We start from the raw sequence: 49,801 nt of genomic DNA on the forward strand, positions 1-49,801 counted from the left end.
CAGTGGCGGATGTTCAACCCGCTCATGCGCCCGCCAGATGCCGGTCCAGGAAATCCAGCCGGTCCTGGCCCCAGAACCGGGCGCCGGTCTCGCGCACCACATAGAAGGGCGCGCCGAAGACCCCGGCTTCGACCGCCTGTTCCAGATTGCGGCCATAGGTCTCGGCGCCGACGAACAGGCCCTTGTCGGCCAGGGCAGGATCGAAGCCATGCGCGGCCAGGATGTCGCGGATCACCGAATCGTCACTGATGTCGCGCTCTTCGGCCCAGACGGCGCGCAGGAAGCCGTGGACCAGCCCGCCCAGATCGCCGCCGCCCGCCTCTTGCGCGGCGATGATCGCGTAAGAGGAGGGCGCCATGTTCACCGGCCAATGCGCGGGTTTCAGGTTCAGTGCCATGCCCAGATGATCGGCCCAACGCGGCAGTTCCTGCGCGCGGTATGCCATGCGGCCGGGATGGCGGTTCGCGGGCCGCACGCCGCCTGTCCGGTCGAAGAGCTGCAACAGGTCCAGCGGTTTGTAGGTGATCGTCGCGCCGTGGCGCGCCGCGATCCGTTCCAGCCGGTCGCCCGCCAGATAGCACCACGGGCTGATCGTGCCGAGGTAATAGTCGATATGCGCCATGGTCCTGTCCTTTTTACGGGTTTGCCCGCAGGCTAGCGCGGTGCTAAGGCAGCCGCAATCTGACGCAACCGCCAAAGGCCAAGCCCATGCCCGTCATGACCGAACCCAAGCTGATCTCAGGCAATGCCAACCGACCGCTGGCGCAATCCATCGCGCGGCGCATGTCCATGCATCGCGGGATGAGCGTGAACCTGCTGGATGCGCGGGTCGAGCGGTTCAACGATGCCGAGATCTTCGTCGAGGTCTATGAGAATGTCCGTGGCGAAGACATGTATATCATCCAGCCGACCTCGAACCCGGCCAATGACAACCTGATGGAATTGCTGATCATGGTCGATGCGCTGAAACGGTCCTCGGCCGCGCGTATCACCGCGGTGGTCCCCTATTTCGGCTATGCCCGCCAGGACCGCCGCGCCAAGGCCCGCACGCCGATCACCGCCAAGCTGGTCGCAAATCTGATGACCGAGGCGGGGGTGGACCGGGTTCTGACCATGGATCTGCACGCCGCCCAGATCCAGGGCTTCTTCGACATTCCTGTGGACAACCTCTATGCGGCGCCGGTCTTTGCGCTGGACGTGCAGCATCACTTCAAGGGGCGGATGGGCGATCTGATGGTTGTCTCGCCCGATGTCGGCGGCGTGGCGCGGGCGCGGGAACTGGCGGCGCGAATCGGCGCGCCGCTGGCCATCGTGGACAAGCGCCGCGAGAAGGCGGGCGAGGTGGCCGAGATGACCGTGATCGGCGATGTGTCGGGCAAGGCCTGCATCATCGTCGATGACATCTGCGACACGGCCGGCACGCTCTGCAAGGCAGCGCAGGTTCTGACCGACAATGGCGCGACCGAGGTTCATGCCTATATCACCCATGGCGTTCTGTCTGGCCCGGCGGTGGATCGCGTGACGAAATCGGTGATGAAGTCGCTGGTGATCACCGATTCGATCCAGCCGAGCGAGGCGGTGAAGAACGCGCCCAACATTCGCATCGTGCCGACCGCACCGATGTTCGCCCAGGCGGTGCTGAACATCTGGAACGGCACTTCGGTCTCGAGTCTGTTCGAGACGGACACGCTGCTGCCGATCTACGAGGGGCTGTATTCGACCGCCTGACGCTGTGGAGCGGGAGGCCGCCTCCGGCGGGGGTATTTGGACAACGAAGAAGCCGGCGGGTGAGCGCCGGCTTTTTTCGTTGCGGATGAGGCCTGTGCACGGGCTGTGCACGCGCGGCGCACCTTCGGTGGCCGGGCGGTGCGGGGGGCTACAGCGCCCGCCAGCCGATGTCGCGGCGGCAGAAGCCCTGCGGCCAGTCGATCGCGTCGATCAGCGCATAGGCGCGCTGATGCGCCTCGGCCAGGGTCGCACCGCGCCCGGTGCAGGCCAGCACGCGGCCTCCGGTGGCCAGGATGGCGCCGTCCTTCCGCGCCGTGCCGGCATGGAATGTCATCTGGAAGCTGGTCTCGGGAAGGCTGTCCAGACCGTTGATACGGCTGCCTTTTTCGTAGCTTCCCGGATAGCCGTTCGCGGCCATGACGACGGTCAGGGCGTGATCGTCGGCCCAGGTGATGCGGGCTTCGGCCAGCCGGCCCTGGGCACAGGCCAGAAGCAGGTCAAGCGCCTGCGCGCCCAGCCGCATCATCAGCACCTGGCATTCCGGATCGCCGAAGCGGACATTGTATTCCACAAGCCGCGCCCGGCCCTGCTCGATCATCAGGCCGGCGTAGAGAACCCCTTGGAATGGCATGCCTTTTTCGGCCATCGTGGCGATGGTCGGGCGCACGATCTGCGCCATGACCTGATCCTGGATCGCCTGGCTCAGGACCGGCGCGGGGCTGTATGCGCCCATGCCGCCGGTATTCGGACCGGTATCGCCATCGCCCACGCGCTTGTGGTCCTGGGCGGTGCCGATGGGCAGGCAATCCGTGCCGTCCGAGAGGATGAAGAAGCTGGCTTCCTCGCCGGCCATGAATTCTTCGATCACGACCGAAGTGTCGCCGAACGCACCCTCGAAGATGGCGTCGATGGCCGCGTGGGCCTGTTCGACGGTTTCGGCCACGGTGACGCCCTTGCCGGCCGCCAGCCCATCGGCCTTGATCACGATGGGCGCGCCCTGCGCAGTGACGTAATCGCGCGCAGGTGCGGCTGCGTCGAAGCGTCTCCAGGCTGCTGTGGGCGCCCCGCAGGCATCGCAGATCTGTTTGGTAAAGGCTTTCGAGGCCTCTAGCTGCGCCGCTGCCTGGCTGGGGCCAAAGACCAGGAAGCCCGCGTCGCGCAGCGCGTCCGATACGCCCGCGGCCAAGGGCGCCTCGGGGCCGATGATCACGAAGTCGATTGCATTTTCTTGTGCGAACTCAAGAACTTGCGCGCGCGACAGGATATCCAGATCGGCACATTCCGCGACCCCGGCAATGCCCGCATTCCCGGGGGCCACGATCAGCCGGTCGCATTTCGGGTTCTGCCGGATCGCCCAGGCCAGAGCATGTTCTCGCCCGCCGCCGCCCAGGATCAGGATATTCATCTGCCGCCCTTTCGCTTGGTCCTGCGGCGTTCTAGTCTGCGCCGCGAAAGGGAACAAGCCACATGGATCTGCTTGAAGACGAGCCCGGCCCGGGCAGCAACGCGCATGAATTCACCGTCTCGGAACTGTCCGGCGCGGTGAAGCGCAGCATCGAGGATCAGTTCGGCCGCGTGCGTGTCCGGGCCGAAGTGGGGCGTGTGTCGCGACCGTCGTCGGGGCATCTCTATTTCGATCTCAAGGATGACCGCGCCGTGCTGGCCGCCGTGACCTGGAAAGGCCAGGCCGCCCGCCTGGTCCAGCGCCCCGAAGAGGGGATGGAGGTCATCGCCACCGGTCGCCTGACGACCTTTCCGGGTCAGTCGAAATATCAGATGATCGTGGACCAGATCGAGCCTGCAGGCGCCGGCGCGCTGATGGCCATGCTGGAAAGGCGCCGCAAGGCCTTGGCCGCCGAGGGCCTTTTTGACGAGGCGCGCAAGCGGCCGCTGCCCTTTCTGCCGCGCGTGATCGCGGTCGTCACCTCGCCTTCGGGGGCGGTGATCCGTGACATTCTGCACCGCCTGCGCGACCGCTTTCCCAGTCATGTCCTGATCTGGCCCGTGGCCGTCCAGGGAGAGGGCTGCGCACAGCAGGTGGCTGCCGCGATACGGGGTCTGAACGCGCTGGCCCCTCGCGGTATCATCCCGCGCCCCGACCTGATCATCGTCGCGCGCGGGGGCGGCAGCCTCGAGGATCTGTGGGGCTTCAACGAGGAAATCGTCGTCCGCGCCGCCGCAGAAAGCACCATCCCGCTGATTTCGGCTGTAGGGCACGAGACCGACACGACGCTGATCGACTTCGCCTCGGACAGGCGTGCACCCACGCCCACGGCGGCGGCCGAGATGGCCGTTCCTGTCCGGGCGGATCTGGCCGCGCGGCTGGCCGAGACCGGCGCCCGCATGTTGCGCGCCAACGCGCAGGCGATCCAGCGGCCGCGCCAGCGCCTTCGCGATCTGGCCCGCGCCATGGGGCGTCCCGCCGCCCTGATCGAGGGGCCGCGCCAACGGCTTGATCTCCAAGGCGCAAGGTTGGAGCCGGCGCTGCGGCTCTGGCTGCAATCGCGCCGAAACCGGCTTGCGTTGCGACCCATGCCCGCTGCAACGCTGCGCCAGTTCATGCAAGCCAGGCGCCATGGGCTGGACCGCATCGCGGTGCGGCTGGATCAGGCGCGGCTGCGGCGTCTGGAACGCCCGCAAGACCGACTGAACCAGCTTCAGGAACGGCTCGATGCATCGCTGCGGCGTGTCACGGCCAGCACGCATCGCGCGATCGCACAGGACAAGATGCGTCTTGGCGACCTCGTCCAGCGGCTTGACGCGGCGTTGATGCGCGCTCAACGCCAGCGCCGTGACGTGCTGACCCGGCTTGATCGCATCCGTCAGACGCTCGGTTACAAGGAGACGCTGAGGCGCGGTTTTGCCGTCATCCACGGACCGGAGGGCTTGATTACCAGTGCCGCAGCCGCCGCCCGTGCGCCGCAATTCCAGATCGAATTCGCCGATGCCCGGATCGAGGCGCGCCCTGCTGCCGGGAAATCCCGTCGCCCCGCGCCCCCGTCGGGTCAGAAAACCTTGCTCTGATCTGTCTTGGCCCAAATATCCCACGGGGGTCCGAGGGCGTGAAGCCCCGGCGCTCAGGGCCCGACAATCAGGGCTCTTTCGGGCGCATGACCAGCCAGATCAGCGCGCCACCGGCCAGAACCAGAAAGGGCAGCATCGCCAGGTTCACCGCGTTCCAGCCCGCTTGAACCGACCCCCCAGCACAGTTCATCAGCCCGCCCGACGACAGCGAGGCCAGAAAAACTCCTCCAAAGACAAAAAAATCATTCATGCCCTGAACCTGTCCTCTTTCCTCGGGCGCATGGGCGCGGGTCAGCATGGCGGTCGCGCCGATATAGCCAAAATTCCAGCCGATCCCCAAAAGGACCAGCGACAGGAAGAATTGCTGCAACGCGACCCCAGACAGCGCCACCGCGCCCGCCAGGGCCAGGATCACCAACCCCGCACCGACGATCCGTTCGGCACCGAAGCGGGCGATCAGATGGCCGGTCACGAAGCTCGGTGCGAACATGGCCAGCACATGCGCGCTGACGATGTTGGCCGCGTCCGATGGCGCAAAGCCGCAGCCCACCACTGCCAGGGGTGTCGAGGTCATGACCAGGTTCATGAGCGCGTATGAGACCATCCCGCAGATCATCGCCACGCCAATGGCCGGGCGCCTGACGATCTCGCGCATGGGACGGGGCGCCGCGGCGTTGGCCGCAGGTGCCGGCGGTTTCGGCATGTCCAGAAACGCGAACAGGAACGGACCGACAAGGTTCAGCCCGATCACCGCCATGTAGGTCGCAAGAAACGGCACGGCGGTCAGCCCGTCCGTCCCCCGCACGATCGCCGGGCCGATGATCGCCGCCACCAGCCCCCCCGCCATGACCCACGAGATCGCCCGCGGGGCGTAGTCCTCGGGCGCGGTATCGGTCGCGGCAAAACGGTAGAAGCCCTGCGAGGACATGTAGATACCTGTCAGCAGCGATCCCGCCAGAAACAGCCAGAACGACCCGACCCACAGACCCGCCGCCGAGACCGCCGCTCCGATCCCGCCTGCCGTCGTCGCCAGCAGGAAACCCGCTGGCCGACCCCGCGCCTGCATCAGCCGCGATAGCGGTTGCGCGGTCAGGGTCGAGCCGAGAATGATCATCGACAGGGGCAGAGTTGCAAGACAGGGGCTGGGCGCAAGGATCGCCCCCGCCAGGCCGCCCACGATGAACATGATCGGCATCTGCGCGCCCAGGATGGCCTGCGCCATCACCAGGATGAGAACGTTGCGCCTTGCGCGTCCCAGGTCCAGGGCCGGAGCGTCTTGCATCGATCTAGCGGTGCAGGGCGCTGGCGGCGCGGGCGCGTTCCTCGATGGCCTGCCAGTTCCCCGCCGCCATGTCGGCATCCGTCACGATCCAGCTGCCGCCGACGCAGACCACGTTCGGCAACGACAAATAGCCGCCCGCGTTCTGCGGGGTTATGCCTCCGGTCGGGCAGAAGCTGATCCGGGGCAGGGGGCCTGCCAGCGATTTCAGCGCCGGCGCGCCGCCCACGGCCTCGGCCGGGAAGAACTTCAGCATGTCATAGCCCGCATCCGAGGCCCGCATCACCTCGGACGCGGTGACGGCGCCGGGCAGCAGCGGAAGGCCGATTTCCTCGCAGGCGGCGATCAGGCGGTCGGTCAGACCGGGCGAGACCGCAAAGGTCGCCCCCGCGTCCCGGGCGCGCTTCGCATCGTCGGGCGTCAGCACGGTGCCTGCGCCGACATGGCCGCCCTCGATCCGGGACATGGCGCGGATGGCGTCCAGCGCCGCGTCCGAGCGCAGCGTGACCTCCAGCACGGGCAGGCCGCCCGCGACCAGCGCCCGTGCCAGATCGGCGCCCCTGGCCGCGTCCTGGATGACGATGACCGGAATGACCGGGGCCAGCTTGCACAGGGCTTTCGTGGCTTGGGACTGGGTTTCGGGGGTCATGGCACACCTTCGGCAGGAACATTCGCGCCGACCTGACCCCAAACCCCGCGCCGATGCAAGGGAAAGCCCGCCTGTTCCCTTGGCTATGTTAAGGCTATCGGCGTCGATATCACAGCGTTTCCCCCTTGCGCTGGCGGGGATCAGAGGCTAAGTCGCGCAGACTTCACAGGCAGGGGCGGGCCCTTGCGGGAGACATCCGCAAACGGTCCACCGGTTGGGGCGATCGCCCTGAAACCCCCTGCCAGGGCGCAAACCGGAAAGGAACACGATATGGCGCTTCCCGAATTCACCCTGCGTCAGCTGCTGGAAGCCGGTGTCCATTACGGCCACCAGACGCAGCGCTGGAACCCCCGTATGGGACAATACATCTATGGCGAGCGTAACGGCATCCACATCCTGGATCTGACGCAGACTGTCCCAATGCTGGATCAGGCACTGACCGTGATCCGCGACACCGTCGCCAAGGGCGGCCGCGTCCTGTTCGTCGGCACCAAGCGCCAGGCTCAGAAGGCCATCGCCGAAGCGGCCGAGAAATCCGCGCAATTCTACATGAATCACCGCTGGCTGGGCGGCACGCTGACCAACTGGAAGACCGTCAGCCAGTCGATCAACCGTCTGAAAGCCATCGACGAGACGATGGCCAGCGGCGCCGAGGGTCTGACCAAGAAAGAGCGTCTGCAACTTGAACGCGAGCAGGCCAAGCTGCAGGCGTCGCTTGGCGGCATCCGCGACATGGGCGGCCTGCCGGACCTGCTGTTCGTCATCGACGTGAACAAGGAAGACCTGGCCATCGCCGAGGCGAAGAAGCTGGGCATCCCGGTGGTCGCCGTGGTCGATACCAACTGCTCGCCCGAAGGCGTTGACTACATCATTCCGGGCAATGACGATGCCTCTCGCGCCATTGCGCTTTATTGCGACCTGGCCAGCCGCGCTGCGCTGGAAGGCATGTCGGTTCAGATGGGCGCCGCCGGGGTCGATCTGGGTTCCCTGGCCGAAGCCCCCGAAGAATTGCTGGACGAGGCCGCCCCGGAAGAAGCCGCCGAGGCCTGATCCCGTCCGCGGATCGAGTTTTTCACGGAATTGTCGTCAGGCGGGGATAAGCCCCGCCTGACGCGTTGACATCAGAGGAGACGGATATGGCAATCACCGCAGCGATGGTGAAGGAACTGCGTGAGACCACAGGCGCAGGCATGATGGACGCCAAGAAGGCCCTGACCGAAACTGATGGCGACATGGAGGCGGCCATCGACTGGCTGCGCACCAAGGGTCTGGCCAAGGCCGCCAAGAAATCCGGTCGCATTGCTGCCGAAGGCCTTGTCGCCGTGGCCGTCAAGCCCGGCAAGGGCGTCGCGGTCGAGGTGAACTCGGAAACCGATTTCGTGGGCAAGAACGAGGAATTCCAGGCCATGGTCCGCAAGATCGCGCAGGCTGCGCTGAATGTGGACGATGTCGAGGCGCTGAAGAACGAGCAGATCGACGGCAAGCCGGTTTCCGAGATCCTGACCGACGCGATCGCCAAGATCGGCGAGAACATGACGCTGCGCCGCATGGTCGTCGTGACCGCGCCGACGGTCGTGCACTATGTCCACAACGCCGCTGCTGACGGCATGGGCAAGATCGGCGTGCTGGTCGGCCTTGAAGGCGGTAATGAAGAGATCGGGCGCCAGATCGCGATGCACGTCGCCGCGACCTCGCCCGCCTCGCTGGACGAAAGCGACCTGGACCCCGCGCTGGTCGAGCGCGAGAAGCAGGTTCTGACCGAACAGGCGCGCGAATCGGGCAAACCCGAGGCCGTGATCGAGAAGATGATCGAAGGCCGCATGAAGAAGTTCTTCGAAGAGGTCACGCTGACCGGCCAGAAATTCGTCATCAACCCCGACCTGACCGTGGCCGAGGCTGCGAAAGAGGCGGGCGCGACCATCAAGGGCTTTGCCCGCGTGGCCGTCGGCGAAGGCATCGAGAAGAAGGAAGAGGATTTCGCCGCCGAGGTCGCCAAGACCCTCGCCGGCGCCTGATCCCGGGATCCTCGCACGACCTGGAATGCCGGTCCGAAAGGGCCGGCATTTTCTCTTTCAGGTCAGTGAGGGAAAAAGAAAGCCCTGCAAGATCTTGCAGGGCTTTCTTCAGAGGGGTGTGGTCGGATCAGCGGCGGGCAGTGATCCGGCGGACGCCCTCGATCAGCATGAGCGCGACGACCAGCTTGACCAGATCGCCCAGGATGAAGGGCGTGAAGCCTGCGGCCAGCACACGTTCGGACGGGACGAAGTTCGACAGCCACAGCAGGCCCGGCACATAAATCGTGGCCAGGCCGGCCAGCATCGCCAATCCGCGGCCAAGCGTCGCGCGGCCCTGCGCCAGATGACCCGTCACCAGCATCGCGGCGGCCATGCCCAGCAGAAAGCCGGCGGTCGGTCCGGCCAGATAGGCCGGGCCTGCGGCAGCGCCCGCAAAGACGGGCAACCCAGCCAGGCCGGCGGCGAGGTAACTGACCATCGCAGCCAGGCCGAGACGCGGCCCCAGGACCACGGCCAGGCCCATCACCGCCATGGTCTGCAGGGTCATTGGCACCGGCCAGAACGGCACCTGAACCTTGGCGCTGAGCGCGATCAGGGCGGCGGCACCCAGGGTAAGGCCGACCTTGCCCATCAGGCTGGCGGGCGCGAAGCGGGATTGTGCAAGCAGCATGGCATTCCTTTCCGTGCTAAAGGCGATTCGCGCAGCTCAAGTGGCCTGCGCTTCTGGCGGGCACTTTGTCCGATTGCGGGGCATTCGCACAAGCCTTCTTGCGCGTGGGCGGCCCTTGGTGACACAACAGGGCGGTCCCCACGCTGGCGCGAAAATGCGGCACTTGGTCGCAACCTGCTCTGGCCGATGCGGGCGGGACGGCGCGCGCATACTTCTTTACAGGGCCGTGCAGCCCCTGGGTAGGGGTGGGGCCGGGTGGGGTGGAATTCGCGTGCAGCCAGGCCGATTTCGCCGCCGAACACCTGTTTTCCCGAGAAAAAGGGTGATATTCCCGCCGCCAAATGCATGCCGCGACGGGGGTTCGAGACATGGCTGACGATTATCCAAAGGTTGACCGCGTGATGGGGGGGGCCTCGGGCTGGTTCTCGATCGCCCTGCCTGCGGTTCTGTTCCTGTATTTCCTGGGCCTTGTGCCCCAGATCGCCGAGACACCCCAGGTGCGCGGGATCGAATGGGTGCCCTCGCTCGGGATCGGGCTTTCGGTGCTGCTGGACGGGCTGAGCCTGACCTTCGCGCTGCTGATCACCGGGATCGGCACCGCCGTCACGCTGTATTCGGCGCGCTATCTGGGCCAGCATCCCGATTACCCGCGCTTTGTCGCCTATCTGATGCTGTTCATGGTCGGGATGCTGGGCCTGGTCTTGGCGGGCAACCTGATCTCGCTCTTCGTGTTCTGGGAGGTGACGACGATCGCATCCTACCTGCTGATCGGCTTCAACGCCGACAGCGCCAAGTCCCGCCGCTCGGCGTTGCAGGCGCTGCTGGTCACGGGGACGGGCGGTCTGATCCTGCTGGCGGGGATGATCGTGCTGGGCACCGTGGCGGGCAGCTTCGAGCTGGTCGAGATCCTGAGCCAGGGCGAGATGCTGCGCGATCATCCCTGGTATCTGGCGATCCTGCTGCTGTTCCTGGCGGGCGCCTTCACCAAATCGGCGCAGGTGCCGTTCCATTTCTGGCTTCCCAACGCGATGGCCGCGCCCACCCCCGTTTCGGCCTATCTGCACAGCGCCACCATGGTAAAGGCGGGCGTGTTCCTGCTGGCGCGGATGAATCCCGCGCTTGGCGGCACCGAGGCCTGGTTCTGGATGCTGACGCTGTTCGGCGGCGTGACGGCGGTTTTTGCCTCGGTCATGTCGCTGCGTCAGACCGACATCAAGCAGGTTTTGGCCTACACGACGCTGATGGCGCTTGGCACGCTGACCATGTTCATCGGCGCGGGCACGCATTACGCGATCATGGCGGCGATGCTGTTCCTGGTGGTGCATTCGCTCTACAAGGCCGCGCTGTTCCTGATGATCGGCATCGTGGACCACGCCACCGGCACGCGCGAGACCGGGGTGCTGGGCGGTCTGGCCAAGGCCATGCCGCTGACCGGCCTGGCGGCGGCGCTGGCGGCGGTCAGCATGGCGGGCATCCCGCCCATGGTCGGCTTCATCGGCAAGGAATTCATGTACAAGGCCGGGCTTGGTCTGGGCGGCTTCGGCGCGATCTGGGTCACGGTGATGATTTTCGCGGCCTCGGTGATGATGTTCGTCGTGGCCGGGATCGTCGCCTGGAAGCCCTTCCGCGGCGAGTTGCGCCAGACGCCCCATGCCGCGCATGAGGGGCCGTGGCCGATGCTGGCCGGTCCCCTTGTCCTGGGCGCGCTGTCGCTGATCTTCGGCCTGTTCCCCGGCATTCTGGCGCATTACTTCGTCGGCCCCGCGACTCATGCCGTCTTCGGCGAGGTGCGCGAGGTGCATCTGTATCTGTGGGGCGGGATCAACATGGCGCTGGTCCTGTCGCTGCTGACCTTTCTTGCGGGCTGGCTGATGTATCGCCGCCACGAGGCGATCCGCGACCGGCTGACCCGCATCGAGGAAGGCAGCCGCGTCAACTTCGACGCGGGCTGGGACCGCGTGCTGGACGGGCTGAAGGCGCTGGCCGCCTGGCAGACGCGCCTGATCCAGACCGGCAATCTTCAGACCTACATGGCGGTGATCTTTGCCAGCTTCACCATCCTCGTCGGCGCGACCTTCCTGCTGCGCGGTGGCATGGGCAGCGGCATCAATTATCAGGCCGACGGCATCCACCCGATCCAATGGACGGTGCTGGCGCTGATCGCGATGGGCGCGATCCTGGCGACCATCACCTCCAGCCGGATGACGGCGGTTGCGGCGCTTGGCGTGGTGGGCATCGGCGTGGCGCTGATCTTCATCATGTTCAGCGCCCCCGACGTGGCCATCACGCAGCTTCTGGTCGAGGTTCTGGTCGTCGTGCTGGTCGCGCTGGTCATGCTGCGGCTGCCGCATCTGCCGGTGCGCTCGGCCTCGGGCTTCCGGGCAGGCCATGCGGCGATCGCGGCGGCCTTCGGCATCCTCAGCACATTGGTGATGATCGCGGTCCTGCAGACGCCCTTTGATCGTCGCCTGACCGATTTCTTCGAGATCGCATCCTGGCCCGAGGCGCATGGCCGCAACATCGTGAACGTCATCCTGGTCGATTTCCGCGCCACCGACACGTTCGGCGAAATCGTCGTGGTCGTCATCGCGGCGGTGGGTGCCTATGCGTTGCTGCGCGGTGCGCCGGGCGCCAGGCCGACGCCGGAAGACGAGGAACCCGCGCAGGTCGCCGCCGCCGACAAGGGGGAGAAAGTCTGATGCAATCCCTGATTCTGACCACCGCGACCCGGCTGCTGGTCGCCCTGCTGCTGGTCTTTTCGATCTATGCGCTGCTGCGCGGGCACAACCTGCCCGGAGGCGGCTTCATCGGCGGGCTGATCGGCGCCACGGGCTTCATCCTCTATGTGATCGCGACCTCCGTCTCGGATGCGCGCAGCGCCTTGCGGGTCGATCCCACCAACATCGCCATGCTGGGCGTCGGCATCGCCGCCCTTTCGGGCATCATGGGCGCCTTCGCCGGAGACCCCTTTCTGACCGGTCAGTGGTTGTTCCTGTTTGCCGCCGAGGGCGAAAAGGGCCTGCCGCTGTCCTCGGTGCTGGTCTTCGATGTCGGGGTCTATCTGGCCGTGTTCGGCGGCATCCTGACGCTGGTCTTTGCCATGGAAGAGGAGATCTGAGGGTGGAATTGCTGCTTGCCCTGACCATCGGCGTGCTGATGGCCTCGTCCGTCTATCTGATGCTGGACCGCAACGTGATCCGCTTCCTGTTCGGGCTGATCCTGCTGTCGAACGCGGCGAACCTGGTGATCTTCCTGTCCGGCCGCCTGACGGCAGGTGCGCCGCCGCTGATCGACGAAGGCGCCTATGCGCCGACGGGCGTCGTCGCCAATGCGCTGCCGCAGGCGCTGGTGCTGACGGCCATCGTGATCGGCTTCGGCCTTCTGGCCTTCACGCTGGCGCTGGTTTACCGGACCTATCGCAGCCTCGGCACCGTCAACAGTGACGAGATGCGCCTGGCCGAGCCGGTTTCCGCGCCCAGGACCACGCCCCATCCCGACCCGACCGCCGCACCCGGCACGCCGCCCGCCAGCGATCCGACGCTGGACAAGACCGACGCCACCACGACCCCCACGGGCGGGGAGGCCCGCGCATGAGCTGGATTCTCGTCAACCCGATCCTGATTCCGCTGGTCACGGCGGTTCTGGCCTATCTGTTCCGCACCAGCCCCGCCGGGCGCTGGATTTCGGTCGCGGGCACGGTGGTGCTGCTGTTCGCCAGCCTCATCCTGATGGGCGAGGTGCTGGAGCACGGCGTCATCGCCGGGCAGATGTCGAACTGGCAGGCACCCTTCGGCATCACGCTGGTCGCCGATTACCTGGGCGGCGTCATGGTCGTGATCACCGCGATCACGGCGATGGCCACGGTCATCTACACCCTCGCCGAGATCCCCGAGCGGCTGGAGCGTCTGGGCTTTCACGCCCTGCTTCAGGTGCTGGTTGCGGCGGTCTGCGGCGCCTTCCTGACGGGCGACCTGTTCAACCTCTATGTCTGGTTCGAGGTCATGCTGATCTCCAGCTTCGGCCTTCTGGTGCTGGGCGGCAGCAAGGAACAGCTGGATGGCGGCATCAAGTATGTGACACTGAACCTCGTCTCGACGATCATGTTCCTGTCGGGGATTGGCCTGCTTTACGGGATCACCGGCACGCTGAACATGGCGGACCTGCACCTGGCCGTGCGCGAGGTCGAGAATGCCGGCCTGCTGACCACGATCGCCGTGATGTTCATGGTGGCCTTCGGGGTCAAGGCGGCGCTGTTTCCGCTGTTCTTCTGGCTGCCGGCCTCGTATCATACGCCGCCGGTCGCGGTGTCCGCGATCTTCGCGGGCCTGCTGACCAAGGTGGGCGTCTATGCGCTGATCCGCAGCTTCACGCTGATCTTCGATCAGGACGTGACCTTCACGCACACGATCCTGCTGTGGCTGGCCGTGGCGACGATGGTGACGGGCGTTCTGGGCGCGGCCGCGATGAACGATTTCCGTCGCATCCTGTCCTTCCACATCATCAGCCAGATCGGCTACATGGTGCTGGGGCTTGCGCTCTTCACGCCGCTTGGCCTTGTGGGGGCGGTCTTCTACCTCGTCCACCACATCATCGTGAAGGCCAACCTGTTCTTTGTCGCGGGCGTCGCCAAGCGGATCGGCGGCAGCACGGACCTGTCGCGTCTGGGCGGGCTTTACGCCCATGCGCCGCTGCTGGCCTTCCTGTTCCTGATCCCGGCCTTCTCGCTGGCGGGCTTTCCGCCGCTATCGGGCTTCTGGGCGAAATACGTCGTCGTCAAGGCGGCGCTGGATCTGGAGATGTGGTTCGTGGCCGGCGCCTCTCTGGCGGTGGGCCTGCTGACGATCTACTCGATGACCAAGATCTGGGGCGCGGCCTTCTGGCCGAAGCACCCCGATGGGATCAAGCCGCGTCTGGGCGATCTGCCAGCGGGCGAACGGGTGGCGCTGATGGCGCCGATCGTCGGGCTGGCGGTGCTGACCTGCATCATCGGCCTTTTCCCCGAGCCCTTCGTGCAGTTCGCCGAGACCTCGGCCGAGCAACTGCTTGACCCGACCGCCTATGTCACGACCGTTCTGGGGGTGCAGCCATGAACCTGTTTGCCACGAACCTGCTGCTGGCCTTTGCCTGGGTCGCGCTGATGGGCGATCTGTCGCTGGCGGGCCTGATCACGGGCTTCCTGATCGGTCTGGCCGCGATGTGGCTGGTGCGCCCGCTTTTCCCGCAAACGGGCAGCTACTTCCTGCGGCTCTATTACTGGGCGCGGCTGATCGTGATGTTCGTCTATGAACTGGTGGTCAGCTCTTTCGCCGTGGTCGCGGACGTGATCACGCCGGGCCAGCGTTCCAGGCCTGCGCTGATCGCGGTGCCCTTGAACGTGACGACCGATCTGCAGATCACGCTGCTGTCGAACTTCATCTCGCTGACGCCGGGCACGTTGACGCTGGATGTCTCGGCCGACCGCAAGACGCTGTATATCCACGCGATGTTCGGCGAGGACGCCGACGCGATCCGGGCGCAGATCCGCGACCGGTTCGAGGTCTGGGTGCGCGAGGCGACGGAGTAAGGCGATGACATTTCTGGATTATGCAGTTCTTCTGGGCTTCGCGCTGGTCATTCTGGGGGTCGCGCTGGCCTCGATCCGGCTGATCAAGGGGCCGACGCTGGCCGACCGGATCGTGGCGCTGGACATGATGACGGTGCAGCTTGTGGCCTTTGCCGGCCTGTCGGCGCTGCAATCGCGCAATGCGGCCTTTCTGGATGTTGCCGTGGTGTTGGCGCTGGTGGGCTTTCTGGCGACCGTCTGCCTGGCCCGCTATCTGGAACGGCGCAACGCCATCAACCGCGAGGATCGGGAATGATGATCGAACTTCTTGTCGCCTTTCTGGTCGTGGGCGGGGGCTTCTTCTGCTTTGCCGCCGGTCTGGGCGTGCTGCGCCTGCCCGATCTTCTGGTCCGGATGCATGCCTCGACCAAGGCCGGCACGCTTGGCTCGGGCCTGATCCTGACCGCCGTGGCCTTTGCCTTTCTTGAGGGCACAGTGACGGCGCGGGCCGTGGCGGCCATCGTCTTCCTGCTGCTGACCGCGCCGGTCGCGGCGCATCTGATCGGGCGCGCGGCGTTCCGCACGGGCGTTCCGATGGACGCAAAGACCCGCTGCGAGCCGGGCGTGGCCGAGGCGCTGCATCACCGTCAGCCCGACGAGGCGCCGCGCTGACGCTGCGACAAGGGCCGCCCCACGCGGCCCTTTTCAATTTCCTGTCAACGGCGTAGAACACGCGGATGGGCGGACGAACCGCCGCACGCGAAAGAGCCGTATGAGCCAGGACATCACCACCATCACCCGCACGGACGAGCTTGCCTTGTTCTGCGAGGCTGCGAAAGCCGCCCCTTACGTCACTGTCGATACCGAATTCCTGCGCGAACGGACCTATTGGTCCAAGCTGTGCCTGATCCAGCTTGCGCTACCGCCCGCGGGACAATCGGGCGCGGGGCAGGCGGTTCTGGTCGATCCCATGGCCGAGAGCCTGTCGCTGGAGCCGCTTTACGACCTGTTCCGACACAAGGGCACGGTCAAGGTCTTTCACGCGGCGCGCCAGGATCTGGAAATCTTCCACCATGACGCGGGCATCTTCCCCGAGCCGCTGTTTGACACGCAGGTTGCGGCGATGGTTTGCGGCTTTGGCGAGCAGGTCGGCTACGAAACGCTTGTTCGCAAGATCGCGCGCGCCAATCTGGACAAGTCCTCGCGCTTCACCGACTGGTCGCGCAGACCGCTGTCGGACGCGCAGGCCGCCTATGCGCTGGCCGACGTGACGCATCTGCGTCAGATCTATGAATTCCTGTCGGCCGAACTGGTCAAGACCGGACGCGAAAGCTGGTTGGCCGAGGAACTGGCAGTGCTGACCGATCCCGAGACCTATATCACCCGCCCCGAGGAAGCATGGAAGAAGGTGCGCACCCGCACGAATTCGCCTCGCTTCCTGGCGATCCTGCGCGAACTTGCGCGATTTCGCGAGGCCTACGCGCAGGAACGCGACATCCCGCGCTCGCGCGTGTTCAAGGATGATGCAATGATCGAGCTGGCCTCGACCAAGCCGCTGACCGAATCCGATCTGGCACGCTCGCGCCTGCTTCTGCGCGAGGCGCGTAAGGGCGAAATCGCCAATGGCATCCTGGCCGCCGTCAAGGCGGGGATCGAAACCCGCGACCTGCCGCAGCCCAGATCCGAAGAGCCTGGCCGACCCGGCAATGCCGCCCTGTCGGATCTTTTGCGGGTCTTGCTGAAGGCCAAGGCCGATGCGGCGGGGGTGGCGCCGAAATTGATCGCCTCGGCCTCGGATCTGGACGCCATTGCCACGGGCGAACGTGATGTGCCTGCTCTGCAAGGCTGGCGGGCCGAGGTTTTCGGTCGTGACGCGCTGCGCCTTGCGAGCGGCGAGATCGCCCTGTCTGCGCAGGGTGGCGCCGTCAAGGTCATCCAGGCCCGGTGATGCGGTGGCTCCGCGCTCGTGCCTGACCCCTTCATGGGGTGCCATGACTCTGCGCCTATCAGTGCCATGACAGCCGATCGGAACAGCCTGCTTTCGCGGGCGGGTTTTCCCTTGGCCCTCTCGCAAGGCCCATGCGGTTGGGGTCGTCGCGCGCGAGGCTGAACGAACATCTTTTCTGGCAGGACCAGGGGGCGGCCTCCGCCGGTAAACGAACTTCTGAATCCGGATTGCGCCGGATGGCAAGGTCGCCGCCGTCCTTGATGTGACCATCGCCCCTGGATCTGCCCGAGCCGCTGGCCGATGGGTCGGACAAGCAGCCCGCGCGGTGCATCCGCGAATCCGGGCCTTCGCCGGGTCGAGGGTATCGCAGTCAAGGGCGAGGGGCGCGCTGCGCCCGCCCAAGCCGCCCCTTACCGCCGATAGCCAGGGTTGTCGGGCCGAGGCGTCAGGGCGTTTCGGGCGGTTTTGCCCCCTGAACGATGTAAAATCGCGCGCGCCGTTCCTCGGGGGTGATCCCGCTATCCTCGGGGCCGAAGCCTCGGCCCGACGACCGGGGCTGGCGCGGCTGGGGTCGGGGAAGAAAGCCGTCACCCGTCTCGGCAAAGCCCAGGATCGAGGGCGAGGGGGTCAGCGTGACGCCGCCGTCGATCACGGGCATGACGCGGTCCGAGACCAGATCGAAACGACGCGGCGCCTCGCCCATGTCGCCCTGGAACACCAGGCAGCCGAGTGCGCGCGTCACATCCCCCAGATCGGACCGCAGCGGCATCAGCAGCATCTGCCCCTTCAGCGCAGGGCGCGCATAGCCAGCCGGCGATGCCAGCCGCAGTTCCGCAATCTGCGGCGCCTTGAACACGCTTTCCAGCACATCCGACAATCTGCCGCGGGACGAGGGGTTCAGAAAGGCACAGATCGGCATACCGCGCACCTCCATCCCCATCAGGTCGATCAGGTGGCGTCCCGCCAGCCTGATCCGCGCGGCGCCGGGTGCGATCCGCTCAAGGATGAAGGCATTCTCGATGGCGCTGGAAAAGCCGCGCGGGTCCACATCGGAACGTGCCGGAACCGCCCGCCCCCCGCGCAAGAGGTTCCAGTAGCGCCGTATCTCGTGCAGCATGGTCTCTGCCCGACCGACGCCGTTGATGCCAAGGCGCGGCACGGCTTGCGGGCCGTCCCGGTCGGGCAGGTCGGAACCGGTCTCATGATCGCTCATGCTGCGCCTCGTTACACACGGAACAGACAGGCAGCCTTCTGCGCCTGAAATCACCCGTGCAGCATAGCCGGATCAAGCTGTCATGCCGAGTCCTTCGTTACCGGATGGTTAAGTTTGCCGCGCGGCTTTCGCGAAAGCCTTGACCCGCTGGCCGGGCCGTTGCATCCCCCCTTGCAATCGCCAGACCAAAGGAAGCCTGATGATGATGCGCACCGGTTTGATGGTCATTCTGTCCTCGCCTTCGGGGGCGGGGAAATCGACTTTGGCGCGGCGTCTGATGGCGTGGGATGACAGCCTGCGTTTCTCGGTCTCGGCCACGACGCGCCCGCCCCGGCCCGGCGAGGTGGACGGCGTTCATTACCACTTCACCGATACCGACACCTTTCGCCGCATGGTCGCTGACGGGCAGATGCTGGAACATGCCGAAGTGTTCGGCAATTTCTACGGCACTCCTCGCGCGCCGGTCGAAAAGGCCATGGCCGAGGGGCGCGACACGCTGTTCGATGTGGATTGGCAGGGTGGCCAGCAGATCCGCGCCTCGGCGCTGGGGCGTCACGTCGTGTCGATCTTCGTGCTGCCCCCCTCGCTGCCCGAACTGGAACGCCGCCTGCGCACGCGCGGCCAGGACAGCGATGCGGTCATCGCAGAACGGATGCGGAAAAGCCGGGCCGAGATCAGCCATTGGGCCGAATACGATTACGTCCTTGTCAATGACGATCTGGACAAGACCGAGGCAAGGCTGCGCGCCATCCTGACCGCCGAGCGGCTGCGCCGCGACCGTCAGACGGGCTTGGGGGGCTTTGTGCAGGCTCTGATGACCGAAGGAACCGAGGCATGATCTGGGCGCTGGACGGGCTGACCCCGCAGATCGCGCCCGATGCCTGGATCGCGCCCGATGCGCAGGTGATGGGCCGGGTCGTGCTGGAGGCGGCCAGCTCGGTCTGGTTCGGCGCGGTCCTGCGGGGCGATACCGAAGAGATCCGCGTGGGACAGGGTAGTAATGTTCAGGATCTGTGCTGCCTGCATACCGATCCCGGCTTTCCGCTTCTGATCGGGGCGGATTGCACCATCGGCCATCGCGCGATCCTGCATGGCTGCCGGATCGGCGACGGTGTGCTGGTCGGTATGGGCGCCACGATCCTGAACGGCGCCGAGATCGGTCCGGGCGCGCTGATCGGCGCGGGCGCGCTGATCCCCGAAGGGCGGCAGGTGCCGCCGGGCGCGCTGGTGATGGGAATGCCCGGCAAGGTCGTGCGAATGCTGGATGCCGATGCGCAGGACGGTCTGCGCGCCGCGGCCGGGCGTTACCGCGCGAACGCCGCGCGATTCCAGGCGGGGCTGCGCGCCTTGGGGCCGGGCGATGTCGGCTGAATTGCGGCGCCGCGCCCAGGGCCTTCTGGATGGGGTGCCAGTGCCGATGCTGGCCGTGGATGCGCAGGCGCGCACCATCGCGGCCAATGCCGCCGCGCGGCTGCTGCTGGGCGAGGATCTGCTTGACCGGCCCTTTGTCACGGTGCTGCGTCATCCGGGTGTCGTGCAGGCAGTGGATTGGGTTCTGGACCCCGACCGCCATCCCGCCCCCAAGCCAGCCGAAGATTCGACCGCCGCGCCCGGCTGCGCCGAGCTGCGGGCGCGGCTTGGGGTGGACGGGCGCACGATCATGGCCGAGATCACCGTGGCGCCCCTGTCGCTGCTGATCGGGCGGGGGGCGAGCATTGCCATCCTGGATCGTTCCGTCGCGGACGAGGCCGAACAGGTGCGCCGCGACTTCGTCGCCAATGTCAGTCACGAACTGAAGACCCCCCTGACCGCGATGCTGGGCTTCATCGAGACCCTGCGCGGCCCGGCGCGCGACGATGCCCGCGCCCGCGACCGTTTTCTGGACATCATGGAACGCGAGGCCGGCCGCATGAATCGGCTGATCAGCGATCTGCTGTCGCTGAGCCGCGTCCAGGCCGAAGAACGGCGCCGTCCCGCGCAGATGCTGGATCTGGCCGGGCTGCTGCGGTCTGTCCTGGCGACGATGGAGCCGCGCGCCGCGGCCGCCGGGGTGGTGCTGCGGACCGAGGGGCTGGACCAGCCGGTCACGCTGCCGGGCGACGCCGACCAGTTGACGCAGGTGTTTCAGAACCTGATCGAGAACGGGCTGAAATATGGCGGCTCGGGCGGGCTTCTGGAGGTCGTTCTGCGCCGCATCCCGCACGAGCCGCAACTGCGCGGGCCGGGCTGGTCGGTCGAGATCGTCGATCACGGCGAAGGAATCGACGAGATCCATCTGCCGCGTCTGACGGAACGGTTCTACCGCGTGGACACCCACCGGTCACGCGAACAGGGGGGAACGGGGCTGGGCCTGGCCATCGTCAAGCACATCATCAGCCGTCATCGCGGCCGCCTGCGGATCGAGAGCGAGCGCGGCAAGGGCAGCCGGTTCTCGGTCGTGCTGCCCGAAGATCTTCGCCGCGGTTGACGGCGCGCGATCTTGGCCGGGCAGGGGCGCTCGCGCCCCGTCGCGTGCCGCGACTCTGCCCCGAGAATATTTGGACAAGGCAAAGGGGCCGGGTCTCGCGCTTTGGCGGCGCATTGCCTATAAGCGGGGCGGGGCCAGAAGAGGGGACAGGACATGGCGCAGGTATCAGAAGTGGATCCGGCCAAGCTGGCGGCGGCGCGGGCTGCCGTGGCGCTGGTGCAGGACGGGATGCGGCTGGGGCTTGGGACGGGCTCGACCGCCAGCGTGATGGTGCGCGAGCTTGCGGCGCGGGCCGAGGCCGAGGGGCTGCGGCTGCGTTGTGCGGCGACTTCCAAGGCGACGGCCGATCTGGCCGAGAATCTGGGCCTGCGGGTCGAGGCGCTGGATGCGATCGGCTGGCTGGACCTGACAATCGACGGCGCCGATGAGGTGGACGGCCAGTTGCATCTGATCAAGGGCGGCGGGGCGGCCCATCTGCGCGAAAAGATCGTGGCGGCGGCGAGTGACCGCATGGTCGTCATCGCGGATCCCGGCAAGGTAGTCGAGACGCTTGGCGCTTTTCCCCTGCCGGTCGAGGTTCTGGAATTCGGCTTCGAGACCACGCGCAAGCTGATCCGGCGCGCGCTTGAGGGTCTTGAGCTGGGCGGGCGCGACGTGATGCAGCGCCTGCGCGGCAGCGATCCGGTGATCACGGATGAGGGCAACCTGATCCTGGACCTGCATCTGGGCGAGATCCCCGATCCGGTCGCCCTGGCGCGCGCGCTTTCGGCCATTCCCGGCGTGGTCGAGCACGGTCTGTTCCTTGGCATGTGCGATCTGGCGATCATCGGGCGGCCCGATGGCGGCGTGACCGAATTGTCGCGCGAGGCCGATCTTGATGCCGACATGCTGGCGGCCGAGGGGGACCGGGATGGCGTTTGACTATGATCTTTTCGTCATCGGCGGCGGTTCGGGCGGCGTCCGGGCGGCGCGGATCGCGGCATCCGAGCATGGCGCCCGGGTCGGTCTGGCCGAGGAAAGCCGTCTGGGCGGCACCTGCGTCATCCGCGGCTGCGTGCCCAAGAAGCTGATGATCTTTGCCTCGCAAGCCCGGCTGATGACCGAGGAAATGCGCGGCTATGGCTGGGAGGGCGCCGAGGCGGGCGCCTTCGACTGGTCGGTCTTTCGCGCCAAGCTGGATGCGGAATTGTCGCGGCTTGAACTGGTTTACCGCGCCGGGCTGACCCGCGCCGGCGTCGATATCCATGATCAACGTGCCGTTATCGCGGATCATCACACGGTCGAGCTGGCCGACGGCACGCGCAAGACTGCGCGTCATATCCTGATCGCCGCTGGCGGTCGGCCCAGCAAGATCGGCATTCCGGGCGAGGAGCTGGCGCTGGTCTCGGACGATCTGTTCGTGATGGATGCGCTGCCGCGTCGGGCTCTGCTGGTCGGAGGGGGCTTCATTGCCTGCGAATTCGCCACGATCCTGGCGGGCCTGGGTGTCGAGACGGTGCAGGTCTATCGCGGCGATGCTGTCCTGCGTGGCTTCGACCGCGAGGCGCGCGATCTGGCCACGCTGCAACTGAGCCAGATCGGTGTCGATCTTCGACTGGGCACGACACCCACGCGGCTGGATCGTGAGGGCGACAAGATCCGTGTGCGTTTCGAGGATGGAACGGACGAGCGTTTCGACACGGTCCTCTTCGCCACCGGTCGGATCCCCTACACCGCCGGTCTGGGCCTTGAGAATACCGAGGTCCGGCTGAAGCCCAATGGCGCGATCGAGGTCGATGAATGGTCGCAGACCTGCGTGCCCTCGATCTTTGCGGTGGGGGATGTGACCGACCGGGTGAATCTGACTCCGGTGGCGATCCGCGAGGGACATGCCTTTGCAGATACCGTCTTTGGCGCAAGGCCGCGCAAGGTGGATCATTCGCTGGTCGCCAGTGCCGTCTATCTGCGCCCCCACGAGGTCGCCAGCGTCGGCCTGACCGAAGAGCAGGCGCGCGCCAAGGGACCGGTCGATGTCTATGCGACGCAGTTCCGGCCGATGCGTTCGGCCTTTGCCGGCAGCGACGCCAAGGTGATGATGAAGCTGTTGGTCGATCCCTGCACCGACAGGGTGCTGGGCTGCCACATCTTCGGCCCCGAGGCAGGCGAGATGATCCAGCTGGCTGCCATTCCCATCGGCATGGGCGCGACCAAGGCGCAGTTCGATGCCACCATTGCGGTCCACCCCACCGCCGCCGAGGAATTGGTGACAATGCGCGTGCCCACGCGGCGTCATGCGGAGATTGCGGGCTGACGATCGCGTGTGCGCGGCCCTCTGCCGCATCGGCGGGGGGCTGTCGCGGGGCTGCGAGGGTTGACATTCCGGCCCCATTCCCCAGTTTTCAGACAACGGAAATTCCAAGGAAAGAAGGTCTGCGGATGGCAAATCAGGGGCCCTGGGGCGGAGGCGGTGGCGGGAATGGCGGCGGCCGGGATGAGGGGGGGCGCGACAGGCGTCCTCCGGCCGGGCGGCCATGGGGCAGCCCACAGCCGCCGAGCGGTCAGAAACCGGGCCGGGGCGATCAGCAGATTCCGGAAATCGAGGATCTGATGAAGAAAGGCCAGGAACGCCTGCGCGTCCTGATGGGCGGCGGCGGGGGCGGTGGTCCTGCTGGTCCGGGCCGGGGCCGGGGCGGTCCAAATTTCTCCATGAACCGCTCGACGCTGGCGGTTGTGGGGCTTGTGGCGCTTGGCCTTTGGGCGGCGGCCAGCTTCTATCGGGTCCAGACAAACGAATTGTCGGTCGAGTTCCTGTTCGGTCGCGCCGTCTCGGTCGGGACCGAGGGTCTGAACTTTGCCCCTTGGCCCGTGATGCGCGCCGAGGTGGTGCCCGTCACGAACGAGCGCGTCACCGAGATCGGGACCGGCCGCGCCGGACCAATGGACAGCGGTCTGATGCTGACCCGCGATCAGAACATCGTGGACATGGAATATCAGGTCGTCTGGAATATCCGCGATCCGCAGATGTTCCTGTTCAATCTGGCCGATCCCGCCGACACGATTCGCGCAGTGTCGGAGTCGGCCATGCGCGACATCATCGCACGCAGCGAACTGGCGCCGATCCTCAACCGCGACCGTGGCGCCATCGCCACCGACCTGCGCGAGGCGGTGCAGCGGACGCTGGACGAATACCAGTCGGGCATCAATGTCGTCCGGGTCAACCTTGACCGTGCCGACCCGCCCGCCGAGGTGATCGACGCCTTCCGCGAGGTGCAGGCTGCCCAGCAGGAACGCGACCGGCTGGAAAACGAGGCCGATGCCTATGCCAACCGTGTTCTGGCCCAGGGCCGCGGTAACGCAGCGCAGATTCTGGAACAGGCCGAAGCCTATCGCGCCGAGGCGGTCAACACCGCCGAGGGTGAGGCCTCGCGCTTCAACTCGATCTATGAGGAATATGTCAGGGCGCCCGACGTGACCCGTCGCCGGATGTATCTGGAAACGATGGAGCAGGTTCTGGCCGACGTGCAGAAGATCATCCTGGGCGAGGGCACGGCAGGATCGGGTGTGGTGCCCTATCTGCCGCTTGACCAGTTGCGCAGCGGCGCAGTGCCGCCGCAGCAGAACCGCAATCAGCCCGGACAGGCGCAATCCGGCCTGACCGGCACGCAGCCCGCAATGGGCGCCGCGACCACCGGAGGGACGAACTGATGGCCCGCAGATTCTCGCTGACCACGATCGCGCTTCCGGCGGTCTTTGTTGCGGCCGTCGTGGCGGCTTCGTCTCTCTACATCGTGGATGAACGTGAAAAGGCGCTTGTGCTGCGTCTGGGTCGTGTTGTCGATGTGCAGGAAACGCCGGGGCTGAATTTCCGCGTGCCCTTCCTTGACAATGTGGTCAAATACGACGCGCGCATCCTGGGCCTGCCCACCAGCCCGCTGGAGGTCACACCGCTGGACGATCGCCGTCTGGTCGTGGACGCCTTCGCGCGCTGGCGCATCACCGATCCGGTGCGCTTCCGTCAGGCGGTGGGGACGGGTGGCATTCCGGCCGCGATGTCGCGGCTGGAACCGATCGTCAGCGCCGCCATCCGCGAGGTTCTGGGCTCGGTTCCCTCGACGGCGGTGTTGTCGGATGACCGGACGGTGCTGATGAATCAGATCCGCAACGAGGCGCGCAACAATTCGGGCGGGCTGGGGATCGAGATCATCGACGTGCGCCTGACCCGCACCGATCTGCCCGAGCAGAACCTGAATGCGACCTATGCCCGGATGCGGGCCGAACGGGAACGCGAGGCCGCCGACGAGATCGCTCGCGGTGGCGAGGCCGCGCAGCGCGTCCGCGCCGCCGCCGATCGGACCGTGGTCGAACTGACCTCGGAGGCGCGGCGCCGCGCCGAGATCATCCGAGGCGAAGCCGACGCGCAACGCAACGCGATCTATGCCGATGCCTTTGGCCGCGACCCCGAGTTCTTTGCCTTTGTCCGCTCGATGACTGCCTATGAGCGGGCGATGATCGGCACGGGTGCCGCGATGGTCCTGTCGCCCGAGGGTGAATTCTTCACCTACCTGCTCGATGACGGCGCGGATCGGGCCAACCCGCCCTCGGTCCCCGTGCCGCCGGGCAATTCGGCCGCCGAACGGCGCAGTTACGAAAGCGAAGCCAGCCAGGAGGATGAGCTGGTCGAGCCCGTGATCACTGACCGCGAGGGCAATCCGCTGGGGGAATCGGCCGGCGTAAGGTTGACTCCCGTGCCGGAAAGCCTGACCACCCCGCCGCAGGAGCCGTCCGAGATCATCATGCCCGATGCGGTCGAGGATGGCGGCAACGCCCCGGCGGCGGCCCCGGCCGAAGCGCCCACCGAGGCGCCGGCAGAAGCGCCCGCGAATTGAGGACAGGAATTGAATGGGCGGGGATTACCCCGCCCATTCTGCAACAGAAATCACAATCTGTTCACAACCCGAGAGCGTGGATTTCTTGCAACTGATCCCCAGATCAGGATCAAATGCGAAAACGGCAGCGGGATAAAAGCCCCTGCCGCTCAATTGAGAGGTTGTCCATGAGATCGCTTTCGCCCCGCCACCTGCTGACCGTCTCGGTCCTTGCCCTTGGTCTTGGTCTGGGCGCGCCTTTCGCGCAGCAATTGATCGAACCGTCCGAAGCCGAAGTTTCGCCGCAGGTCAGCCAGCAGGCGCAGGATGCTGCCGATGCGAATCAGCCGCTTGGCGCCGAGGCCGCGGCCACTGCGGGATCGCAGGTGATGCCGGGCAGTTTCGCCGATCTTGCCGAACAGGTCTCGCCCGCGGTCGTGAATATCACCACGACCTCGGTCGTATCGCAGCCGACGGGTGGCTTCGGTGGACCGCGGTTCCCCGAAGGCAGCCCCTTTTCCGACCTGTTCCGCGAATTCGGTTTTCCCGGACCTGACGGCCTGCCCCAGCGCCGCGGCCCGCAGCGTTCGACCGCGCTCGGCTCGGGCTTCGTCATCTCGCCGGACGGCTACATCGTCACGAACAATCACGTGATCGAGGGCGCCGACCAGATCGAGATCGAGTTCTATTCCGGCAAGCGCCTGCCTGCGACGGTGGTCGGCACCGACCCTTCGACCGACATCGCGCTGCTCAAGGTCGAAAGCGAAGAAGCGATCCCCTTTGTGGGCTTTGGCGACAGCGACACGGCGCGCGTGGGGGATTGGGTTCTGGCACTGGGCAACCCGCTGGGCCAGGGCTTTTCTGCATCGGCGGGCATTGTCTCGGCGCGCAACCGAGAATTGTCGGGCTCTTATGACGATTACCTTCAGACCGATGCGGCGATCAACCGCGGCAATTCGGGCGGCCCGCTGTTCAACCTCAAGGGCGAGGTGATTGGCGTGAACACCGCGATTCTCTCGCCCAATGGTGGCTCGATCGGAATCGGGTTCTCGATGGCGTCGAATGTCGTATCGCAAGTCGTTGATCAATTGAAGGAATTCGGCGAAACTCGGCGCGGCTGGCTGGGCGTGATGATCCAGGATGTCAGCGACGAGATGGCCGAGGCGATGGGCATGGACGGCACGCGCGGCGCCATGATCACCGAGGTTCCCGAGGGCCCGGCCCGCGATGCCGGCCTTCGGGCGGGCGATGTCATCCTGTCGTTCGACGGAACCGAGGTCAACGACACGCGCAGTCTGGTGCGACGCGTGGCCGAGGCGCCGGCGGGCGAGACGGTCGATGTCGTGGTCATGCGCGACGGTGCGCAAGAGACCGTGCAGGTGACGCTTGGCCTGCGCGAGGAAGCCACCGGGCGCAGTCGTCCCGGCGGAAGCCCTGCGCCCGAGGATCAGGGCGAGACCGAGATGCTGGGCCTGAGCCTTGCGCCCCTGACGCCCGAGACGGCGGCCGAACTTGGCCTGTCGTCCGATGCGCGGGGTCTGGTCGTGACCGGGGTGGACCCGCAAGGTCCGGCCGCCGACAAGGGGCTTGCTGCCGGGGATGTCATCACCGAAGCCGCACAGCAGCCCGTCGCCTCGATCGCGGATCTGCGCGCCCGGGTGGACGAGGTGCGCGAGGCGGGACGCCGCTCGATCCTGGTCCTGGTCCGGCGCGAGGGCGCTCCGCGCTTCGTTGCACTGGCGCTGGACCCGCAAGACTGAAGCGCGGCCTTGTCGGGCTTGCTGCAACATCGGGGCGGCCCGCCGGGCTGCCCCTTTTCATTGGTGGGGCGATATCCTAACTCGGACCAGACCAAGGGATGAACCAGGGGACAGGCGAGAGATGGCGAAGATCACCTATATCGAACATGACGGCACACGCCACGAGGTCGATGTGCGGCCCGGCATGACGGTGATGGAGGGCGCGCGCGACAATGGCGTCCCCGGCATCGATGCCGATTGCGGCGGCGCCTGTGCCTGTTCGACCTGTCACGTCTATGTCGCCGCCGACTGGGTCGAGAAGCTGCCCGCCCGCGATCCGATGGAAGAGGACATGCTGGATTTCGCCTGGCAGCCCGACCCGGTGCGCTCGCGCCTGACGTGTCAGATCAAGGTCACCGAGGATCTTGACGGGTTGGTCGTCGAACTGCCCGAGCGTCAGATCTGATAGCAACGGGCGCGCGCGTCAGCCGACGCGCCGCCCCTGCACCCAGACCCCGCGCACCGCGCCCGTATTGATGCCGCTGCCCGCGATGCGGGTGACGCGGATCACGTCTGCGCGCGCGCCCACGGCCAGCCGACCCCGGTCATGCAGATCGACCGCGTCGGCGGGCGCATGTGTGACCGTGCCGATTCCCCGCGCCAGATCGCCCCACAGATCGCCCAGCATCAGCGCCGCCGACAGCAGCGCCGAGGGCACGTAATCGGACGACACGATGTCCAGCAGGTCCGCCTCGGCCAGCACGCTGGCGGCGATGTTGCCGCTATGCGACCCGCCCCGGATCAGGTTCGGCGCACCCATCATCACCTTGATGCCATGGGCATGACAGGCGCGGGCGGCTTCGATCGTGGTGGGGAATTCGGCAAAATGGCAGCCGTGGCGGGCGCTGACGGCCACCTGGTCCTCGGTCGTGTCGTCATGGCTGGCCAGCACCGCGCCATAGCGGCGTGCCTCGGCCACGGCGGCGGCCTCATGCGCCTCGCCCACGCGGTCGCGCAGGGCCTGCTGTTCGGCGACATGCTCGGCGAATTCGGCCTCGGACAGACCCGCCTTGCCGATGACGTAATCGCGCAACTTGCTGACATCGCGGAACTGGCGCTGGCCGGGCGTGTGATCCATCAGGCTGACGATGCCGACCCGGTCCAGAGGCCCGAACTTGGCCATTTCCTCGATCAGGGTCTGGGAACAGATCTCGGCGCGCAGATGCAGGAAATGGCTGATCCGCAGCGCGGCGCGGGCGCGCAGGTCAAGGATCTCGTCGGCCAGGGCGCGGGCATATTCGCCATAGCCCGCATTGTTCGAGGTGATGACCGACCCCACCCGCAGCGCGTCGAACACCGTCGTGATGCCAACGCTGCACAATTCGGCGTCATGGGCGATGATGGCGGCTTGATGGGGCCAGTCCACGCGGGGGCGAGGCTCGATATGGCGTTCCAGATTGTCGGTGTGCAGTTCGATCAGGCCGGGCATGACCAGATCGCCGTCGCAATCCAGCGCGCCGTGCGGGATGTCGCGGCCGCGCCCGATGGCGGCGATCCGGCCCTCGCGCAGGACCAGGTGGCCGTGAAAGCTCTCATCCGGCAGGACCAGAAGGGCATTGGCAAGGATCGTGTCGGTCATGTCGATTTCCGGTCTTGAGGCTGGGTGTCGAAGGGGGTGAATTGGCAGAGTTCTGTCACAGGGATGTGACGATCCGGGGTTAAGGCGGGCCATCATGACCGAATTTGCACGATATGCCATCTACTACGCCCCGCGCGCGGGGGAATTTGCCGATGCCTGCGCGGCATGGCTGGGCTGGGACATGCAGGCGGGTCGCGCCGTGGCGCAGCCCGATCTGCCGGGCCTGCCGCGCCCTTTGGCCGAGTTGACGCGGGCCCCGCGCAGATACGGCTTTCACGGCACGATCCGCGCGCCTTTCCGCCCCGCTTGCGACGAGGCCCGCCTGATCGAAGCGGTCGAGCATTGCGCCGCATCGCTGACGCCGCTTCATTGCGGGGCGTTGGCTCTGACCGATCTGCACGGTTTCCTGGCGCTGTTGCCCGAGGGTTGCGACAAGGGACTGCGCGCCTTGGGCGAGGCCGTGATTCGCGCGACCGACTCGCTGCGTCTGCCGCTGACCAAGGCCGAGATTGCCCGCCGCCGTCCCGACAGCCTGACCTCCCGTCAGCGCGCGCTGCTGGAGCGGTGGGGCTATCCTTTCGTGATGGAGGAGTTCCGCTTTCATCTGACGCTGACCGATCAGCTTCTGCCGGGCGAGGGCAGAGCGCTCATCCCGGTGCTGTCGGACTGGCTGACGCCGGTCCTGCCGCGCCGCTTCGCCATCGAGGATCTGTGCCTTGTGGCCGAGGATCGCGCGGGGTACTTCCATCTGCGTCACCGCGCCGCCCTGTCGGGCTGAAGCGCGTCCAGCAACCGCGCCACGCCGGTTTCGGGATCGGCATCGTTCATCACCGTCAGATGGGGGACGCCGGGCGGCATGGCAAAGCCTGCCCGCGCAAGGCGCCCGGCGATGTCGGCGGCATCCTCGCGCCCGCGCAGGGCCAGACGCTGCGCCAGCAGCCCCTCGGGCGCGGTGATCAGGACCACGCGCAGACCGGGCAGGCACGCCATGGCTTGCGGCAGGGCTGCGCGGCTGCCGTTGAAGATGACTGGCCCCGGCCCGTCAAGCTGATCGCGTGGGATGCCGTAGGAAAGTCCATGCGCCTGCCAGTCCAGCGCGAAGCGGCCCGCGCGGCGCATGGCGGCGAATGCCTCGGGCGTGACGCCCTCGAAATCCTCGCCCCCGGCCTCGGTCGGGCGGGTGATGACGCGCCGTGCCAGCCGCAGGTCGGGCCGCAGCGCCCGCGCGCCCTGGATCAGCCGATCCTTGCCCGCTCCGGATGGGCCCACCACCGCGACGATCATGCCGCGCGTCCCGGCGTGCAGGCGGTCACATCGACCAGCCGGTCGCAGACCCGGTCGCGCGCGGGCGCGTCGTGAAAGATCCCCAGGATCGCCGCACCGCGGGCCTTGGCTTCCTCGATCAGGGTCAGGACGACCTCGCGGTTCAGGGCGTCGAGGCTGGCCGTCGGTTCATCCAGCAACAGGCAGGGGAAGGGATGGACGAAACCGCGCGCGATGTTCACGCGCTGCTGTTCGCCCCCCGAAAAGGTCGTGGGCGACAGGGACCACAGCCTGCGCGGGATATTCAGCCGCCACAGCAGGCATTCGGCCCGGGCACGTGCCTCGGCTTCGGGGGTGCCAAGCGCGCGCAGAGGCTCGGCCACGACATCGACGGCGGGAACGCGCGGCAGGACGCGCAGGAACTGGCTGACATGGCCAAGCGTCTCGCGGCGCAGGCGGGTGACGGCGCGAGGTTCGGCGCCGACCAGTTCGGTTCCGGCGATGCGGATGCTGCCCGCGCCCGCAAGGTAATTGCCCTGGATCATCCGCATCAGCGTGGACTTGCCTGCCCCCGACTGGCCGACCAGCCCCACACATTCGCCCGGACCCACATGCAGGGACGCCCCCGCCATCACGGGGATGACGGTGCCGCCCTGATTGTGCAGCGTGAAGGATTTGGAAAGGTTCTCGACGCTGATCACGGTTCACACCTGAAGCACGGATGAGACAAGAAGCTGTGTATAGGCGTGCTGCGGATCGTCCAGCACCTGATCGGTCAGGCCCTGTTCCACCACCCGACCCGATTTCATCACCATCAGCCGGTCCGCCAACAGGCGCACCACCGCAAGGTCATGCGTGACGATGATCACCGACAGACCCATGTCGCGCACGAGGCCGCGCAGCAGGTCCAGAAGCCGCGCCTGCACGCTGACATCCAGCCCGCCGGTGGGCTCGTCCATGAAGACCAGACGCGGCCCCGTCACCAGATTGCGCGCGATCTGAAGCCGCTGCTGCATCCCGCCGGAAAAGGCCGTGGGGCGGTCGTCGATCCGGGTCTGGTCGATCTCGACCCGGTCCAGCCAGTCGATGGCCTGCGCGCGGAGCCGCCCGTAATGGCGCGCGCCGGTGGCCATCAGCCGTTCGCCCACATTCGCGCCCGCGCTGACGCCCATGCGCAGCCCGTCGCGTGCGTGCTGATGGACATAGGCCCATTCGGTGCGCGCCAGCCGCCGCCTTTCGGTTTCGGCCATGGCCAGCACGTCGCGCCCGTCATAGGTGACGCGCCCCGCCTCGGGGCGCTGATGCCCGGCCAGACAGGACAGCAGCGTGGACTTGCCCGAGCCGCTCTCGCCGACGATGCCCAGCACCTCGCCCGGCCACAGGTCGAAGCCGATGCCGGTGCAGCCGATCCGCGCGCCGTAGCGCCGTTCGAGGCCCCGGACGGACAGGATCGGCGCGCTCATGCCGCAGCCCCCTTGTTCCGGCCCGCCAGCCGGCCGGCATGGCCCGCCCGCACGCGGCCTGCGCAGAAATCGGTGTCCGAGCAGACGAACATCCGCCCCCCGCGATCATCGGTGATCACCTCGTCCAGATAGCTGTCCGAGGCGCCGCAGAGGTCGCAATCATGGTCGGGCTTGCTGGCCTCGAAGGGGTAATCGTCGAAATCAAGGCTGACCACCTGCGTATAGGGCGGCAGCGCATAGATGCGCTGTTCGCGGCCCGCGCCGAAAAGCTGGATCGCAGGGCAGTCCGACAATTTGGGATTGTCGAATTTCGGGATGGGCGAGGGGTCCATGACATAGCGCCCCTCGACCTTGACCGGATAGGCGTAAGAGGTCGCGATCTGGCCGTGCCGGGCGATATCCTCGTAAAGCTTCACATGCATCAGCCCGTATTCCTCCAGCTCGTGCATCTTGCGGGTCTCGGTCTCGCGCGGTTCGAGGAAACGCAGCGGTTCGGGGATCGGCACCTGATAGACCAGCACCTGATCTTCGGTCAGCGGCGTCTCGGGGATGCGGTGGCGGGTCTGGATCAGGGTCGCCTCGCGCGTGGCTTGGGTCACGGCGACGCCTGCGGTGCGCTGGAAGAACTTGCGGATGCTGACCGCGTTCGTCGTGTCATCGGCGCCCTGGTCGATGACCTTCAGGCAGTCGTCAGGCGTGAGGCAGGCGGCGGTCAGCTGCACGCCACCCGTGCCCCAGCCATAGGGCATCGGCATCTCGCGGCTGGCGAAGGGCACCTGATAGCCGGGGATCGCCAGCGCCTTGAGGATCGCCCGGCGGATCATGCGCTTGGTCTGTTCGTCGAGATAGGCGAAGTTGTAATCGCTCATAGCAGGCCCCGTTCGGTCAGATCGGCCTCCAGCGCCTGAGGCGTGGTGAAGTGATGGGCCTGCATCCCCGCCGCCTGCGCGCCCGCGACGTTCCTGGGGCCGTCATCAATGAACAGGCATTCAGCCGGTGCGACCCCGGCACGCTGGCAGAGCGTTTCGAAGATGCGCGGATCGGGCTTGATGATCCCCTCTTGTCCCGAGACGACCGTGACGCCGAAGGCTTTTGCCAGACGCGGATGGGTCGCAAGGCCGATGGGCCATGTCTGGGCCGACCAGTTGGTGATCGCATGGATGGCAAACCCGCGCCCGCGCAGGCGTTCCATCAGCGCCCATGACCCCTCGATCGGTTCGCGGATCGAGGCCGCGTGCCCCTCCAGATAGGTCAGGAACAGCGCGCGGTCATCGGCATCGGGAATATCGCGGGCGAGGTCAGCAAAGGTCTCGCCTCCGTCGGCGCGCAGGTTCAGGCTGAAGAAGTCGATCCGCGCCAGAAAGGCATCCACCGCCGCGCGGTCGGGCAGGGCGGGCAGAAAGGCCGCATGGGGATCCCACCGGACCAGCACGTTGCCGATGTCAAAGACGATGGTGGTCAGGGCGGTCATGGCTGGGCCTCTTGCGCTTCGGCCCGCAGGCGTCGGACCAGTTCCAGTTCGGCCTGGAAATCGACGTAATGGGGCAGCTTGATATGTTCCAGAAATCCGGTCGCCTGGATGTTGTCGCAATGGGACAGCACGAATTCGGCATCCTGCGCCGGGGCGCCGGTGAAATCCTCACCCAGTTCCTGCCAGCGCAGCGCGCGGTCCACCAGGCTGACGGCGATGGCCTTGCGTTCGGACTGGCCCATCACCAGCCCGTAGCCGCGCGTGAACTGCGCGGGCTCGGTCCGCGAGCCCTTGAACTGGTTCACCGTCTCGCATTCGGTCAGCTCGATTTCGCCGATCTCGATGGCAAAGCCCAGTTCGGGGACATCCATCTCGACCGGGACGCGGCCGATCCGCAATTCGCCGACAAAGGCATGGGTGCGCCCATAGCCGCGCTGCGTCGAATAGGCCAGCGCAAGGGTAAAGCCCTCATCCGCGCGGGCCAGCGCCTGAAGCCGCAGCGCGCGGCAGGCGGGCAGTTCCAGCGGCTCGCGCGTCAGGTCGGGGGCGGGCGTGTCATCATGGGGGACAGGCTCGATCAGCCCGTCGCGGTCGAGGATCGCGGTCACATGCGGAACCGGCGCGGTGTCGGGTGCGGCCAGCGGGGCCGGGTCGATCGCGGCCTGATCCGCGAAATCCAGCAGCCGGTGCGTATAGTCGAAGGTGGGCCCCAGAACCTGCCCGCCGGGCAAGTCCTTGAACGTGGCCGAGATGCGCCGGTCCACGGCCATCGCACCGGTATCCACCGGGCGCGAGGCGCCGATGCGCGGCAGCGTGGTGCGATAGGCCCGGATCAGGAACACGGCCTCGATCAGGTCGCCCCGCGCCTGCCGGATCGCCAGCGCGGCGAGGTCGGGATCGTAAAGCGAGCCCTCGGCCATGACCCGGTTGACGGCCAGTGCCATCTGCTCGCGGATCTGGGCGACCGACATCAGGGGCAGGGCCGGGTCGCCGCGCCGTTCCTCGGCCAGCCAGGCATGGGCATTGTCGATGGCGCGCTCGCCCCCCTTGACGGCGACATACATCAGGCGGCCTCCACGCGGGTGCTGCGGGGCAGGCAGGCCAGCCGGTCGCCGCAGGTGAAGACGAAATCCAGCCCCATCGGGAACAGGGCGCGGTTCGCGCGAAAGGGCGCGATGGCGGGCAGGGACAGGCTGGCATGGCCCCGGATGCCCGGCCCGGTCAGGCGGGGGCCCTCTGCGTCCAGCCGGTCCAGTTCCACGATCACCATGGCCGAGCGGTCAGGATAATCGGGCAGGCCCACGGGCAGCAGGTCCAGCGGCAGATCGGGCCAGCGCCCGACGGCGATACTGGCGCCTTCGGGGCCGGTCAGCGGGCTGCCTGCGTGAAATTGCAGCCAGGGCGCAAGTCCGGGCAGATCACCGGCCAGATGCAGCGGCGTCGTCGGATCGGCCAGCAGCAGCAGCACGCTGCCCGCCGCGGGCCCAAGCGCGGGCGGCTGCGTCAGGTTCAGGCGCTGGATCGTGCCGGGGCGCGCCATCGCCTGCATCAGCACGCGAAAACCGCGCGAGGACTGGATTGGGGGATCGGCAAGGCCGGGGATCATCAATCCTCTCCTCGTTGCAGGGTGAAGAACTCGACGCGGGTGGCGGCGGCGCGGGCGGCGCGGGCCTCGCGCGCGGATTGCGCCTCAAGGCGCAGCGTCTCGATCAGCGGCGCATGGGCGGTAGGGTCGGTCTGCATCAGCGCATCCAGCGCGGCGGCGCGGGTGGCATGGGCGTGGCTGCGGCCCTGGACATGGCCGTGCCCCTCGGTCCCGCAGGGCAGGCGCAGGGCGCAGCGCGTCACTGTCATCTCGCCGATATTGAAGGGCGCGCCGGTCGCGCTGATGCGGCCCTGCACCATGACCGTGCCGGTCTCGGGTGCGCGCAGCCATTCATGCGCCGGCAGGTCCGGAAGCAGCGCCGCCAGTCGCTCGGGCGCGGATTTCGCCAGGATGGACAGCCAGTCGCGGCGTTGGGGAAGAGCAGAAGCAGACATCTTGCCGGTCGGTCCATTTTACTATACAACTAGACAACTGATAACCCGGCGCAATGCGCTCTACAACCGCAAGCCTGTGAATTTTTCATGACGGACAAGACCCCCCTGTGGCAGGCCATTGCCGCGACCCTGCGCGCCGAGATCGAGACCGGCCATTACCGCCCCGGCGACCGCCTGCCGACCGAGGCGCAGCTGGCGGCCCGTTTCGGGGTCAACCGGCACACGATCCGGCACGCCTTGTCGGATCTGGGCGCGGCGGGGCTGGTCCATGCGCGGCGGGGCGCGGGGGTCTTCGTTCTCGCGCGGCCCACCGATTACGCGCTTGGCCGCCGGGTGCGCTTCTCGCAGAACCTTGCGGCTGTGGGGCGGACGGGCTCGCACCGCTTCACCCGGATCGAGACGCGCCCCTGCGACCGGATCGAAGCCGAGGCGCTTGCCATCGCCCCCGGCGACGCGGTCCATGTGATCGAGGGGCTGTCGCTGGCGGATGGCCAGCCGCTGGCGCTGTTCCGGTCGGTCCTTCCGGGCTGGCTGGAGGGGCTGCCCGATCAGGCGCGCGCCCATGCCTCGATCACGGCGGCGCTGGCGGCTTGCGGGGTGGCCGATTACACCCGCGCCAGCACGCGCATCACGGCGAAACTGGCCAATGCCACGCAGGCGCTGGCCCTGCAGATCCCGGAAAAGGCGCCGATCCTGCGATCCGTCGCCATCAACCGCGAGGGCGGCCCGGACAATCCCGGGCGCCCGGTGGAATACGGGCGCACATGGTTCGCGGGCGACCGCGTGTCGCTGGTGCTGACGGGGCTCTAGGCGTTACCCATCGCGACGCCGGTGATCAGCGCACGGGTCTCATTCGCCGCGGATCAGCTTGCGGCGCAGCCAGCCGGACAGGCTGTCCATCGCCACCACCATCACCACGATCAGCAGGATGTAATAGCTGACTTTTTCCCAATCCTGTGTGGTCTGGATCGCCTGTGTCAGCAGCAGGCCGATGCCGCCGCCCACGATGGCGCCGATAATCGTTGCGCTTCGGGTGTTCGATTCCAGAAAATACAGCAGTTGCGACAGAAAGACCGGCATAACCTGCGGGATCACGCCGAAACGATAGCGCTGGACCGCATTGGCGCCGGTGGACTGAACGCCTTCGATTGGTCTTTTGTCCACGTTTTCAAGGGCCTCTGAAAAGAGTTTGCCGAAGCTGCCGCTGTCGGTCAGCAGGATCGCCAGCGCGCCGGTCAGCGGGCCGGGGCCGAAGGCGCGCGACAGGATGATGGTGAAGATCAAGGCATCGACGCCGCGCACGAAGTCCAGAACCCGCCGCACGGCAAAGCGCAGCCAGCGCGAGGGCGCGAAGTTCTGCGCCGCCAGAAAGGCCAGCGGCAGCGCCACAAAGGCCGCGCCGAACGTGCCCAGGAAGGCCATGAGAACCGTCTCGAACATGGCCCAGAGCACCTCGCCATGCCGCCAGATGCCGTTATTCCAGAAATCGCTGATCGCCAGCGACAGATTGCTGCGGTCGGGCTGGATGCGCTCGCCCGCCAGCACCGTGGCGATGACCTGGATGGCGGACATGCCCGAAAAGGGGCTGTTCAGGTCGAAGAAGAACAGCTCCCATCCCCAGAAATAGCGCAGCGTTTCGGTGCGGGCGCGGGTGACGGTCAGCCGCCCCTCGTCGGTGGTAATCGTCACGCGGCTGTCCGAGGCGTTGATGCTGGCCGGCCAGTCGGCAGAGGGCAGATCCAGCGCGATGGTCTCGCCAACGTCCAACCGGGCGGTGCCGTGATCGGGGATGTCGAACAGCACGCGCGGGCCGTCATAGGTCACGACCTGCCCGCCGCCCAGCAGGATGCGGGTCTGTTCGCCATCCGTCAGGATCCAGTCGGGGATGCTGTCGGGGGAATAGGTCGCACGATTGTTGCCCTCGATCGAGACCGACAGCGTCCCGCGCCGGTTGTCGCGGGTGACGTGGGTCTTGTAGCTGACCATGTCGGCCAGAAGGATGCGGGCATTGTCCATCCGCGCCCGCTGCGCAAGGCCGCCCAGATCGAAGGCGAAGAAGACATAGACCAGATAGGCGAGAATCAGCGCCGGGACGGCCAGCGCGACGCGGCTTTTGCGGCGCATGAGGCGCAGAACATGGGCCTCGGTGGCGGCGGTCAGCGTGCTCATGCAGGGGCTCCATGGGTCAGGCGGTGGCGCAGGCTGGCCGATAGCTGATCGACCAGCACGATCGTGGCGAAAAGCAGCAGGAAGATTGCCGCCGCCTGGTCAAACTTGCCCTGGCCGAAGGTCATGGCGTTGCGCAATTCGTAGCCGATGCCGCCCGCGCCCACGAAGCCAAGGATGGCCGAGGCGCGGATGTTGATTTCCAGCCGCAGCAGTGAATAGGACATGTAGTTCGGCGCCACCTGCGGGATCACGCCCAGCCACATGCGCTGCGACCAGTTCGCGCCGACCGAGGCCAGACCCTCGACCGGCTTGAGATCCACGTTCTCGTTCACCTCGGAAAACAGCTTGCCCATCGCGCCCGCCGTGTGGATGGCGATGGCAATGACGGCCGGGACCGGGCCGCCGCCCAGGACGAAGATCAGGACCAGCGCGATCACGATTTCGGGGATCGCCCGGAACACATCCGAGACGCGCCGCGCCACCGGCACCAGGCGTGGCCAATAGGCCAGGCCTCGTGTCGCGGCGAGGGACAGCAGCAGTCCAAGGATGCAGCCCAGCAGCGTGGCGACCAGCGCGATGTTCAGGGTTTCGACCAGCGCGGGAAAGGCGCGGATCATGTGGCCGGGCAGGTTTGCGGCCTTTTCGACGGCCTCGCGGATCAGATCGGCGGGAAAGTCGCCGATCTGGTGCAGTCCCTGCCAGAAACTGCCAGCATTCCGGCTGTCCGCGATGCGGAAGCCCGAGATGAACATGGCGACAAAGACGACCAGAAGAAGCCCGCCATAGATGCGCCGACGGCGCGTCAGCGCCAGATATTCGGTCTGGACATGGGCAAGGGCCGGTGCGGACATGGAAACCTCGGAATGGAAAAGGGGCCGGACCCTGGATCGGCAGGGTCCGGCCGCCGGATCGGCAGGATCAGTTCATCTCGGCCCGGCGGATCTCGATGATGGTGTTGTATTCCTCATGCGTGACCGGGGTGAAGCCGGCGGTCTCGCCCGCGGCGACGCCATAGGCACATTCCGGGTCATTGGCATGGAGATTCGTCAGCAGGTCGATGATCGTGGCCTTCGTCTCCTCCGACAGGGCCTTGCGCAGCACGACCGGTCCTTCGGGGATCGGCGACGACCGCCAGATTTCCACGATATCGTTCATATCGACGATGCCGCTATCGGCCGCCTTGCGCAGCGCGCCCGAATTGTAGCCGTCCTCCCATTCGCCTTGGCCGTCGGCCCAGACCACGCCCGCATCGAAATCGCCGTTCAGCACCGCGATGATCGACTGCTCGTGACCGCCCGAGAAGCCGATGCGGCTGAAATACTCGCCCTCGGTCATCGAATAGCCCAGCTGCGGCAGTTCGACCTTGGGGATCAGATAGCCCGAGGTCGAGTTCGGATCGGCAAAGGCGAAGCTCTTGCCCTTCATGTCGTCCAGCGAGGTGATGCCGCTGTCGGCGCGTGCGAAGCCGATCGAGTGATAGGTATAGCTGCCATCCAGATTGGTCTTGACCAGAACCGGCTCGACGGCGTCGGGGTCGTTCACATAGACCGCTGCATAAGCCGAGGCGCCCAGCCAGGCCATGTCCAGCGATCCGCCCAGCAGGCCCTGGATGACGCCGTTGTAATCGGCGGGCGTGAACAGGCGGACGGGCACGCCCAGGGCTTCCTCGGCATAGGCGCGGAAGCATTCGTTCGAGGCCATGCGGTCCTGTGCGTTCTCGCCGCCCAGCAGGCCGATGCGGAATTCCGTTTCCTGCGCCGTCGCAGCGGCAGCGGTCAGGGCGGTGGCGGTCGCAAGAGCGATCAGCAGCTTGGTCATCGTCATCTCCAATGGATGCGTTTTCAGGGAAAGGGGGCGTCAGGCCAGCATCGTGGCCGCATAGCGGGCATCGGCTGCGTGGTCGGCGGGAATCGCGGTCGAGGTCGCGGCCTCGTTGAAGCTCGCATCGGCGCCGTAGATGTCGCGCGCGACGCCGGTGGTCAGCTGGCTCGGCAGGCCATCAAAGACAACCCGCCCGTCGCGCATTCCGATCACCCGGTCGCAATAGCGCCGGGCAGTGTCCAGCGTGTGCAGGTTGGCAATGACCATACGGCCATCCTCGACATTGATGCGCTTGAGCGTGTCCATCACGATCTGTGCGTTCATCGGATCAAGGCTGGCGATCGGCTCATCGGCCAGGATGATGCGAGGGTTCTGCATCAGGGCGCGGGCGATGGCGACGCGCTGCTGCTGGCCACCCGACAGCGCCTCGGCGCGTTTGGGGGCCTGTTCGGCAATGCCGAGCCGGTCGAGGATTGCCAGTGCCCGCAGGATATCGGCGCGCGACCACAGGTTGAACAATGTCAAGATGGTGGATCGTCGGTTCAGGATGCCGTGCAGCACGTTCGACACGACATCCATGCGCGGCACCAGGTTGAACTGCTGGAAGATCATCGCGCAGTCGCTTTGCCAGGCGCGCGCATCGGTGCCACGCAGGGCCAGGATGTCGCGATCCTCGACGAGGATCTTGCCGCTTGTGGCGGGGGTCAATCCGTTCATCATCCGCAAAAGGGTGGATTTCCCCGCGCCCGAACGCCCGATGATCCCGACAAAGGCGGGGCCGTCGATACGGAAGCTGACCCGGTCCACCGCGGCCTTGCGCCCAAAGATCTTCGTGACTTCTCTGACGTCCAGCATCGGATCCTCGTCTGTTCTGCGGCCCGTTTAGGATCGATTCGTGTCAAGGGCCTGACGTTTTCGCGAAGAGACGGTGACAGGCCGGGCCGGATCCGGCGGTGAAAGATCGGCGGTCCTGACATGCCCGACCGGCAGATCGCGGCACCGCTTGACAAGATCTCATCGCGCAGGATCTCGGATTGAAGAGTATCTGAATTTGCACGCAGGATCGCGCGTTTTATCTCTGTGCCAGGTTCTGCGGCATTGGTCGGATTGGGGCGTGCCGGGCGGGCCTTGCCGATGGGCGCGGGGGGCGCTGGTGTAACGGTTGCGCTGCTGATCACCGAAATCGCGCCGGCTGATATCGCGCCGCTGCGGCGGGCAGGCCGGAAATGGTCGTGCCGGTCCTGCCGGCGGCGTTGATCCGGGACCAGAGCGCGAGGCTGCAGCGTGGGTCGGGGGGCTTCCCGACGCTACACCCTGACCGCAGCTTTTTGCTGGCGATCACGCTTGCGCCCGGACAAGGTTCCGAAAGGCTGGGATGTCAGAACTTGTCGCGATCCGCTACGGGAGACAGTCAGACACCAATTTGCCGCAGGGCTTATCGCCTGCAGCAGGCCCTGGAGATTCCATCACGCGTCCGCATTCCAGACGGTCAGCGGATCCGCCTTGGCCAAGGCGTCGAAGCGCATCAGCGATGCGACAAGGGCCGGCATCTGGTCCAATGGAATCATGTTCGGCCCGTCCGAGGGCGCGTTGTCCGGATCCTCATGTGTCTCGATGAACACACCCGCCACGCCAAGCGCGACCGCGGCGCGCGCCATGACGGGGGCGAATTCGCGCTGTCCGCCCGAACTGCCCCCCTTGCCGCCTGGCTGTTGCACGGAATGGGTGGCGTCCATGATCACGGGATAGCCCGTGCGCGCCATGATCGGCAGCGCGCGCATGTCGGCCACCAGCGTATTGTAACCGAAGCTTGCGCCGCGTTCGGTCAGCAGGATGTTGCGGTTCCCGGTCGAGGCGACCTTCTCCGCGACGTTCGGCATGTCCCAGGGCGCGAGGAACTGCCCCTTCTTGATGTTGACGACTGCCCCTGTCCGGCCCGCAGCCAGAAGCAGGTCGGTCTGGCGCGAGAGGAAGGCGGGGATCTGGATGATGTCCACAGCTTCGGCCGCGCGGATGGCCTGTTCGACATCATGCACGTCGGTCAGCACAGGGCAACCGATCTGCGCCCGGATGTCGGACAGGATCGCCAAACCCTCGTCGATTCCCAAACCGCGCCGTCCCGAGAGCGAGGTGCGATTGGCCTTGTCGTAGCTGGCCTTGAAGACGAAACCTGCCCCCGCATTCGCGCAGGCCTCGGCCATGCGCTCTGCGATCATCAAGGCGTGATCGCGGCTCTCAAGCTGGCAGGGTCCGGCGATCACGACCAGCGGAAGATCGTTGCCGCAGGCGATCGAGCCCAGTGAAACGTGGTGTTGCCGTGTCATGTCGAAACCTGTTCGCGCAGGATCGAGGCCGTTAGCGACAGCATCAGATAGATGCCCGAGAACAGCAGGAAGGCCACGATCGAGTTCTGAAAAGCCTTGGGATAGGTTGGCTCGTCCGGAGCGACGGGGGCAACGGAAAGCGACAGATAGCGGACCTGTTTGTTGGCCTCGATCCGCGCGGTTTCCATCTGGGCGGCGGCGGCGGCCAACAATTCCTGGCGCGTGGCCAATTCGGCCTCGGCCACGCGCAATTCGCCCGTGATGGCGGTCAGCGACCTGCGCATCTCGTTGCCTTCGGTCAGTTGCTGGCGGATCTGGGCGATCTGCTCGCGCAAGCGTTCGATATCGCCGCGCGCGGCATCCACGCGGCTCTGCACAGGGTTGGGGTTGCTGAGAAGCTGACCCAGCTCAAGCTGCCGGTTGGTCAGCTGGCTCTCGAGCGACGAGATCTGTCCCATCACGACCGAGCTTTCGGCTTGGGGGTCCAGCACGCCAAGCTGTTCCTGCAATTCCTGCACGCGGCGTTGCGCCTGAAGCATTTTCGCCTCGGCATCCTCGTAATTCTCGATGGCGCCGCGCATCTGGTCCTCGCGCAGGCGCGCGGTGAAGCGGTCCACCTGTTCCTCGGCATAGCGGATCAGCGCCAGCGAGAATTGACGGCTCAGCTCCGGATCGGGGGCGATCACCTCCATGTTCAGCACCCCTTCGGTCGGGTCGTAGCCGATCTTGACCGAGTTCTGATAGACACGGAACGCCGCCTCGTTCGTGGCATCCTCGGGCAGGCGGCGGATCGCGTCGATCGCCGGATCCTGGAAGGCCCGGGTAAAGCCAAGCTCCTCGTTCAGGCGCATCATTGCCTCGCGCGAGGTCAGGTAGCTCTGCACCCCGACCGAGTCGGTATTCGCCGACATCCCTCCCGCGCCCAGAAGGCCGCCGATGCCGCCGCCGGAACTGCCGTCCGCGCTCTGGATCTGGAATTGCGAGACGGTGGCATAAAGGGGGCTGGCAATCATCGTATAATACCAGCTGACCGCGGCAGTCGGCAGGAACACGAAGACCAGCAGGCGGAGCGCCAGCATCATCATGCGCTTGCGACGGCGGCGGGCCAGGTCACGCTGGATGCGGTAGATTTCGGCCGCGCGCTTTTCCTCGGTCAGGGCCTCGCGCGAGGGCAGGGGCATCGCACGGCCACTGCCATCGGCGGTCAGCGCACCCTTGGATTTGCCCACCGGAACAAGCGATTTGGCGTTGCGCGGGCCCTTCGGGGCGGCACCCGGTGCCGCGTCGGATGCGGTCGCGCCCTTGCCCGAGAGAACCTTGCCGATCGTGGAGCGCTGCGAGGGGTCGATGCCTCTTTCGCGCAGGCGCAGGATCGCCTCTTCGTCGGAGGACACCGGGATCTGGTGCAGGGCGGCGATCCGGCGGGCAATGCGCAGGTTGCGCTCGGACAGGTTCTCGGCCCGGATTGCGGCCAGCTTCGCCTCGAGGTCGGAACCGGCGGCAGGCTCGGCCTTCGGGCCGAGGCTGCCGAAACCGTCATCGACGGGCTGCGTCCCGCTGAGCCGCGCCATCATGTCGGCTCCGTCATCCGCGCCCCCCGATTGCGCCGCCTGGGGCGGGCGGCGCGTGACCTCGATGCGGACGGGGCCTGGCTCGGCACCGCCGGGAGAATGGGCGGCGGCTGCCTGCTCGTCGGGTGAGACCGCTTCGGCGGCCGAGGCGTGATAGCGGCGCGCCTTAGGAGGTGTAGTCATAATATTGTCTGGCCTCGTCAAGGGTCTCGAACATGTAGAGCCGCCCATCGCGCAGAATGGCGGCGCTGTTGCAGAACTTCTCGAGCGTGGATGCCTGGTGCGACACGATCACCGTCGTCGAGGTCTGCAGCCGCTCGTAAAGCACCTTGCCGGCCTTGCGGTTGAATTCGGCATCGGTGGTCTGGGGCATACCTTCGTCGATCAGGTAGATATCGAAATCCAGCGCCAGAAGCAGCGCGAAGTTGAAGCGCTGGCGCATACCGCTGGAATAGGTGCCGACCGGCATGTCGAAATATTCCTCGATATCGGTCAGCCAGCGGGTGAAGGCCGCGACATAATCGGGGTCCAGCCCGTAGATCCGGGCGATGTAGCGCGCGTTTTCGTTTCCGGTATGCTTGTTGACCAGACCGCCCATGAAGCCAAGCGGGAAGGAAATCCGGCAATCGCGCCGGATCTTGCCCTCATCAGGCTTCTCAAGACCGCACATCATGTTGATGATGGTGGTCTTTCCGGCCCCGTTGGGCGCCAGAATGCCAAGCGAGTTGCCAAGCTCGATCCGGAAGGACGCGCGGTCCAGAATGATCTTGTGCTGTTTCCCCGTCCAGAAGGCTTTGGAAACGTTCTCAAATTCGAGCATGGCGATGATTGACCACCCAAACAACTGCCCCAAGGCATGCCATGCCGGTAGCTTCGGCCGGACAGAACGGACCATAGGCTGCGACCGACATCCTGTCCAGCATGGCCGCAAAACCCTGACGAAAAGTGAAGATCCGGTCTTTTCTTCTGACAAAACCTCTCCAGATCGGGGTCATGGTCTTGCCTCATTTCGCTTCTGACATGCCCGGCCAGCCCCCCGATCATCCGCTGGTCGCCGATATCCGCCAGTGCCGAATTTGCGCCGAGCGTTTTGCCGCGACTGCAACGCGCCACACGCCCCGGCCCGTGGCCTGGTTCCGCCCCTCGGCGCGGCTGCTGATCGTGGGCCAGGCGCCCGGCGCGCGGGTCCATGACAGCGGGCGGCCCTTCACCGATCGTTCGGGCGACCGGCTGCGCGACTGGATGGGCGTGGATGCCGAAACCTTCTATGATCGCGACAGGGTGGCGATCGTGCCGATGGCCTTCTGTTTTCCGGGATATGACGCGCGGGGCGCGGATCTGCCGCCCCCGCCGGTCTGCGCTGAGACATGGCGCCGGGCCGTGATGGACCTGCTGAGGCCGCGTCTGACGCTGCTGGTCGGCGGCCATGCACAGGCCTGGCATCTGGGTCGGCGCAATGTCACCCGGACAGTCGCGGATTGGCACCGTTACGCGCCCGCGATCTTTCCCTTGCCGCATCCCAGCTGGCGCAATACCGGCTGGCTGCGCCGCAATCCCTGGTTCGAGACGATGCTGCTGCCCGAACTCAGGCGGGCCGTTGTCGCGTCGCTCGGGTCTGGCTGAACGCGCAAAATTCGTGCAAGATCTGGTCAGACCCGGGAACCGAGGCTATTGACGATGGCTTGTCCCCACGGGACCGTGGGGACGGCCAGAGCGGATCACGCAGCCGCGACGGGTTTCCTGCGCGAGGATTCGCGCATCCGCAAGGCGACAGAACAGACGACAGACAAGGGAGAAGCCGAATGAGTCTCATGAAATCCGCCCTTCTGGGCAGTGCTCTGGTCCTGGCCTCGGGGCCGGTGCTGGCCCAGCAGGAGCAGTTCATCACCATCGGCACCGGCGGCCAGACCGGGGTCTATTATGTGGTGGGGCAGTCGATCTGCCGGCTTGTGAACCGCGAGACCTCGGAACACGGGCTGCGCTGCACCGCGCCTTCGACCGGCGGCTCGATCGCCAATATCAATGCCATCAAGGCGGGCGACATGACGATGGGCGTGGCCCAGTCTGACTGGCAGTTCCACGCCTATAACGGCACCTCTGACTATGAAGGCGATCCCTTCCCCGAATTGCGCTCGATCTTCGCGGTGCATCCCGAGCCCTTTACCGTTGTCGCACGCGCCGATAGCGGCGTCACCACCTTCGAGGAACTGGCCGGCAAGCGCGTGAATGTGGGCAACCCCGGCTCGGGCTCGCGCGGGACGTTCGAGGTCGTCCTGGAGGCCAAGGGCATGTCGATGTCCGATTTCGCGCTGGTCTCCGAACTGCGCCCGGCCGAGCAGTCGGCGGCGCTTGGCGACAATCAGGTCGATGCGATCAGCTATACGGTCGGCCATCCCAACGGCTCGATCCAGGAGGCGACCTCGACGGTGGACGCGCGCCTGGTAACGGTGGCGGGCGAGGCCATCGACCGGCTGGTCGAGGAAAACCCCTACTACGCCAAGGTCACGATCCCTGGCGGCATGTATGCGGGCAATGACCAGGACACCGAGACCTTCGGCGTTCTGGCGACCTTCGTCACCTCGGCCGATGTCCCCGAGGAAACGGTCTATCAGGTCGTGCGTGCGGTCTTCGAGAATTTCGACCGCTTCAAGCAGCTTCACCCCGCCTTCGAGACCCTGGAGCCCGAGACGATGATTTCGGAGGGTCTCAGCGCGCCTCTGCACGACGGCGCCGCCCGCTATTACCGCGAGCGCGGCTGGATCGACTGATCCGGCCCCGACGGGCGGCCCCGGTGGGCCGCCCCTTTGCTACAGAACAAGAAGACCATCGCATGGGCGGGGGGCGTGATGAGTGACAGGGACAATGAGGCGCGGCACCGGCAACAGGCCGCCGCTGTCGAGACCGGGGCCGCAGGTCGCGGCGCGCTGAGCCAGGACGAACTGGACGAATTGGTCGCCTCCAGCGATACGGGGGCGCGAACGCCGCCGGGGCTGGTGGGCAAGTTGATCCTGGGGGTCGCGCTGTGCTGGTCGCTGTTCCAGCTCTGGATCGCCTCTCCGCTGCCCTTCATGCTGAATTTCGGCATCATCAGCGCGACCGATGCGCGTGCGGTTCATCTGGCCTTTGCGCTGTTTCTGGCCTTCATGGCCTATCCGGCCGAGCGTTCGCCCATCCAGCTTGGCCTGGGCATCCTGGTGCCGATCGTGCTGTCGGGGCTGTTCATCTATGGCGCGCCGTCCAGCTTTCCGGCCTGGTGGATCGGTCTGACCGGGGCGGGTATCATCGCAGCGATCCTGTTGGGCAGCCCGAAGAACCGGGTGCCGGTCTGGGAATGGGCGCTGGCGCTGCTTGCTGCGGGGGCTGCGCTTTACGTCTTCGTCAACAGCGACGACCTGGGGCGCCGTGTCGGCGCTCCGATCCAGACCGACCTGCTTGTTGCCGTCATCGGCATCATGCTGCTGCTTGAGGCCGCGCGCCGCAGTCTTGGCCCTGCGCTGATGATCGTCGCGACGGTGTTTCTGGTCTATACCTTCCTCGGGCCCTACATGCCCTCGATCATCGCGCATCGGGGCAATTCGCTGTCCGAGGTCGCCAATCACCAATGGGTCACGACCGAGGGCGTCTTTGGCATCGCGCTTGGCGTCTCGACCAGCTTTGTCTTCCTGTTCGTGCTGTTCGGGGCGCTTCTGGACAAGGCGGGGGCGGGAAACTACTTCATCCAGGTCGCCTTTTCGCTGATGGGGCACCTGCGCGGCGGCCCAGCCAAGGCGGCGGTGGTCAGCAGCGGCATGACGGGCCTGATCTCGGGGTCCAGCATTGCTAACGTGGTGACGACCGGCACCTTCACCATTCCGCTGATGAAGCGCGTGGGCTTTCCGCCCGAAAAGGCCGGTGCGGTCGAGGTCGCCTCTTCGGTCAATGGCCAGATCATGCCGCCCGTCATGGGCGCGGCTGCCTTCCTGATGGTCGAATATGTCGGCATCCCCTATTTCGAGGTCGTCAAGCACGCCTTCCTGCCCGCCACGATCAGCTATATCGCGCTGGTCTATATCGTCCATCTGGAGGCCATGAAGGCCGGGATGCAGGGCCTGCCCCGCGCCTATGAGCCGCCCCCCATCCTGCGCCGCCTGCTGGTTGCGGCCTTCATCATCGCAGGTCTCTGCGCGCTGTCGCTGGCTGTGTATTACACGATGGGCTGGATCAGGCCTGCCTTCGGCGCCAATGCGGGTTACGTCATCTTCGGCCTGTTGACTGCAGCCTATGTCGGGCTGATGTGGATCGCCTCGCGCGAGAAGCCGCTGGAACTGGATGATCCGAATGCGCCCGTCACCGCGCTGCCCTTGCCGGGGCCGACGGTGCGGTCCGGGCTGCACTACATCCTGCCGGTCGTCGTGCTGGTCTGGTCGCTGATGGTGGACCGCCTGTCGCCGGGCCTGTCGGCCTTCTGGGCGACGGCGTTCATGATCTTCATCCTTCTGACGCAGCGCCCGCTGATGGCGGTTCTGCGCGGCGAAAGCGCCGTGCCGGCCCGCATCCGCCAGGGCTTTGACGAACTGGTGGACGGGTTGATCTCGGGCGCGCGGAACATGATCGGCATCGGGATCGCCACAGCCACGGCGGGCATCATCGTGGGCGTCGTCAGCCAGACCGGCGTCGGCGCCGCGCTGGCCGATGTGGTCGAGCTGCTGTCGGGCGGCAACCTGATGCTGATCCTGCTCTTGACGGCTGTGCTGTCCCTGATCCTGGGGATGGGCTTGCCGACCACCGCGAACTACATCGTCGTCTCGGCGCTGCTGGCGCCGGTGATCGTGACGCTTGGCCAGCAGAACGGGCTGATCGTGCCGCTGATCGCGGTGCATCTGTTCGTGTTCTACTTCGGCATCATGGCGGACGTGACGCCGCCTGTCGGCCTGGCCTCTTTCGCGGCGGCGGCCGTGTCTGGCGGCGATCCGATCCGCACCGGGGTCGTGGCGTTCTTCTACAGCCTGCGGACGGCGGCGCTGCCGTTCCTGTTCATCTTCAACACCGATCTTCTGCTGATCGATGTCGGATGGATCATGGGCATCTTCGTCTTCGTCACGGCGACCATCGCGATGCTGCTCTTTGCCGCCGCGACGCAAGGCTGGTTCCTTGTGCGCAACCGGATCTGGGAATCGGCGCTGCTGCTCTTGATCGCCTTCACGATCTTCCGTCCCGGCTTCTTCTGGAGCTGCGTCTATCCGCCCTTCGAGGAACGGCCCGGCACCGAATTCGTGCAGGCGCTGGAAGACAGCGCGCCCGGCGACGGGCTGCGCCTGCGGATCGCGGGGCTGAATGACATCGGCAGCCCGGTCGAGTTCGTGGCCATCCTGCCTGTCCCCGCCGGCGAGACCGGCGAGGAAAGGCTGCAAGCCGCCGGGATCGACCTGATCCAGGATGGCGACCGGCTGATGATCGACAACGTGGCCTTTGGCAGCCCGGCGCAATCGGCGGGGCTGGACTGGGATCAGACGATCCTGTCGGTCGAGGCCCCGGTGGATGCGCCCTCGCGCTACTGGGCCTATGTCCCCGCCTTCCTGCTGCTGGGAGTCGTGATCTGGTTGCAACGCCGCCGCCTGCCGACCCCCGCACCGGGCCGCAACACGGAGACCCGTCATGCATGAGAGCATCCTTCTGCCCATCGACCTGCAACATCCCGAAACATGGGAGACCGCCCTGCCTGCCGCGATCCGGCTGGCGGGCGAGACAGGGGTGATCCATCTGCTGGGGATCGTCCACGATTTCGGCAGTTCGATGGTGGCGACCTTTCTGCCAAAAGGCTACGAAGCGCGCATCCTTCAGAAAATGAAGGAGGATCTGGACCGATTCGCCAGCGAGAACCTGCCCGACAATGACCGGGTGCAGATCCATGTCGGGCATGGTCACGTGGCCGAGACGATCCTGAAATCGGCGAAGAAGTTCGGCGCCGATCTCATCGTCATGGCCAGCCCCAAACCCGACGAGTTGCGCAGCATCCTGGTCAGCCGGGATGTGAATGCCGTGGTGCGTCACTCGCCCGTCTCGGTGCTGGTCGTTCGCTGATATCGGCGCGCGTCTGGCGAGGTTGGGCACCATGCAGTTCGCCGTCCCGGAAAAACGGACGGATCGAAAGCGTTCCGCATTCCGGATGCCCCCAGGCCTGGTCGGGCGAGGACCAGTCCAAGCCCTGTTGACACGGCCAGGTCAGCATCCCCCATGGCGTTATGGCGCACCAGAAGGCGCTGATCTCTGCACGGCGAGCAGGCCGACCCCCCGCGGGCGCGGGCAAGACCATCATCGCCGTCGTGCACGGACCGAGCGATGACGGCTCTGCCGACGGTCACATTGCAGCTTGATCTGGCCCGAGCCGGGAAAACAACTTCACCATGGTTCATGGCGTCCCTTGCGACCTGATCGGCCATCGCGACAACAGACTGGCCGCGCCCCTCCCCGCCTTGCGTCTTGCCGATCACGTCGAGCAAGCCGGGCTTCGGCGCCGGTCCGGGGGCAAGGAGCCGCCTTGACATCAAATGCCGGCTGTTACTTTCCGTGACGGTTCTTGGGGCGATGTATGGGTCGCCGGGGAAGAACGGTGGCGTGGCCAAGGGGGATCTGATTGCGGGGCGCGGGCGAATAAGGGCGCCGATTTCGCCGTGGCGATTTGCGGGCGTATCATCGCCATGCCTGGCCCGCCGCGCAGCTCTGCGGCTGGATCGCGACGGCTGGACAAGGACCGGCGGGCCAAGGGTCCGTTCTAGGGTCAGGACTCATTGATTGGCTTGAGGCCGCCGGGCCTGCGTGATTCAAGCGCCCCGACTGACGGGGGTGATGATGAGCAACCTTGTCTCAATAACCTGTTCATAGTCTCTGTGGAATAGCAGATAATACGAGTATGAGACATCGTTACCCCAGCGACATCAGTCGT

Annotated in this window: 51 protein-coding genes (1 of these 51 cut by a window edge); 27 read left to right on the forward strand and 24 right to left on the reverse strand. The window is 66.4% G+C overall.

The genetic code is table 11. The features are described 5' to 3' along the window. Together KY389_RS07285 and KY389_RS07290 are read right to left on the reverse strand one after the other, a co-directional pair. A protein-coding gene (locus tag KY389_RS07285) for an alpha/beta fold hydrolase (RefSeq protein ID WP_219830229.1) crosses the window boundary here: on the reverse strand, nt 1-26 show its start. The gene continues 751 nt to the left of window position 1, outside the view; the window shows 26 of its 777 coding nt (coding positions 1-26); its start codon is at nt 24-26; the stop codon falls past the left edge of the window. Further along, nucleotides 23-622 carry a 2-hydroxychromene-2-carboxylate isomerase gene (locus KY389_RS07290; protein WP_219830230.1) on the reverse strand — a complete coding sequence of 200 codons (600 nt, stop codon included), beginning with the start codon at nt 620-622 and terminating at the stop codon, nt 23-25. Before KY389_RS07290 ends, KY389_RS07285 begins: the two co-directional genes overlap by 4 nt. Nucleotides 623-708: 86 nt before the next feature. On the opposite strand from KY389_RS07290, the gene KY389_RS07295 reads away from it, so the two are divergent. Beyond that, the gene (locus tag KY389_RS07295) at nt 709-1,728 is read left to right on the forward strand and encodes a ribose-phosphate pyrophosphokinase (RefSeq protein WP_219830231.1); all 1,020 of its coding nucleotides are present in this window, start codon (nt 709-711) and stop codon (nt 1,726-1,728) included. A 148-nt stretch (nt 1,729-1,876) separates the two neighbouring features. On the opposite strand, the gene purD is transcribed toward KY389_RS07295, so the two are convergent. Then, nucleotides 1,877-3,133 carry a phosphoribosylamine--glycine ligase gene (gene purD, locus KY389_RS07300; protein ID WP_219830232.1) on the reverse strand — a complete coding sequence of 419 codons (1,257 nt, stop codon included), beginning with the start codon at nt 3,131-3,133 and terminating at the stop codon, nt 1,877-1,879. A 62-nt stretch (nt 3,134-3,195) separates the two neighbouring features. On the opposite strand from purD, the gene xseA reads away from it, so the two are divergent. Further along, nucleotides 3,196-4,752, forward strand: a complete 1,557-nt coding sequence (gene xseA / locus KY389_RS07305; RefSeq protein ID WP_219830233.1) for an exodeoxyribonuclease VII large subunit — start codon at nt 3,196-3,198, stop codon at nt 4,750-4,752. A 67-nt stretch (nt 4,753-4,819) separates the two neighbouring features. On the opposite strand, the gene KY389_RS07310 is transcribed toward xseA, so the two are convergent. After that, on the reverse strand, nt 4,820-6,034 hold the full coding sequence (locus KY389_RS07310; protein ID WP_219830234.1) for an MFS transporter: 1,215 nt from the start codon (nt 6,032-6,034) through the stop codon (nt 4,820-4,822). A gap of 4 nt (nt 6,035-6,038) precedes the next feature. After that, a complete protein-coding gene (eda, locus tag KY389_RS07315) occupies nt 6,039-6,680 on the reverse strand; it encodes a bifunctional 4-hydroxy-2-oxoglutarate aldolase/2-dehydro-3-deoxy-phosphogluconate aldolase (RefSeq protein ID WP_219830235.1) in 642 nt (213 codons plus the stop codon). A gap of 270 nt (nt 6,681-6,950) precedes the next feature. Here eda and rpsB point away from each other — a divergent pair, with 270 nt between their 5' ends. Continuing rightward, nucleotides 6,951-7,730, forward strand: a complete 780-nt coding sequence (gene rpsB, locus KY389_RS07320; protein ID WP_219830236.1) for a 30S ribosomal protein S2 — start codon at nt 6,951-6,953, stop codon at nt 7,728-7,730. A gap of 86 nt (nt 7,731-7,816) precedes the next feature. Further along, nucleotides 7,817-8,695 carry a translation elongation factor Ts gene (gene tsf / locus KY389_RS07325; protein WP_219830237.1) on the forward strand — a complete coding sequence of 293 codons (879 nt, stop codon included), beginning with the start codon at nt 7,817-7,819 and terminating at the stop codon, nt 8,693-8,695. Nucleotides 8,696-8,822: 127 nt separating this feature from the next. Here the strand turns inward: tsf and KY389_RS07330 are convergent, their stop codons facing one another. Continuing rightward, nucleotides 8,823-9,365 carry a biotin transporter BioY gene (locus KY389_RS07330; RefSeq protein WP_219830238.1) on the reverse strand — a complete coding sequence of 181 codons (543 nt, stop codon included), beginning with the start codon at nt 9,363-9,365 and terminating at the stop codon, nt 8,823-8,825. 368 nt (nt 9,366-9,733) lie between these two features. Here KY389_RS07330 and KY389_RS07335 point away from each other — a divergent pair, with 368 nt between their 5' ends. From KY389_RS07335 to rnd, 8 genes are all read left to right on the forward strand, one after another. After that, on the forward strand, nt 9,734-12,064 hold the full coding sequence (locus KY389_RS07335) for a putative monovalent cation/H+ antiporter subunit A (protein WP_219830239.1): 2,331 nt from the start codon (nt 9,734-9,736) through the stop codon (nt 12,062-12,064). Beyond that, the gene (locus tag KY389_RS07340) at nt 12,064-12,483 is read left to right on the forward strand and encodes a Na+/H+ antiporter subunit B (protein ID WP_219830240.1); all 420 of its coding nucleotides are present in this window, start codon (nt 12,064-12,066) and stop codon (nt 12,481-12,483) included. Before KY389_RS07335 ends, KY389_RS07340 begins: the two co-directional genes overlap by 1 nt. Nucleotides 12,484-12,485: 2 nt before the next feature. Further along, nucleotides 12,486-12,959 (forward strand): Na+/H+ antiporter subunit C, encoded by a 474-nt coding sequence (locus KY389_RS07345; RefSeq protein WP_219830241.1) that lies wholly within the window; start codon nt 12,486-12,488, stop codon nt 12,957-12,959. Further along, nucleotides 12,956-14,455, forward strand: a complete 1,500-nt coding sequence (locus KY389_RS07350; RefSeq protein ID WP_219830242.1) for a Na+/H+ antiporter subunit D — start codon at nt 12,956-12,958, stop codon at nt 14,453-14,455. Before KY389_RS07345 ends, KY389_RS07350 begins: the two co-directional genes overlap by 4 nt. After that, nucleotides 14,452-14,928 carry a Na+/H+ antiporter subunit E gene (locus KY389_RS07355; RefSeq protein ID WP_219830243.1) on the forward strand — a complete coding sequence of 159 codons (477 nt, stop codon included), beginning with the start codon at nt 14,452-14,454 and terminating at the stop codon, nt 14,926-14,928. Before KY389_RS07350 ends, KY389_RS07355 begins: the two co-directional genes overlap by 4 nt. A 4-nt stretch (nt 14,929-14,932) precedes the next feature. After that, nucleotides 14,933-15,223 (forward strand): MrpF/PhaF family protein, encoded by a 291-nt coding sequence (locus KY389_RS07360; RefSeq protein WP_219830244.1) that lies wholly within the window; start codon nt 14,933-14,935, stop codon nt 15,221-15,223. Then, complete coding sequence (gene mnhG, locus KY389_RS07365; protein WP_246588007.1) at nt 15,223-15,579, forward strand: monovalent cation/H(+) antiporter subunit G; 357 nt, start codon at nt 15,223-15,225, stop codon at nt 15,577-15,579. Before KY389_RS07360 ends, mnhG begins: the two co-directional genes overlap by 1 nt. Before the next feature lie 112 nt (nt 15,580-15,691). Next, on the forward strand, nt 15,692-16,855 hold the full coding sequence (gene rnd, locus KY389_RS07370) for a ribonuclease D (protein ID WP_219830281.1): 1,164 nt from the start codon (nt 15,692-15,694) through the stop codon (nt 16,853-16,855). A 445-nt stretch (nt 16,856-17,300) separates the two neighbouring features. Here the strand turns inward: rnd and KY389_RS07375 are convergent, their stop codons facing one another. Next, nucleotides 17,301-18,068, reverse strand: coding sequence for a PAS domain-containing protein (locus tag KY389_RS07375; protein WP_219830246.1), 768 nt, complete (start codon nt 18,066-18,068; stop codon nt 17,301-17,303). A gap of 202 nt (nt 18,069-18,270) precedes the next feature. On the opposite strand from KY389_RS07375, the gene gmk reads away from it, so the two are divergent. The 9 genes from gmk to KY389_RS07420 all read left to right on the forward strand — a co-directional run bounded on the left by gmk (nt 18,271) and on the right by KY389_RS07420 (nt 27,584). After that, nucleotides 18,271-18,906, forward strand: a complete 636-nt coding sequence (gmk, locus tag KY389_RS07380) for a guanylate kinase (RefSeq protein ID WP_219830282.1) — start codon at nt 18,271-18,273, stop codon at nt 18,904-18,906. After that, nucleotides 18,903-19,439, forward strand: a complete 537-nt coding sequence (locus tag KY389_RS07385; protein WP_219830247.1) for a gamma carbonic anhydrase family protein — start codon at nt 18,903-18,905, stop codon at nt 19,437-19,439. The genes gmk and KY389_RS07385 overlap by 4 nt, the downstream gene beginning before the upstream one ends. Then, complete coding sequence (locus KY389_RS07390; RefSeq protein WP_219830248.1) at nt 19,429-20,535, forward strand: sensor histidine kinase; 1,107 nt, start codon at nt 19,429-19,431, stop codon at nt 20,533-20,535. Before KY389_RS07385 ends, KY389_RS07390 begins: the two co-directional genes overlap by 11 nt. 153 nt (nt 20,536-20,688) lie before the next feature. Continuing rightward, nucleotides 20,689-21,456, forward strand: a complete 768-nt coding sequence (gene rpiA, locus KY389_RS07395) for a ribose-5-phosphate isomerase RpiA (RefSeq protein ID WP_219830249.1) — start codon at nt 20,689-20,691, stop codon at nt 21,454-21,456. Further along, a complete protein-coding gene (gene gorA, locus KY389_RS07400; RefSeq protein ID WP_219830250.1) occupies nt 21,446-22,825 on the forward strand; it encodes a glutathione-disulfide reductase in 1,380 nt (459 codons plus the stop codon). Before rpiA ends, gorA begins: the two co-directional genes overlap by 11 nt. Nucleotides 22,826-22,950: 125 nt before the next feature. Beyond that, nucleotides 22,951-24,219 carry an FtsH protease activity modulator HflK gene (gene hflK / locus KY389_RS07405; protein WP_219830251.1) on the forward strand — a complete coding sequence of 423 codons (1,269 nt, stop codon included), beginning with the start codon at nt 22,951-22,953 and terminating at the stop codon, nt 24,217-24,219. Further along, entirely contained in the window at nt 24,219-25,400 is a 1,182-nt protein-coding gene (gene hflC, locus KY389_RS07410) for a protease modulator HflC (protein ID WP_219830252.1), read from the forward strand. Before hflK ends, hflC begins: the two co-directional genes overlap by 1 nt. Nucleotides 25,401-25,567: 167 nt before the next feature. Further along, the gene (locus KY389_RS07415) at nt 25,568-27,139 is read left to right on the forward strand and encodes a DegQ family serine endoprotease (RefSeq protein ID WP_219830253.1); all 1,572 of its coding nucleotides are present in this window, start codon (nt 25,568-25,570) and stop codon (nt 27,137-27,139) included. A gap of 121 nt (nt 27,140-27,260) precedes the next feature. After that, complete coding sequence (locus KY389_RS07420; protein ID WP_219830254.1) at nt 27,261-27,584, forward strand: 2Fe-2S iron-sulfur cluster-binding protein; 324 nt, start codon at nt 27,261-27,263, stop codon at nt 27,582-27,584. An 18-nt stretch (nt 27,585-27,602) separates the two neighbouring features. Here KY389_RS07420 and KY389_RS07425 read toward each other — a convergent pair whose 3' ends face one another. Next, nucleotides 27,603-28,757: an alpha-D-ribose 1-methylphosphonate 5-triphosphate diphosphatase gene (locus KY389_RS07425; protein WP_219830255.1), complete on the reverse strand. Its 1,155-nt coding sequence runs from the start codon at nt 28,755-28,757 to the stop codon at nt 27,603-27,605. A 94-nt stretch (nt 28,758-28,851) separates the two neighbouring features. Here KY389_RS07425 and KY389_RS07430 point away from each other — a divergent pair, with 94 nt between their 5' ends. Beyond that, entirely contained in the window at nt 28,852-29,535 is a 684-nt protein-coding gene (locus tag KY389_RS07430) for a DUF1045 domain-containing protein (protein ID WP_219830256.1), read from the forward strand. On the opposite strand, the gene phnN is transcribed toward KY389_RS07430, so the two are convergent. From phnN to phnG, 8 genes are read right to left on the reverse strand one after another with little or no spacing between them, the layout of a single operon-like run. After that, nucleotides 29,511-30,041, reverse strand: a complete 531-nt coding sequence (gene phnN, locus KY389_RS07435; RefSeq protein ID WP_219830257.1) for a phosphonate metabolism protein/1,5-bisphosphokinase (PRPP-forming) PhnN — start codon at nt 30,039-30,041, stop codon at nt 29,511-29,513. The two genes, KY389_RS07430 and phnN, sit on opposite strands and share 25 nt — an antisense overlap. After that, nucleotides 30,038-30,721 (reverse strand): phosphonate C-P lyase system protein PhnL, encoded by a 684-nt coding sequence (gene phnL, locus KY389_RS07440; RefSeq protein WP_219830258.1) that lies wholly within the window; start codon nt 30,719-30,721, stop codon nt 30,038-30,040. Before phnL ends, phnN begins: the two co-directional genes overlap by 4 nt. A 3-nt stretch (nt 30,722-30,724) precedes the next feature. Further along, nucleotides 30,725-31,483 (reverse strand): phosphonate C-P lyase system protein PhnK, encoded by a 759-nt coding sequence (gene phnK, locus KY389_RS07445; protein WP_219830259.1) that lies wholly within the window; start codon nt 31,481-31,483, stop codon nt 30,725-30,727. Continuing rightward, nucleotides 31,480-32,352: an alpha-D-ribose 1-methylphosphonate 5-phosphate C-P-lyase PhnJ gene (locus tag KY389_RS07450; protein WP_219830260.1), complete on the reverse strand. Its 873-nt coding sequence runs from the start codon at nt 32,350-32,352 to the stop codon at nt 31,480-31,482. Before KY389_RS07450 ends, phnK begins: the two co-directional genes overlap by 4 nt. Further along, on the reverse strand, nt 32,349-32,954 hold the full coding sequence (locus KY389_RS07455) for an HAD family hydrolase (RefSeq protein WP_219830261.1): 606 nt from the start codon (nt 32,952-32,954) through the stop codon (nt 32,349-32,351). The genes KY389_RS07450 and KY389_RS07455 overlap by 4 nt, the downstream gene beginning before the upstream one ends. Continuing rightward, nucleotides 32,951-34,018, reverse strand: a complete 1,068-nt coding sequence (locus KY389_RS07460) for a carbon-phosphorus lyase complex subunit (RefSeq protein ID WP_219830262.1) — start codon at nt 34,016-34,018, stop codon at nt 32,951-32,953. Before KY389_RS07460 ends, KY389_RS07455 begins: the two co-directional genes overlap by 4 nt. Next, on the reverse strand, nt 34,018-34,560 hold the full coding sequence (gene phnH / locus KY389_RS07465; protein ID WP_219830263.1) for a phosphonate C-P lyase system protein PhnH: 543 nt from the start codon (nt 34,558-34,560) through the stop codon (nt 34,018-34,020). Before phnH ends, KY389_RS07460 begins: the two co-directional genes overlap by 1 nt. Next, complete coding sequence (phnG, locus tag KY389_RS07470; RefSeq protein WP_219830264.1) at nt 34,560-34,994, reverse strand: phosphonate C-P lyase system protein PhnG; 435 nt, start codon at nt 34,992-34,994, stop codon at nt 34,560-34,562. The genes phnH and phnG overlap by 1 nt, the downstream gene beginning before the upstream one ends. A gap of 87 nt (nt 34,995-35,081) precedes the next feature. Between phnG and phnF the strand changes: the two genes are divergently transcribed. Next, nucleotides 35,082-35,804 carry a phosphonate metabolism transcriptional regulator PhnF gene (phnF, locus tag KY389_RS07475; RefSeq protein ID WP_219830265.1) on the forward strand — a complete coding sequence of 241 codons (723 nt, stop codon included), beginning with the start codon at nt 35,082-35,084 and terminating at the stop codon, nt 35,802-35,804. 39 nt (nt 35,805-35,843) lie between these two features. On the opposite strand, the gene phnE (KY389_RS07480) is transcribed toward phnF, so the two are convergent. From phnE (KY389_RS07480) to KY389_RS07515, 8 genes are all read right to left on the reverse strand, one after another. Next, a complete protein-coding gene (gene phnE / locus KY389_RS07480) occupies nt 35,844-37,163 on the reverse strand; it encodes a phosphonate ABC transporter, permease protein PhnE (protein WP_219830266.1) in 1,320 nt (439 codons plus the stop codon). Continuing rightward, the gene (gene phnE / locus KY389_RS07485) at nt 37,160-38,014 is read right to left on the reverse strand and encodes a phosphonate ABC transporter, permease protein PhnE (protein ID WP_219830267.1); all 855 of its coding nucleotides are present in this window, start codon (nt 38,012-38,014) and stop codon (nt 37,160-37,162) included. Before phnE (KY389_RS07485) ends, phnE (KY389_RS07480) begins: the two co-directional genes overlap by 4 nt. Nucleotides 38,015-38,081: 67 nt before the next feature. Then, nucleotides 38,082-38,981 (reverse strand): phosphonate ABC transporter substrate-binding protein, encoded by a 900-nt coding sequence (gene phnD, locus KY389_RS07490; RefSeq protein WP_219830268.1) that lies wholly within the window; start codon nt 38,979-38,981, stop codon nt 38,082-38,084. 39 nt (nt 38,982-39,020) lie between these two features. Then, the gene (gene phnC, locus KY389_RS07495; RefSeq protein WP_219830269.1) at nt 39,021-39,839 is read right to left on the reverse strand and encodes a phosphonate ABC transporter ATP-binding protein; all 819 of its coding nucleotides are present in this window, start codon (nt 39,837-39,839) and stop codon (nt 39,021-39,023) included. A gap of 611 nt (nt 39,840-40,450) precedes the next feature. After that, complete coding sequence (gene kdsA / locus KY389_RS07500) at nt 40,451-41,308, reverse strand: 3-deoxy-8-phosphooctulonate synthase (RefSeq protein WP_219830270.1); 858 nt, start codon at nt 41,306-41,308, stop codon at nt 40,451-40,453. Continuing rightward, nucleotides 41,305-43,062, reverse strand: a complete 1,758-nt coding sequence (locus tag KY389_RS07505; protein ID WP_219830271.1) for a KpsE/RkpR family capsule polysaccharide export protein — start codon at nt 43,060-43,062, stop codon at nt 41,305-41,307. The genes kdsA and KY389_RS07505 overlap by 4 nt, the downstream gene beginning before the upstream one ends. Next, entirely contained in the window at nt 43,046-43,699 is a 654-nt protein-coding gene (locus KY389_RS07510; RefSeq protein WP_219830272.1) for an ABC transporter ATP-binding protein, read from the reverse strand. The genes KY389_RS07505 and KY389_RS07510 overlap by 17 nt, the downstream gene beginning before the upstream one ends. Continuing rightward, nucleotides 43,686-43,874 carry a hypothetical protein gene (locus KY389_RS07515; protein WP_219830273.1) on the reverse strand — a complete coding sequence of 63 codons (189 nt, stop codon included), beginning with the start codon at nt 43,872-43,874 and terminating at the stop codon, nt 43,686-43,688. Before KY389_RS07515 ends, KY389_RS07510 begins: the two co-directional genes overlap by 14 nt. Here KY389_RS07515 and KY389_RS07520 point away from each other — a divergent pair. From KY389_RS07520 to KY389_RS07535, 4 genes are all read left to right on the forward strand, one after another. Continuing rightward, nucleotides 43,873-44,502: a uracil-DNA glycosylase family protein gene (locus KY389_RS07520; protein WP_246588009.1), complete on the forward strand. Its 630-nt coding sequence runs from the start codon at nt 43,873-43,875 to the stop codon at nt 44,500-44,502. The genes KY389_RS07515 and KY389_RS07520 overlap by 2 nt on opposite strands. A 179-nt stretch (nt 44,503-44,681) precedes the next feature. Further along, nucleotides 44,682-45,647 carry a TAXI family TRAP transporter solute-binding subunit gene (locus KY389_RS07525; protein WP_219830274.1) on the forward strand — a complete coding sequence of 322 codons (966 nt, stop codon included), beginning with the start codon at nt 44,682-44,684 and terminating at the stop codon, nt 45,645-45,647. Between the two features lie 78 nt (nt 45,648-45,725). Beyond that, entirely contained in the window at nt 45,726-48,521 is a 2,796-nt protein-coding gene (locus tag KY389_RS07530) for a TRAP transporter permease (protein ID WP_219830275.1), read from the forward strand. Next, nucleotides 48,514-48,939: a universal stress protein gene (locus KY389_RS07535; protein WP_219830276.1), complete on the forward strand. Its 426-nt coding sequence runs from the start codon at nt 48,514-48,516 to the stop codon at nt 48,937-48,939. Before KY389_RS07530 ends, KY389_RS07535 begins: the two co-directional genes overlap by 8 nt. Nucleotides 48,940-49,801: the final 862 nt, after the last annotated feature.

The sequence above is a fragment of the Paracoccus bogoriensis genome, from assembly GCF_019431455.1.
GTDB lineage: Bacteria > Pseudomonadota > Alphaproteobacteria > Rhodobacterales > Rhodobacteraceae > Paracoccus > Paracoccus bogoriensis.

Excerpts from the sequence above, each read along its gene's own strand:
- KY389_RS07290 (WP_219830230.1), bottom strand. The coding sequence starts at position 622 with ATGGCGCATATCGACTATTACCTCGGCACGATCAGCCCGTGGTGCTAT.
- KY389_RS07295 (WP_219830231.1), top strand. The coding sequence starts at position 709 with ATGCCCGTCATGACCGAACCCAAGCTGATCTCAGGCAATGCCAACCGA.
- purD (WP_219830232.1), bottom strand. The coding sequence starts at position 3,133 with ATGAATATCCTGATCCTGGGCGGCGGCGGGCGAGAACATGCTCTGGCC.
- xseA (WP_219830233.1), top strand. The coding sequence starts at position 3,196 with ATGGATCTGCTTGAAGACGAGCCCGGCCCGGGCAGCAACGCGCATGAA.
- KY389_RS07310 (WP_219830234.1), bottom strand. The coding sequence starts at position 6,034 with ATGCAAGACGCTCCGGCCCTGGACCTGGGACGCGCAAGGCGCAACGTT.
- eda (WP_219830235.1), bottom strand. The coding sequence starts at position 6,680 with ATGACCCCCGAAACCCAGTCCCAAGCCACGAAAGCCCTGTGCAAGCTG.
- rpsB (WP_219830236.1), top strand. The coding sequence starts at position 6,951 with ATGGCGCTTCCCGAATTCACCCTGCGTCAGCTGCTGGAAGCCGGTGTC.
- tsf (WP_219830237.1), top strand. The coding sequence starts at position 7,817 with ATGGCAATCACCGCAGCGATGGTGAAGGAACTGCGTGAGACCACAGGC.
- KY389_RS07330 (WP_219830238.1), bottom strand. The coding sequence starts at position 9,365 with ATGCTGCTTGCACAATCCCGCTTCGCGCCCGCCAGCCTGATGGGCAAG.
- KY389_RS07335 (WP_219830239.1), top strand. The coding sequence starts at position 9,734 with ATGGCTGACGATTATCCAAAGGTTGACCGCGTGATGGGGGGGGCCTCG.
- KY389_RS07340 (WP_219830240.1), top strand. The coding sequence starts at position 12,064 with ATGCAATCCCTGATTCTGACCACCGCGACCCGGCTGCTGGTCGCCCTG.
- KY389_RS07350 (WP_219830242.1), top strand. The coding sequence starts at position 12,956 with ATGAGCTGGATTCTCGTCAACCCGATCCTGATTCCGCTGGTCACGGCG.
- KY389_RS07355 (WP_219830243.1), top strand. The coding sequence starts at position 14,452 with ATGAACCTGTTTGCCACGAACCTGCTGCTGGCCTTTGCCTGGGTCGCG.
- KY389_RS07360 (WP_219830244.1), top strand. The coding sequence starts at position 14,933 with ATGACATTTCTGGATTATGCAGTTCTTCTGGGCTTCGCGCTGGTCATT.
- mnhG (WP_246588007.1), top strand. The coding sequence starts at position 15,223 with ATGATCGAACTTCTTGTCGCCTTTCTGGTCGTGGGCGGGGGCTTCTTC.
- KY389_RS07375 (WP_219830246.1), bottom strand. The coding sequence starts at position 18,068 with ATGAGCGATCATGAGACCGGTTCCGACCTGCCCGACCGGGACGGCCCG.
- gmk (WP_219830282.1), top strand. The coding sequence starts at position 18,271 with ATGATGCGCACCGGTTTGATGGTCATTCTGTCCTCGCCTTCGGGGGCG.
- KY389_RS07385 (WP_219830247.1), top strand. The coding sequence starts at position 18,903 with ATGATCTGGGCGCTGGACGGGCTGACCCCGCAGATCGCGCCCGATGCC.
- KY389_RS07390 (WP_219830248.1), top strand. The coding sequence starts at position 19,429 with ATGTCGGCTGAATTGCGGCGCCGCGCCCAGGGCCTTCTGGATGGGGTG.
- rpiA (WP_219830249.1), top strand. The coding sequence starts at position 20,689 with ATGGCGCAGGTATCAGAAGTGGATCCGGCCAAGCTGGCGGCGGCGCGG.
- gorA (WP_219830250.1), top strand. The coding sequence starts at position 21,446 with ATGGCGTTTGACTATGATCTTTTCGTCATCGGCGGCGGTTCGGGCGGC.
- hflK (WP_219830251.1), top strand. The coding sequence starts at position 22,951 with ATGGCAAATCAGGGGCCCTGGGGCGGAGGCGGTGGCGGGAATGGCGGC.
- hflC (WP_219830252.1), top strand. The coding sequence starts at position 24,219 with ATGGCCCGCAGATTCTCGCTGACCACGATCGCGCTTCCGGCGGTCTTT.
- KY389_RS07415 (WP_219830253.1), top strand. The coding sequence starts at position 25,568 with ATGAGATCGCTTTCGCCCCGCCACCTGCTGACCGTCTCGGTCCTTGCC.
- KY389_RS07420 (WP_219830254.1), top strand. The coding sequence starts at position 27,261 with ATGGCGAAGATCACCTATATCGAACATGACGGCACACGCCACGAGGTC.
- KY389_RS07425 (WP_219830255.1), bottom strand. The coding sequence starts at position 28,757 with ATGACCGACACGATCCTTGCCAATGCCCTTCTGGTCCTGCCGGATGAG.
- KY389_RS07430 (WP_219830256.1), top strand. The coding sequence starts at position 28,852 with ATGACCGAATTTGCACGATATGCCATCTACTACGCCCCGCGCGCGGGG.
- phnN (WP_219830257.1), bottom strand. The coding sequence starts at position 30,041 with ATGATCGTCGCGGTGGTGGGCCCATCCGGAGCGGGCAAGGATCGGCTG.
- phnK (WP_219830259.1), bottom strand. The coding sequence starts at position 31,483 with ATGAGCGCGCCGATCCTGTCCGTCCGGGGCCTCGAACGGCGCTACGGC.
- KY389_RS07450 (WP_219830260.1), bottom strand. The coding sequence starts at position 32,352 with ATGAGCGATTACAACTTCGCCTATCTCGACGAACAGACCAAGCGCATG.
- KY389_RS07455 (WP_219830261.1), bottom strand. The coding sequence starts at position 32,954 with ATGACCGCCCTGACCACCATCGTCTTTGACATCGGCAACGTGCTGGTC.
- KY389_RS07460 (WP_219830262.1), bottom strand. The coding sequence starts at position 34,018 with ATGTATGTCGCCGTCAAGGGGGGCGAGCGCGCCATCGACAATGCCCAT.
- phnH (WP_219830263.1), bottom strand. The coding sequence starts at position 34,560 with ATGATCCCCGGCCTTGCCGATCCCCCAATCCAGTCCTCGCGCGGTTTT.
- phnG (WP_219830264.1), bottom strand. The coding sequence starts at position 34,994 with ATGTCTGCTTCTGCTCTTCCCCAACGCCGCGACTGGCTGTCCATCCTG.
- phnF (WP_219830265.1), top strand. The coding sequence starts at position 35,082 with ATGACGGACAAGACCCCCCTGTGGCAGGCCATTGCCGCGACCCTGCGC.
- phnE (WP_219830266.1), bottom strand. The coding sequence starts at position 37,163 with ATGAGCACGCTGACCGCCGCCACCGAGGCCCATGTTCTGCGCCTCATG.
- phnE (WP_219830267.1), bottom strand. The coding sequence starts at position 38,014 with ATGTCCGCACCGGCCCTTGCCCATGTCCAGACCGAATATCTGGCGCTG.
- phnD (WP_219830268.1), bottom strand. The coding sequence starts at position 38,981 with ATGACCAAGCTGCTGATCGCTCTTGCGACCGCCACCGCCCTGACCGCT.
- phnC (WP_219830269.1), bottom strand. The coding sequence starts at position 39,839 with ATGCTGGACGTCAGAGAAGTCACGAAGATCTTTGGGCGCAAGGCCGCG.
- kdsA (WP_219830270.1), bottom strand. The coding sequence starts at position 41,308 with ATGACACGGCAACACCACGTTTCACTGGGCTCGATCGCCTGCGGCAAC.
- KY389_RS07505 (WP_219830271.1), bottom strand. The coding sequence starts at position 43,062 with ATGACTACACCTCCTAAGGCGCGCCGCTATCACGCCTCGGCCGCCGAA.
- KY389_RS07510 (WP_219830272.1), bottom strand. The coding sequence starts at position 43,699 with ATGCTCGAATTTGAGAACGTTTCCAAAGCCTTCTGGACGGGGAAACAG.
- KY389_RS07520 (WP_246588009.1), top strand. The coding sequence starts at position 43,873 with ATGGTCTTGCCTCATTTCGCTTCTGACATGCCCGGCCAGCCCCCCGAT.
- KY389_RS07515 (WP_219830273.1), bottom strand. The coding sequence starts at position 43,874 with ATGACCCCGATCTGGAGAGGTTTTGTCAGAAGAAAAGACCGGATCTTC.
- KY389_RS07525 (WP_219830274.1), top strand. The coding sequence starts at position 44,682 with ATGAGTCTCATGAAATCCGCCCTTCTGGGCAGTGCTCTGGTCCTGGCC.
- KY389_RS07530 (WP_219830275.1), top strand. The coding sequence starts at position 45,726 with ATGAGTGACAGGGACAATGAGGCGCGGCACCGGCAACAGGCCGCCGCT.
- KY389_RS07535 (WP_219830276.1), top strand. The coding sequence starts at position 48,514 with ATGCATGAGAGCATCCTTCTGCCCATCGACCTGCAACATCCCGAAACA.